The organism is Allochromatium palmeri (genome assembly GCF_009720725.1).
Taxonomy (GTDB): domain Bacteria; phylum Pseudomonadota; class Gammaproteobacteria; order Chromatiales; family Chromatiaceae; genus Thermochromatium; species Thermochromatium palmeri.
This window is the reverse complement of sequence record NZ_WNKT01000032.1, coordinates 1-45,502: the sequence shown is the minus strand read 5'-3', so window position 1 is coordinate 45,502 and position 45,502 is coordinate 1. Positions and strand designations below refer to the sequence as shown.

Annotated in this window: 49 protein-coding genes; 8 read left to right on the top strand and 41 right to left on the bottom strand. The window is 61.6% G+C overall.

Going from position 1 to position 45,502, the window contains the following annotated elements; translation table 11 throughout:
• The coding region (locus GJ668_RS13835) for a transposase (RefSeq protein WP_155450730.1) at positions 1-626 on the top strand (626 nt) is incomplete at its 5' end.
• Between the two features lie 110 nt (positions 627-736).
• On the opposite strand, the gene recG is transcribed toward GJ668_RS13835, so the two are convergent.
• The 4 genes from recG to GJ668_RS13815 are packed head-to-tail and all read right to left on the bottom strand — an operon-like array spanning position 737 to position 4,993.
• The gene (recG, locus tag GJ668_RS13830) at positions 737-2,890 is read right to left on the bottom strand and encodes an ATP-dependent DNA helicase RecG (RefSeq protein ID WP_155450729.1); all 2,154 of its coding nucleotides are present in this window, start codon (positions 2,888-2,890) and stop codon (positions 737-739) included.
• Positions 2,883-3,464 (bottom strand): Uma2 family endonuclease, encoded by a 582-nt coding sequence (locus GJ668_RS13825; RefSeq protein ID WP_155450728.1) that lies wholly within the window; start codon positions 3,462-3,464, stop codon positions 2,883-2,885. The genes recG and GJ668_RS13825 overlap by 8 nt, the downstream gene beginning before the upstream one ends.
• Before the next feature lie 56 nt (positions 3,465-3,520).
• Positions 3,521-4,600, bottom strand: coding sequence for a lytic murein transglycosylase B (gene mltB / locus GJ668_RS13820; RefSeq protein ID WP_155450727.1), 1,080 nt, complete (start codon positions 4,598-4,600; stop codon positions 3,521-3,523).
• Positions 4,601-4,609: 9 nt separating this feature from the next.
• Positions 4,610-4,993, bottom strand: a complete 384-nt coding sequence (locus GJ668_RS13815; protein WP_155450726.1) for a RidA family protein — start codon at positions 4,991-4,993, stop codon at positions 4,610-4,612.
• Between the two features lie 130 nt (positions 4,994-5,123).
• Between GJ668_RS13815 and GJ668_RS13810 the strand changes: the two genes are divergently transcribed.
• Genes GJ668_RS13810 through murU form a run of 3 tightly spaced genes read left to right on the top strand, consistent with a single transcriptional unit; the run spans position 5,124 to position 8,585 of the window.
• Positions 5,124-6,005, top strand: coding sequence for a phosphoribosylaminoimidazolesuccinocarboxamide synthase (locus GJ668_RS13810; protein ID WP_155450725.1), 882 nt, complete (start codon positions 5,124-5,126; stop codon positions 6,003-6,005).
• Positions 6,006-6,033: 28 nt separating this feature from the next.
• On the top strand, positions 6,034-7,908 hold the full coding sequence (locus tag GJ668_RS13805; protein WP_246194871.1) for a SulP family inorganic anion transporter: 1,875 nt from the start codon (positions 6,034-6,036) through the stop codon (positions 7,906-7,908).
• Positions 7,905-8,585, top strand: coding sequence for an N-acetylmuramate alpha-1-phosphate uridylyltransferase MurU (gene murU / locus GJ668_RS13800; RefSeq protein WP_186343107.1), 681 nt, complete (start codon positions 7,905-7,907; stop codon positions 8,583-8,585). Before GJ668_RS13805 ends, murU begins: the two co-directional genes overlap by 4 nt.
• Here the strand turns inward: murU and GJ668_RS13795 are convergent.
• Genes GJ668_RS13795 through GJ668_RS13785 form a run of 3 tightly spaced genes read right to left on the bottom strand, consistent with a single transcriptional unit; the run spans position 8,573 to position 15,031 of the window.
• Complete coding sequence (locus GJ668_RS13795; protein ID WP_155450724.1) at positions 8,573-10,651, bottom strand: EAL domain-containing protein; 2,079 nt, start codon at positions 10,649-10,651, stop codon at positions 8,573-8,575. The two genes, murU and GJ668_RS13795, sit on opposite strands and share 13 nt — an antisense overlap.
• Positions 10,648-12,801, bottom strand: a complete 2,154-nt coding sequence (locus tag GJ668_RS13790; protein WP_343032218.1) for a PAS domain-containing hybrid sensor histidine kinase/response regulator — start codon at positions 12,799-12,801, stop codon at positions 10,648-10,650. The genes GJ668_RS13795 and GJ668_RS13790 overlap by 4 nt, the downstream gene beginning before the upstream one ends.
• A gap of 10 nt (positions 12,802-12,811) precedes the next feature.
• Positions 12,812-15,031, bottom strand: a complete 2,220-nt coding sequence (locus GJ668_RS13785) for a transporter substrate-binding domain-containing protein (protein ID WP_246194876.1) — start codon at positions 15,029-15,031, stop codon at positions 12,812-12,814.
• A 150-nt stretch (positions 15,032-15,181) separates the two neighbouring features.
• Here GJ668_RS13785 and GJ668_RS13780 point away from each other — a divergent pair, with 150 nt between their 5' ends.
• Positions 15,182-16,597: a glutamate-cysteine ligase family protein gene (locus tag GJ668_RS13780; protein WP_155450721.1), complete on the top strand. Its 1,416-nt coding sequence runs from the start codon at positions 15,182-15,184 to the stop codon at positions 16,595-16,597.
• Positions 16,598-16,604: 7 nt separating this feature from the next.
• A complete protein-coding gene (locus GJ668_RS13775) occupies positions 16,605-17,633 on the top strand; it encodes a M14 family metallopeptidase (protein WP_155450720.1) in 1,029 nt (342 codons plus the stop codon).
• Here GJ668_RS13775 and GJ668_RS13770 read toward each other — a convergent pair.
• The 29 genes from GJ668_RS13770 to GJ668_RS13630 form a co-directional block, all read right to left on the bottom strand.
• Positions 17,609-18,379, bottom strand: coding sequence for a YdcF family protein (locus GJ668_RS13770; protein ID WP_155450719.1), 771 nt, complete (start codon positions 18,377-18,379; stop codon positions 17,609-17,611). The genes GJ668_RS13775 and GJ668_RS13770 overlap by 25 nt on opposite strands.
• A complete protein-coding gene (gene lipA, locus GJ668_RS13765; protein ID WP_155450718.1) occupies positions 18,376-19,350 on the bottom strand; it encodes a lipoyl synthase in 975 nt (324 codons plus the stop codon). The genes GJ668_RS13770 and lipA overlap by 4 nt, the downstream gene beginning before the upstream one ends.
• Before the next feature lie 39 nt (positions 19,351-19,389).
• On the bottom strand, positions 19,390-19,962 hold the full coding sequence (gene idi, locus GJ668_RS13760; RefSeq protein WP_155450717.1) for an isopentenyl-diphosphate Delta-isomerase: 573 nt from the start codon (positions 19,960-19,962) through the stop codon (positions 19,390-19,392).
• Positions 19,959-21,326: a RuBisCO large subunit C-terminal-like domain-containing protein gene (locus GJ668_RS13755; protein WP_155450716.1), complete on the bottom strand. Its 1,368-nt coding sequence runs from the start codon at positions 21,324-21,326 to the stop codon at positions 19,959-19,961. Before GJ668_RS13755 ends, idi begins: the two co-directional genes overlap by 4 nt.
• Positions 21,327-21,382: 56 nt before the next feature.
• Entirely contained in the window at positions 21,383-21,814 is a 432-nt protein-coding gene (locus tag GJ668_RS13750; protein WP_155450715.1) for a secondary thiamine-phosphate synthase enzyme YjbQ, read from the bottom strand.
• A gap of 85 nt (positions 21,815-21,899) precedes the next feature.
• Positions 21,900-22,097 (bottom strand): light-harvesting antenna LH1, alpha subunit, encoded by a 198-nt coding sequence (gene pufA, locus GJ668_RS13745; RefSeq protein WP_246194869.1) that lies wholly within the window; start codon positions 22,095-22,097, stop codon positions 21,900-21,902.
• A gap of 89 nt (positions 22,098-22,186) precedes the next feature.
• Positions 22,187-22,330 (bottom strand): light-harvesting antenna LH1, beta subunit, encoded by a 144-nt coding sequence (gene pufB / locus GJ668_RS13740; RefSeq protein WP_012971727.1) that lies wholly within the window; start codon positions 22,328-22,330, stop codon positions 22,187-22,189.
• 135 nt (positions 22,331-22,465) lie between these two features.
• Positions 22,466-22,600, bottom strand: a complete 135-nt coding sequence (gene pufA / locus GJ668_RS13735) for a light-harvesting antenna LH1, alpha subunit (RefSeq protein ID WP_012971728.1) — start codon at positions 22,598-22,600, stop codon at positions 22,466-22,468.
• Positions 22,601-22,683: 83 nt separating this feature from the next.
• Entirely contained in the window at positions 22,684-22,830 is a 147-nt protein-coding gene (gene pufB, locus GJ668_RS13730; RefSeq protein WP_155450714.1) for a light-harvesting antenna LH1, beta subunit, read from the bottom strand.
• A gap of 173 nt (positions 22,831-23,003) precedes the next feature.
• Positions 23,004-24,125 carry a photosynthetic reaction center cytochrome PufC gene (gene pufC / locus GJ668_RS13725; protein WP_155450713.1) on the bottom strand — a complete coding sequence of 374 codons (1,122 nt, stop codon included), beginning with the start codon at positions 24,123-24,125 and terminating at the stop codon, positions 23,004-23,006.
• Positions 24,122-25,099 (bottom strand): photosynthetic reaction center subunit M, encoded by a 978-nt coding sequence (gene pufM, locus GJ668_RS13720; RefSeq protein WP_155450712.1) that lies wholly within the window; start codon positions 25,097-25,099, stop codon positions 24,122-24,124. The genes pufC and pufM overlap by 4 nt, the downstream gene beginning before the upstream one ends.
• A gap of 16 nt (positions 25,100-25,115) precedes the next feature.
• Complete coding sequence (gene pufL, locus GJ668_RS13715) at positions 25,116-25,952, bottom strand: photosynthetic reaction center subunit L (RefSeq protein ID WP_155450711.1); 837 nt, start codon at positions 25,950-25,952, stop codon at positions 25,116-25,118.
• 123 nt (positions 25,953-26,075) lie between these two features.
• On the bottom strand, positions 26,076-26,270 hold the full coding sequence (gene pufA, locus GJ668_RS13710; RefSeq protein WP_155450710.1) for a light-harvesting antenna LH1, alpha subunit: 195 nt from the start codon (positions 26,268-26,270) through the stop codon (positions 26,076-26,078).
• An 82-nt stretch (positions 26,271-26,352) separates the two neighbouring features.
• Complete coding sequence (pufB, locus tag GJ668_RS13705) at positions 26,353-26,493, bottom strand: light-harvesting antenna LH1, beta subunit (RefSeq protein WP_012971734.1); 141 nt, start codon at positions 26,491-26,493, stop codon at positions 26,353-26,355.
• Positions 26,494-26,857: 364 nt separating this feature from the next.
• Entirely contained in the window at positions 26,858-28,303 is a 1,446-nt protein-coding gene (gene bchZ, locus GJ668_RS13700) for a chlorophyllide a reductase subunit Z (RefSeq protein WP_155450709.1), read from the bottom strand.
• Positions 28,304-28,415: 112 nt separating this feature from the next.
• Positions 28,416-28,757: a DUF5615 family PIN-like protein gene (locus GJ668_RS13695; protein ID WP_155450708.1), complete on the bottom strand. Its 342-nt coding sequence runs from the start codon at positions 28,755-28,757 to the stop codon at positions 28,416-28,418.
• Positions 28,757-29,020 (bottom strand): DUF433 domain-containing protein, encoded by a 264-nt coding sequence (locus GJ668_RS13690; RefSeq protein WP_155450707.1) that lies wholly within the window; start codon positions 29,018-29,020, stop codon positions 28,757-28,759. Before GJ668_RS13690 ends, GJ668_RS13695 begins: the two co-directional genes overlap by 1 nt.
• 170 nt (positions 29,021-29,190) lie before the next feature.
• Positions 29,191-29,742 carry a GNAT family N-acetyltransferase gene (locus GJ668_RS13685; RefSeq protein WP_343032217.1) on the bottom strand — a complete coding sequence of 184 codons (552 nt, stop codon included), beginning with the start codon at positions 29,740-29,742 and terminating at the stop codon, positions 29,191-29,193.
• Positions 29,743-29,763: 21 nt separating this feature from the next.
• Positions 29,764-29,970, bottom strand: coding sequence for a hypothetical protein (locus GJ668_RS13680; protein ID WP_155450706.1), 207 nt, complete (start codon positions 29,968-29,970; stop codon positions 29,764-29,766).
• On the bottom strand, positions 29,960-30,310 hold the full coding sequence (locus tag GJ668_RS13675; protein WP_246194867.1) for a type II toxin-antitoxin system VapC family toxin: 351 nt from the start codon (positions 30,308-30,310) through the stop codon (positions 29,960-29,962). The genes GJ668_RS13680 and GJ668_RS13675 overlap by 11 nt, the downstream gene beginning before the upstream one ends.
• Positions 30,311-30,460: 150 nt before the next feature.
• Positions 30,461-30,733, bottom strand: coding sequence for a DUF2442 domain-containing protein (locus GJ668_RS13670; protein WP_155450705.1), 273 nt, complete (start codon positions 30,731-30,733; stop codon positions 30,461-30,463).
• A complete protein-coding gene (locus GJ668_RS13665) occupies positions 30,714-30,950 on the bottom strand; it encodes a DUF4160 domain-containing protein (protein WP_155450704.1) in 237 nt (78 codons plus the stop codon). Before GJ668_RS13665 ends, GJ668_RS13670 begins: the two co-directional genes overlap by 20 nt.
• A gap of 500 nt (positions 30,951-31,450) precedes the next feature.
• The gene (locus GJ668_RS13660) at positions 31,451-31,651 is read right to left on the bottom strand and encodes a hypothetical protein (protein ID WP_155450703.1); all 201 of its coding nucleotides are present in this window, start codon (positions 31,649-31,651) and stop codon (positions 31,451-31,453) included.
• Positions 31,641-31,910 carry a BrnT family toxin gene (locus tag GJ668_RS13655; RefSeq protein ID WP_155450702.1) on the bottom strand — a complete coding sequence of 90 codons (270 nt, stop codon included), beginning with the start codon at positions 31,908-31,910 and terminating at the stop codon, positions 31,641-31,643. The genes GJ668_RS13660 and GJ668_RS13655 overlap by 11 nt, the downstream gene beginning before the upstream one ends.
• 101 nt (positions 31,911-32,011) lie before the next feature.
• A complete protein-coding gene (bchY, locus tag GJ668_RS13650; RefSeq protein WP_246194874.1) occupies positions 32,012-33,382 on the bottom strand; it encodes a chlorophyllide a reductase subunit Y in 1,371 nt (456 codons plus the stop codon).
• 44 nt (positions 33,383-33,426) lie between these two features.
• The gene (locus GJ668_RS13645; RefSeq protein WP_186343106.1) at positions 33,427-34,377 is read right to left on the bottom strand and encodes a chlorophyllide a reductase iron protein subunit X; all 951 of its coding nucleotides are present in this window, start codon (positions 34,375-34,377) and stop codon (positions 33,427-33,429) included.
• Positions 34,374-35,429, bottom strand: a complete 1,056-nt coding sequence (locus GJ668_RS13640) for an alcohol dehydrogenase catalytic domain-containing protein (RefSeq protein ID WP_155450732.1) — start codon at positions 35,427-35,429, stop codon at positions 34,374-34,376. Before GJ668_RS13640 ends, GJ668_RS13645 begins: the two co-directional genes overlap by 4 nt.
• Before the next feature lie 213 nt (positions 35,430-35,642).
• The gene (locus GJ668_RS13635) at positions 35,643-36,755 is read right to left on the bottom strand and encodes a methyltransferase (RefSeq protein WP_186343105.1); all 1,113 of its coding nucleotides are present in this window, start codon (positions 36,753-36,755) and stop codon (positions 35,643-35,645) included.
• A gap of 81 nt (positions 36,756-36,836) precedes the next feature.
• Positions 36,837-37,706 (bottom strand): polyprenyl synthetase family protein, encoded by an 870-nt coding sequence (locus GJ668_RS13630; RefSeq protein WP_155450698.1) that lies wholly within the window; start codon positions 37,704-37,706, stop codon positions 36,837-36,839.
• Between the two features lie 126 nt (positions 37,707-37,832).
• Between GJ668_RS13630 and crtD the strand changes: the two genes are divergently transcribed.
• Positions 37,833-39,329 carry a 1-hydroxycarotenoid 3,4-desaturase CrtD gene (crtD, locus tag GJ668_RS13625; protein WP_155450697.1) on the top strand — a complete coding sequence of 499 codons (1,497 nt, stop codon included), beginning with the start codon at positions 37,833-37,835 and terminating at the stop codon, positions 39,327-39,329.
• Between the two features lie 41 nt (positions 39,330-39,370).
• On the top strand, positions 39,371-40,243 hold the full coding sequence (locus tag GJ668_RS13620; RefSeq protein ID WP_186343104.1) for a carotenoid 1,2-hydratase: 873 nt from the start codon (positions 39,371-39,373) through the stop codon (positions 40,241-40,243).
• 63 nt (positions 40,244-40,306) lie between these two features.
• Here GJ668_RS13620 and GJ668_RS13615 read toward each other — a convergent pair whose 3' ends face one another.
• The 5 genes from GJ668_RS13615 to rpoH all read right to left on the bottom strand — a co-directional run bounded on the left by GJ668_RS13615 (position 40,307) and on the right by rpoH (position 45,189).
• Positions 40,307-40,567, bottom strand: coding sequence for a hypothetical protein (locus GJ668_RS13615; protein ID WP_155450696.1), 261 nt, complete (start codon positions 40,565-40,567; stop codon positions 40,307-40,309).
• Positions 40,568-40,689: 122 nt separating this feature from the next.
• The gene (locus tag GJ668_RS13610) at positions 40,690-41,757 is read right to left on the bottom strand and encodes a phytoene/squalene synthase family protein (protein WP_155450695.1); all 1,068 of its coding nucleotides are present in this window, start codon (positions 41,755-41,757) and stop codon (positions 40,690-40,692) included.
• Complete coding sequence (locus GJ668_RS13605; RefSeq protein ID WP_155450694.1) at positions 41,738-43,267, bottom strand: phytoene desaturase; 1,530 nt, start codon at positions 43,265-43,267, stop codon at positions 41,738-41,740. Before GJ668_RS13605 ends, GJ668_RS13610 begins: the two co-directional genes overlap by 20 nt.
• Positions 43,268-43,343: 76 nt before the next feature.
• On the bottom strand, positions 43,344-44,246 hold the full coding sequence (gene bchO, locus GJ668_RS13600; protein ID WP_155450693.1) for an alpha/beta fold hydrolase BchO: 903 nt from the start codon (positions 44,244-44,246) through the stop codon (positions 43,344-43,346).
• A gap of 103 nt (positions 44,247-44,349) precedes the next feature.
• Positions 44,350-45,189 carry an RNA polymerase sigma factor RpoH gene (gene rpoH, locus GJ668_RS13595; RefSeq protein ID WP_155450692.1) on the bottom strand — a complete coding sequence of 280 codons (840 nt, stop codon included), beginning with the start codon at positions 45,187-45,189 and terminating at the stop codon, positions 44,350-44,352.
• Positions 45,190-45,502: the final 313 nt, after the last annotated feature.

Sequence of the window (45,502 nt, the reverse complement as noted above, 5' to 3'; positions counted from 1 at the left end):
TCCATGTGATCTCCACCGATGAGAAAACCGGGATCCAGGCGCTCGATCCCATTCACCCCAACCGGCCGATGCGCCCTGGCCATCCCGAGGCGGTGGAGTTCGAGTACGAACGCCACGGCACCCAGGCACTGATCGCCAACTTCGAGGTCGCCACCGGGCGCGTCATCACCCCCTCCATCGGCGACACCCGCACCGAAGCCGATTTTGTGGCACACATCGAGCGCACCCTGGACACCGATCCGCTGGGCGAGTGGATCTTCATCGTTGATCAACTCAACACCCACCAATCGGCCAGTCTGGTCGAATCCATCGCCCAACGCTGTGGGATCGACAGCGACCTTGGTGGCAAGGGAAAAACGGGGATCCTCCAGAGCATGGCCTCCCGCGCCGCCTTTCTCCAGGATCCCGCCCATCGCATCCGCTTTGTTTATACTCCCAAGCACTGTTCCTGGCTCAATCAGGTCGAGATCTGGTTCGGTATCCTCACCCGTCGGTTGCTCAAGCGCGCGCGCTTCGCCTCCACTGATGAACTCAAGCAACGCCTCCTTGAGTTCATCGATTTCTTCAACCAGACCCTCGCCAAGCCGTTTCGCTGGACCTATATCGGCAAGCCGCTGATGGCATGAAATTGTCCAGTCAACTTAAGGTGCGAGGTACTAGATTTATTGCAATCTAGTGCAAGATTAGCCCGCCATTCGCCATCCATCCAAGCTCACCTTGTACACGTAAAAGCGCCTCAAACCCCACCATAATGCTCCCTCTCCCCCAGCCACCGATCAATCAGCGGCGTAATGAGTTCGGGATACCCCACCAGCAACCGATCCGCCGCCCGCTGCGCCTCGGCAATCAACGGCTGATCCCGCAACGGATCAGCAATGCGGAATTGAATACTCCCCGTCTGGCGCGTCCCTAACACCTCACCCGCCCCCCGAATCGCCAAATCACGCTCGGCAATTTCAAACCCACTGGTCGAATCACGAATGATCCCAAGCCGCTCACGCGCAATCGCCGACAGCGGCGCGTGATAGAGCAGCAGACAATGACTCTCCACCGACCCACGCCCAACCCGTCCGCGTAATTGATGCAACTGCGCCAACCCCAACCGCTCCGGATTCTCAATAATCATCAAACTGGCATTCGGCACATCGACCCCGACCTCGATCACCGTCGTCGCCACCAGCAGATCCAGCGCACCGGATGCAAACTCCGCCATCAGCGCATCGCGGTCCTGGCTCTTGAGCCGACCATGCACCAACCCGACCCGTAACCCCTCCAGACACTCACTCAACTGACGCGCCGTATCCTCGGCCGCCTGACACTCCAGCACCTCCGACTCTTCGATCAGCGTACAGACCCAATACGCCTGTCGCCCCGCCAGACACGCCTGACGCACCCGCTCGATGACCTCGTCGCGCCGCGTATCCGGCACCGCGCGCGTGACGATCGGCGTGCGTCCTGGCGGCAGCCCGTCGATCACCGACAGATCCAGATCAGCATAGAGCGTCATCGCCAGCGAGCGCGGAATCGGCGTCGCGGTCATGATGAGCTGATGCGGCGCCCCGTCCTCGCCGCCGCCCTTCTCGCGCAGCTTCATGCGCTGATGGACACCGAAGCGATGCTGCTCGTCGATGATGACCAGCCCCAGATCCTGAAAAACCACATCGTCCTGCAACAGCGCATGGGTGCCGACCACGATCGGCGCCGCGCCGGAGGCGATCGCCGCCAGTCGTTCCTCGCGCTCGCGTCCCTTGTGACGCCCGGCCAGCCACACCGGCTCGATCCCGAGCGCACCGAGCCAGCCGCTCAGACTGCGCTGATGCTGCTCGGCCAGCAGTTCGGTCGGCGCCATGAGCGCAGCCTGACAGCCCGACTCCAGCGCCTGGAGCGCGGCCAGCGCCGCCACCACCGTCTTGCCCGCGCCCACGTCGCCCTGGAGCAACCGCTGCATCGGCCGTGGCTGCGCCAGATCGGCGGCGATCTCAGCGACCACCCGCTCCTGCGACGCGGTGAGCCGGAACGGCAGACTGGCCCGCAAGCGCTCGCGCAAACCGCCGTCACCGCCCAGCACCGGCGCCGAGACGCGCCGCTGTTCCAGCCGCATCCGGCGCAGACTCATCTGATGCGCAACCAGCTCCTCGAAGGCCAACCGCGCGAAGGCCGGATGCCGGCCCTCGGTCAGCTCCTGGAGCGGCGTGCCAAGCGGCGGACGATGCAGAAAGGCCAGCGCCTCGGTCAGGGTCGGCAGGCCCAGCGGGTCGAGGATCTCGGGCGGCAGCCGTTCGGCCGGCGCGGTGCGTTCCATGAGCGCCAGCGCCTGATCGGTCAGACCGCGCCAGCTCGTTTGCTGCAAGCCCTCGGTCGAGGGGTAGATGGGGGTCAGACAGGCGGCGATCGGTTCGTCGGCCCCGGCGCGCAGGAGACGGTATTCGGGATGCACCATCTCCAGCGACTGCGGCCCCTGGCGCACCTCACCATAACAGCGCACCCGCTCGCCGGGCTTGAGCGCAGCGGCCTGCTGGGGCGAGAAATAGAAGAAGCGCAACAGCAGCCCAGCCCCGAGCGCGTCCCCGATCCAGACCTTGAGCGAGCGCCGCCGCCCCAGACCGATGCCGGATTCGAGGATCTCGCCCTCGACCCAGGTCTCGACCCCAGGCGCGATCTCGACGAGCGGGGTCAAGCGGGTGCGGTCCTGATAGCGTAGCGGCAGATGAAAGAGCAGATCCTGGACCGTGCGGATGCCGAGCCGTTCGAGCCGCTCGGCGATCTTCGGCCCGACCCGATCGAGCGTGCGTACCGGAATCCGATCCAGGCCCGAATCCGACGACAGCCCGGCCTCCGGCGCCAAGACCGCCGGATCGACCGCGCTGTCGCTGACGCCGGCGTCAGGCATCGCGTCGTCTGTCCGGTGCCGGGACATCTTCATAGATCACATCCAGCGGCACCTCGTGATCGAGACAGTCGAGCCGTACTGTTCCTTCGGTGAGCACGTCCAGCGTCCAGCCCTGCGCCCGGCGATAGACCTCGACACGGCGCTGATGCTGATCGACGAGCAGATATTCCATCAAGCTTGGCAACGTCTGATAGGCGAGTAATTTCTCGCGCCGATCGATGCGTGCGGTGGAATTCGAAAGCACCTCGACCAGCAGACAGGGCCGGGTGCAGTAATAGGTCTCCCGGTCGTCCGGGTCGCAGGCCAGGATCAGATCCGGGTAATAGAAGATGTCCTGCTCGGCGATCTTGAGCCGGACCTTCAGGTCGTTGGCGAAGAGCTGGCAGGGCGTTCCGCGCAGCAGTGGGCGCAGGTGCGCATAGAGATTACCGACGATGAGTACATGCTGACGGCTGGCGCCGGTCATGGCGTACAGCTCGCCGTCGATGTACTCATGCCGGATGTCGGCGCCGTCCTCGCTGGCTAGATAGTCCTCGACGCTCAGGCGTGATGCATAGGCAAGCTGTTGAGACATGGCAGACGATCTCCGAGGCTAGACAGGTTTGGCGCACCAGACACCAGAGGCCGCGATCACCCAGCCGAACTGACCCGCGTCCCGTCCGGTCCGCCCTTGCGCGCGCGGATCGCCTGGGCGAGCTGGTACACGGCCATGGCGTAGTAGGTACTGTGATTGTAGCGTGTAATGACGTAGAAGTTCTTGAGCCCGAGCCAGTATTCATAGCCACCCTGGGCATCGAGTTCGAGCAGACTGACGGTGCCGACACGCCCGAGCGCGCGCGTGGGTGTGATGCCGCGACTCGCAAGATCGTTGAGCCCATAACTGGTGTTGAAGCCGCTTTTCATGGCGCGCGCAGCGGCCGGCGACTCCACCCGCGCACGCACGGTCACCGCCTCGCCCGGCTGCCAGCCGTGGCTTCGAAAATAGTTGGCGACGCTGCCGATGGCATCGGTCGGATTCCAGAGGTCGCGATGGCCGTCATCGTTGAAATCGACCGCGTAATCACGGAAGCTCGACGGCATGAACTGCCCCAACCCCATGGCGCCAGCGAACGAGCCGCGCGGCGCGAAGGGATCGATATTCTCCTCGCGCGCCATGATGAGGTAGTTCTCAAGCTCGCCGCTGAAATACTCGGCACGGCGTGGATAGGCGAAAGAGAGCGTTGACAGTGCGTCGATGATGCGCGTCTTGCCGGTGAAGCCGCCATAGCGCGTTTCGACGCCGATGATCGCGACGATGTATTCGGACGGAACGCCATAGCGCGCGGTCGCGCGCGCTAGCGCCGCTTCGTTGCGACGCCAGAAGGCCACGCCGTTGTTGATGGAGTCTTCGCCGAGGAACTTGGCCCGATAACGGGTCCAGGCTCCATTCGGCCCGGTGCTTTTACTCGGAGCCTGACGGTTCATCAGATTGATGATGGACTGCTGACGCCGCGCACCCGAGAGGATCGCCGCTGTGCGGTCGGGTGAATAGCCATGCCGGCGCATGCGGTCGACGAAGGCGTCGACACCAGGTGCTCCAGCAAAATCGCCACTGACACGGACGGACGCCGGTCTGTCGTCATAGGCCGACGTCCCGCGCGTTGGCGAGGTGCCGCAACCGACGAGCGGCAGAACTAACAGCCAGGGAAGGATTTTCGATAGATGCTTCATGAACGAACCTCACTCCAGAACCAGAATGGCGTCCATCTCGACCGCCGCGCCCTTGGGCAAAGCGGCCACGCCGATGGCGGCACGCGCCGGATAGGGTTCCTGGAAATACTCAGCCATGATCTGGTTGACCTGGGCGAAGTCGTTCAGGTCAGTCAGAAAGACATTGAGCTTGACGATGTCGCTCAGATCGCCGCCGGCCGCCTGCGCGACAGCACGCAGATTGTCGAAGACGCGCCGGATGTGGTCGGCCATGTCGCCATCGATCAATTCCATGGTCTCGGGAACCAGCGGAATCTGGCCCGACAGATAGACGGTCTGACCGACGCGGACGGCTTGTGAATAGGTGCCGATGGCGCGTGGCGCCTGATCGGTGCGGATGATCTGTTTGCTCATAGTCTCAATCTATCTCCAATACTTATTGTCAGGACGCGAACAGCCGTTGCCACCAGCGTCGGCGGTTGTTGCGCGCCGCATCGCCATAGCGGTTTATAATCGCAGTCTTATCGATTCCGGATCAACCGCCATGCCCGCTCTCTATCAATCCAATCTGCCCCATCTCGAACTGATCGCGCGCGGCAAAGTCCGCGATCTTTATCGCATCGACGACGATCATCTGCTGGTCGTTGCCAGTGACCGGCTGTCGGCCTTCGACGTGGTGCTGCCCGATCCCATCCCCGGCAAGGGCGAGGTGCTGGCGCGGTTATCGCGTTTCTGGTTCGAGCGCACGGCCGACATCATCCCCAATCATCTCACCGAGATTCCGGTGTCCTCCGTGGTGACCGATCCGCCGGCGCTCACCGAGCTCGGGGATCGCGCCATGGTGGTACGCCGTTTCAAGCCGCTGCCGGTCGAGGCCATCGTGCGCGGCTATCTGATCGGCTCGGGCTGGAAGGACTATCAGGCTAGCGGCGCGGTCTGCGGCATTGCCCTGCCCCCAGGTCTGCGTCAGGCCGACCGGTTGCCTGAACCCATCTTCACCCCCTCGACCAAAGCCGAGCTGGGCGCGCACGACGAGAACGTCGATTTCGCGCACACGGTCGGGCTGATTGGTCGCGAGCTGGCCGAGCAGGTGCGTGACACCAGTCTGGCCATCTATACGCGCTGCGCCGCCTATGCGCTGGAGCGCGGACTCATCATCGCCGACACCAAGTTCGAGTTCGGACTCGACGATAACGGTCGGCTGTCTCTGATTGACGAAGCCCTGACCCCGGATTCTTCGCGCTTCTGGCCGGCCGATGACTATCAGCCGGGTTCCAGTCCGCCGAGCTTCGACAAGCAGTTCGTGCGCGACTATCTGGAAACGCTCGACTGGGACAAGACCCCGCCTGGTCCCGAGCTGCCTCCGGAGATCATCGAGCGTACAGCGGCCAAATATCGCGAGGCCGAAGAACGCCTGACAGTCTGAGACTCGCCAACCTGCGGATCGCGGCGCCATGGCTGTCTGGTGCCCGGCCCCACTCACATCAAGCTGTACCCCATCCACCATGAACCGACTCCAGTCGCTCTTTCACAATCTGCGGACGCAAGATCCGCTGACGACCGGCAAGCAGTTCCTCGGCGCACTCGATTGGTCCTGGAGCACGCCCTACAAGGCTTGGCTGCCGCAGGTGACCGGGCGTGATGTGCGCTCTGACCTGATCGCCGCCCTCACCGGCGCCATCGTGGTGTTGCCGCAGGGCGTGGCCTTCGCCACCATCGCCGGAATGCCGCCCGAGTATGGCCTCTATGCCGGTATGGTCCCGGCGATCATTGCCGCCTGGTTCGGCTCATCGCGTCATCTGGTTTCAGGGCCGACCACGGCGGCCTCGGTGGTGCTGTTCTCGGCACTCTCGACGATGGCGGTTCCCGGGACACCGGACTATGTCATGCTCGCCCTGACCCTGACCTTCATGGTCGGCGTCATTGAGCTGGCACTGGGCTTTGCGCGCATGGGGGCGCTGGTCAACTTCATTTCGCACGCGGTGGTGGTGGGTTTCACGGCCGGCGCGGCGGTGCTGATCGCGGCCAAGCAGCTCAAGCACTTCTTTGGCGTCGAGATGGACAGCGGCGGCCATCTGCATGACATCTTGATCGAGTTTTTCGGGCATGTGCTGGAGATCAACCCCAGCGCGACCCTGGTGGCTCTGGCGACCCTGGGACTGGGTATCGCCTGCAAGCGCTGGCTGCCGCGTATTCCGTACATGATCGTCGCCATGCTCGGCGGCAGTCTGCTGGCGCTGGGCCTCGATACCTGGCTGGGTGCCGAGGCAACCGGCATCGCCACCGTCGGCGCCCTGCCCGCGACCCTGCCGCCGCTGTCGTCACCCTCGCTGACGCTGGAGCACATTCGCGAGCTGGCGCCCGTGGCACTGGCGGTGACGCTGTTTGCCCTGACCGAGGCGGTATCCATCGCCCGCTCGCTCGCGGCACGAGGCGGTTATCGCATCGACGGCAATCAGGAGTTCATCGGCCAGGGGCTGTCTAACATCACCGGTTCGTTCTTCTCGGGCTATGTGGCCACCGGCTCGTTCAATCGCAGCGGCGTCAACTACGAGTCCGGTGCGCGCACGCCACTGGCCTCGATCTTCGCGGCCTTCATGCTGATGGCCATCGTGCTGCTGGTCGCACCCTATGCGAGCTATCTACCCAAGGCCGCGATGGCCGGGGTATTGTTCCTGGTCGCTTGGGGGCTGATCGACTTCAAGGAGATCCGCCACATCCTGCATTCGTCCAAGCGCGAGACGGCGGTGCTGGCCGTCACCTTCTTCTCGGCGCTGCTGCTGGATCTGGAGTTCGCCATCTTCGCTGGTGTGCTCCTGTCGCTGGTGCTCTATCTGGAGCGCACCTCCAAACCGCGCATCGTGACCATGGCGCCCGACTCGCGTCTGCCCAAGCACGCCTTTTCGAGCAATCCGGACGTGGTGCAATGTCCGCAACTGCGCTTCATCCGGATCGATGGCTCGCTCTTCTTCGGTTCGGTCGCTCATGTCGAGCAGTATTTCGACCGCTTGCGCGCCGAGCACCCCAAGCAGAAGCATCTGGCGCTGATCGCCAACGGGATCAATTTCGTCGACCTGCAGGGCGGTCATGCCCTGGTCGAGGAAGCCGAGCGGCGGCGTCAGGACGGCGGCATGTACCTGATCAACGTCAAGCAGGGCCTGTGGGAGTCACTGGAGCAATGCGGCTGTCTGGAGGCCACGGGTGGGCGTAATGTCTTCCAGTCCAAGACGGCCGCCGTGCGCGCGATCTATCAGAAGCTCGATAAAACGGTCTGCGCGAGCTGTGACAAGCGCATCTTCCATGAGTGCAAGGAGCCAAAGCTAGCGTGAAGGCGATGATCCTCGCGGCCGGTCGTGGTGAGCGGATGCGTCCGCTCACCGATCACACTCCCAAGCCCCTGCTCCAGGCCGGCGGCAAGCCGCTGATTCAGCATCATATCGAGCGGCTGGCGGCGGCTGGCCTCCGCGAGCTGGTCATCAATCATGCGCATCTGGGGCAGCAGATCGAAGCGGCGCTTGGAGATGGATCAGCGTTCGGGGTCGAGATCCGCTATTCGCCCGAGGCCCAGGCGCTGGAGACCGGCGGCGGGATCTTCCAAGCCCTGCCGCTGCTCGGCGCTGAACCCTTTCTGGTTGTCAACGGCGATGTCTGGACCGATGTCGATCTGGGTGGACTGACGATCAGCGCGGGGGATCTGGCGCATCTGGTGCTGGTCGACAATCCGCCCCACAATCCAGAAGGCGACTTCGCGCTGAGCGACGGGCGCGTCCGGAGCGAGGGAAGGCCGCGTCTGACCTTCAGCGGTATCGGACTCTATCGGCCCGAGCTGTTCGATGGACAGACGCCGGGCGCTTTTCCGCTCGCTCCGCTGCTCCGTCAGGCGATGGCCAACGGGCGCGTCGGCGGTCGACACCATGACGGACACTGGTTCGATATCGGGACGCCTGAGCGCCTGGCGGCACTCGACGGCTGGCTCAACGCCGGCCGCGCGGATCAGGGCGCGTAACGTTGCAAGAAGTCTTCGAACGCGCTGACCGGTAAGGGACGCGAAAACAGATAGCCCTGTCCATAGGTGCAACCGAGATTGCTCAGACGCTGTCTCTGAACCTCGGTTTCGATCCCTTCGGCCACGACCTGCAAGTCCAGCTCCTGACACAGGGCCAGGATCGCGCGGATCAAGGCCAGGTCGCGCTCCTGCTCGACCATGTCGCGCACGAACACCTGATCGACCTTGACCGCATCCAGCGGGAAATTCTTGAGATAGGACAGGGACGAATAGCCCGTCCCGAAATCATCCAGATAGACACGGAAACCTAAGGCCCGCACCTCGCGCAACCAGTTGGAGACCGACTCCAGGTCGGTGGCGAACACGCTTTCCGTGACCTCCAGCACCAGACATTCGGGCGCCAGCCCCAGATTCTGGGTCACCTGCAACAACCAATCCGGCGCAACGCCGTCGGGGATCTGGCGCGTCGACACATTGACCGAGGCATAGAGCGACCACCCCCGCTTCTGCCAGTGGGCAAGCTGACGACAGGCCATCTCGATGACCCAGGCGCCCAGGCTCCGAATGAGTCCGGACGACTCGGCGATGGGAATAAAGGTCGCGGGGCTGATGAATCCCTGTTCGGCAGGCTGCCAGCGCAGCAGACACTCAAACCCCAGGGGCTGACCGCTCTTGAGATTCACGATCGGCTGATAATGCAGACTCAGTTCACACCGCGCCAGGGCCAGTTTCAGATCCCGTTCCAGACGATGGCGCTCGATGAGTTCGCGCCCCATGGCGTCGGTGAAGAAGCAGATCTGCCGACCGCCCTGCTCCTTGGCCCGCGACATGGCGATATTGGCATTGCGCAGCACGACCTCGACCTCGTCCCCGTCATCGGGAAACACGGCGAGACCGAGGCTGACACCGATGTCGAGGTTGCCAGCCGGTAGCTCAAAGGGTTGGGTCAGACGCTCCAGCAGACGCCAGGCCAGGCGCTCGGTCGCGGTGGCCTCGACCTGGTCGACGAGCACGATGACGAATTCATCGCCTCCGATGCGGGCGGCCGTGTCGACGTCGCGGATCTCTGACGTGAGGCGCGCGGCGATCTGTTGCAGCAACAGATCGCCCGTGTTGTAACCCAGAGTCTCGTTGACCTGTTTGAAGCGATCCAGGCCGATGCACAGCAGACTCAGTTGCCGCTTCTGATGCCGATGTCCCTTGAACGCCAGATCGAGCCGTTCCAGCAGTAGCGAACGATTGACCAGACCGGTCAGGGCGTCATAGTTGCCACGCTGGCGGATTTCTCGTTCGGTCAGGTGGCGCCGCGCGACATTGCTGAATTGGGCCACATAGCCGGTAACCTCGCCCTGATCGTTGCGGATCGCGGTGATCATGTCCCATTGCGGATGGATGGAGCCATCCTTGTAGCGGTTCCAGACCTCGCCTTCCCAATAGCCCAGGTTCTGCAGCGTGTACCAGAAATGCGAATAAAACTCAGGCGGATGATGGCCCGACTTCAGGAGCCGTGGTGTCTGCCCGATGGCCTCTTCGGGCGTATAGCCGGTGATGCGGGTGAAGGCCGGATTGACCCGGCGGATCACGCCTTGCGCGTCGGTGAGGATGATCCCCTCGCCGCTGACCTCGAACAGGGCGGCGGCCTCCTGCAAGCGCGCATTCTGGGCGCGCAGGGCCTGTTGCAGCGCATTCAGGCGCAGATGGGTCGCGACCCGCGCCAGCACCTCGTCGACCTGAAAAGGCTTGCTGATATAGTCGACCCCACCGGCGGCGAAGGCCCGCACCTTGTCCTCGGGGTCGCGCAGGGCGCTGATGAAGATCACCGGTACGTCACGGGTGCGCGGATCGGCCTGGAGCCGTGCGCAGACCTCGTAGCCGTCGAGTCCCGGCATCATGATGTCGAGCAGGATCAAATCTGGAGCTTCCGCCTGGACCGCGCGCAGGGCCAGCTCACCACTGGGCAGCGGACGGACCTCGTAGTCCTCGGCGGAAAGCATGCGCTTGAGGACGTTCAGGTTCTCCGGATTGTCATCGACGATGAGGATACTGGCAGACGGCTTGGTACTCACGATGCTCCTTCTCGTTGCTGGGCGAGGATCCAGTCCAGAATGCGCGGATAGTCATAGTGTTCGATCCACTGCCGCAGATGCCCGCTCAGGGCTGGATTTTGGTCGGCGATGGCCTCCAGGAGTTCGAGCGCCTGATCCGACTTGGCGCGAATCATCGCCTGTTCCAACGCTGAAAGCCACTCTGGCTGTAGGGGTACATCCGGTGCGGGAACTAGCGGTCCGACCCTGGAACGGTCTCGCGCCGCCACCACCGGCGGCGGTGAAACCGCGTCATCCCGATGGGTCCACACCAGCGGTAGATGGTCCTGCAGCACCTGAAACAACACTTGCCAGTCTACCGGTTTGCTGATGAAGTCACAGCAGCCGGCCTCCAGACAGGCGCGTCGATCATCCTCGAAGGCGCGCGCGGTCAGCGCGATGATCCGCCGGTTGGTGTCGCCGGGACGGTCGAGAATGGTGCGCGTGGCGACCAGTCCATCCAAAGTCGGCATCACCATGTCCATGAGAATCAGATCGAAGTCGTGCGTGGCGGTCAGGGTCACAGCCTGCTCGCCATCACTGGCCGGTGTGACGACAAAGCCTAGGGGCGTCAACTGCCGTTCGAGCAACTGGCAAGCGAGTGGCTCATCATCCACCACCAGCACCTGCAAGGGTTCCTGACGCGCGTCGGTGCGCCGATAGCCATCGAACAGGGCAGCATTGGACGCCAAGGCCGGCACTGGAAACTCCGACTTCAGCACGGGCGCAGGAATGGAAAGGGTCACGCAACTGCCGCGCCCTTCCTCGCTGTCCAGCTCCATGCACCCACCCATATTATTGACAAGCGAGCGGCTGATGGCGAGGCCCAGGCCGGTGCCTTGCTGTTTATGGCGATCTTCGCCGGCTTGGATGAACGGCTCAAACACCGCCTCACGCATGGCGGCGGGAATGCCAATGCCGGTATCGGTCACCTGAATGATCAAGGCTCCCGCCTGATAATCGGCCTCCAGGCTGACCTCCCCCTGCTCGGTGAATTTCACCGCATTGCCCAGCACATTCATGCAAATCTGCCGCAGGCGCTTGGCATCCAGCTCCACACTGGCGGGCAAGACGCCTTCCCGATAGCGGAAGGCGAGTCCCTTTTCGTCGGCGCGTAACTGGAAGGACTCACCTAACTCTCTCAACACGTCTTGTAATCGACAGGGAGCCGGTACGCATTCAAGGTAGCCTGCCTCAATTTTCGCCAGATCCAGGACATCATTGATCAACGTCAGCAGATAATCGCCGCTACGATTAATAATGTCGATGCCTTGCTGCTGCATCTCAGTGAGCGTCGCATCGCGCTGGAGGATCTGCGCATACCCGAGAACGGCATTCAGCGGGGTCCGCAATTCATGGCTCATGTTCGCGAGAAAAGCGCTCTTGGCCTGATTGGCGCTTTCCGCGGCCTCCTTGGCGAGGCGCAGCTCTTCAGCGGCCAGCTTGCGCTCGGTGATGTCCTCGACAAGACCTTCGATCGAAGTCACGTTGCCCGCCTCATCCTTGGCCGGTTTGGAAATGACCAAGATTGTGCCGATTTGACCATCCGGTCGATGGAACTCGATCTCCCAGGGCGGCAGTGCCTCGCCGCTCTGCAGTATGTAGGCAAGATTCGCCCAGGCGAGCTCAAGGGATTCCGGCAGCCAATCGACGACATCCGCGAAACTTTGCCCGATGCATTGAGCCTGAGTCAGACCGAAGACCCGTTCGACGTTTTTGCTCACATTGGTGAGGATGCCATGTTCGTCATGGGCATAGACGATAAACTGACCGCCGATGTCATCGACTAGACGCTGATACTTGGCGTGGCTCCGACGCAAGGCGATCTCGGCCTGTTTCCGGTCGGTGAAGTCGCGCGTGACGATAGTGCTGCCGATGAAACGCCCCCTGTCGTCATAACGCGCTGAAACGCTGGCATTAGACCAGCGCCCACCTCCCGGCAGCGGCATGAAATATTCGAATTGTTGCGCGCCCTGGCCGCGAATCGCCTTGATGGCGTCATCCAGTTTCGCGTAGATCGCTGGCGGCAGCACTTCGGAACACGGCTTGCCCAGGAATTGCTCGGGCGGCATCAAGAGTCGCTGTTTATCTTGATAGTAGGCATCGATAAAGCGCTGCTCGGTATCGAGCACGAAGACCAGATCATCCATCGAGGCCAAGATCGAGCGCAGGCGCTCCCCGGTTTCCTGTAATTGCCCCTCGGCGTGTTTGCGTTGCCTGATTTGACGGGCGAGCTGATGGTTCCAATACAGGATCGCCAAAATGACCAGCAACCCTTTGCAGCTTGAACATCAGGTCGGTGACGCCGGATAGGAGTACCTCGTGGTCGTCGCGCTCGGCGATGAGATATTGCAGGACCGGCAAGATATCCACCGCCGCGAAGGCCTCGCCCGCGGCGACCGCGTCGATCGCGGCGCGGGTATCGCGCACCGTCAGAAACTCGATGTCGGGGTAGCGGGCCTTGAGCAAGTGATAGGCGCTGTAATCCTTACCCACCGCCACCACTTGGCCTTGCAGCGTCGCCGCATCGGTGATGAAGCCGCTGTCGCGACGCATGGCAATGGCGATGGGATAGCGTTCGCAACTGTTGGTGAACAGCGCGTAGGCTTCGCGAGTGCTGGCGCGGGTCGTGCTGGCAAAGATGTCCACCTCCCCCTGCCGCATGGATTGCAACACCTCGGCAAAGTCCACCGGCGCCAGGGTGTCTTCCTTTATTCCCAGCTTATGTTTCACCAGTGACCAGTAATCCTCGCCAATCCCGACCACCCGGCCATCGTTGCCGATGAAATTCAATGGCGGCCAACCCCGAGCCGTGGCGCGCCGAAAGACCCTGGTATCAAGGTAGTTGCGCTCCTGCGCTGATAGCTGAAGACGGTCATCGCGGCCGGATGCAGTCGTGCCCAGCCAAGTCTGTCTGATACGCTCCCGCTCCCACAGGGGAATATTCTCCAGCGCCTTGTTGAGGATACTCACCAGCAGCGGCCAATCCTTGCGAATCGACATCAGCACCGGGTGCCGGCTCGACTCGATGAATCCGGATATCTTGAAACCGATGATGCTGTTTTGCTTGCGCCACCATTCCAGATCGATGGCGCCGATCAGGGCGTCGACCCGACCTTCCAGCAGTGCCTTTGCCAGATCCTCATTGGTTTCGAAGCCGCTCGTCGTCACACCTGGCACCGACGCGATGAGATGCTCGACAAACTTCATCCCAGACAGATAACCGACACGCTTGCCGGCGAGCGCGTCGAGCCGTTGCACGGGCTCCGCATCGCGACGGACATAGATATGAAAATAGCCGTGATAGAAGGGTCTGGTATAGAGAAAATATCGATCCCAGGTGGGGTTGGGGGCGGATGAGGCCAGTCCGTCGAGTTCCCCGCGCATCGCTTGTTCCGTGATCGCGCTCCAATCATGTTCCACATGCAGCTTGAGGCGCCCCCCCAACTGTCGGTTGATCAGATCGAAGTAATCGACAACCAGGCCAGCGCGACTCCCGTCGGGGCCGAGGATGATATCCGGCTGGAATTGATCGCTGATCCCGAGCAGGATCCTCGGGTGCCCCGCCAACCAGTCGCGCTCCTCGTCGCTGAGGTCGAGCCTTGGCATGTGCGACATTGGCAGGCCACCCCATTGATCCAGGATCGCATCAATCTCCCGCGCGCCGATCGCCGCCAGCGCCTTGTCGATGATGCTCAGCAGCTCGGGATATTCCTTGCGAATGGAATAGCGCAGCTCCACCTCGCTGCCGGGGACGCTAAAGGCGATGCCGAGACCGGGAAACAGATCCTCGCGAATGGTCAGCAGCAGACTGATGCTCGAGATGGCCGCGTCCACTTCGCCCTTGAGCAATGCCGTGGCGATCGCCTGATTCGAGGAAAAGGACACCGGCACGATCTCCGGCCAGCGTTGAAGTGTCTTGAGCTCGGCCAGGTTGCCGTCCAGATAGCCGACGCGTTGACCGGATAGATCCTCCATGCGCGTCACGGAGGCGCCGTCGCGCGCGTAGACATAGCGCGAGAGGCGGAAAGGACTCTTGCTGAACAGAAAGGTATCAGCCCGTTCGGGATGCTTGGCCGATAACGCCAGCCCGTACAGCTCGCCCTGCTCGGCTTGCCGCACCATCTCCGACCACTCGCCCAAGACCAGACGGATATTGGCGCCGGTCAGCGCCTTGATGCGCGCCAGGATGTCAGGCTCGATGCCGACGGCCTCGCCACTGCTGGTCGTCTGGACGTAAGGCGTCCAGGTTCGCGCGGTGCCAATCAGGATCTCCGGGTTGGCCGCCAGCCAGGCGCGTTCCTCGGCAGTCAACTCGACGGTGGGCTGGCGCGCCTCTTCGGCGACGCATGTCCAGGCCATGCTGGACAAAACAGCAAGACAGAGCGCCCAAACGATGTTCTCGTATCCCCGTCGCAGCGGCGTCATGGAGTCGTCCTATTCGATCCGGGTTGTCACGGTGTCAGGTGCCTCTGCCATACTCAGAGCAGATCAATTCGCCGAGTATCAAGCATGGGGCAGGATATCGCGTCTTCGCGCTTCACCGAGCAGGATTTCGCCGAGTTTTCCAGACGACTGCGCGCCGAGACCCGCGTACTGGAGACCTGGTTCGCCGAGGGTCGCTTCGACGATGCCGAACCGAGCGCCGGATTCGAGCTGGAAGCCTGGCTGGTCGGCGCGGATGGACGTCCCGCCCCACGCATCGAATCCGTGCTGGCGACGCTGGACGATCCATCGATCGTCCCCGAGCTGGCCACCTTCAATATCGAGTTCAACGGCGCGGCGGCACAGTTGCGCGGTTCGGCCCTTTCGACGCTGGCTCAGGATCTGCGCGAGACGCTCGATCGCGCCACGCCGGCCGCTGAACGCCAGGGCTGTCGTCTGGGCCTGATCGGCATCCTGCCCAGCGTCCAGCCGGATGATCTGACGCCCGACTTCATGACTCCGCGCGAGCGTTATCGCGCCCTCAACGAGCAGGTCTTCGCCCTGCGTCACGGACGCCCGCTGCGCCTGCGGATCGAGGGGCGCGAGCGGCTCGATCTGGAATGGCGCGACGTCATGCTGGAGTCGGCGGCGACCTCCTTTCAGATCCACATCCGAATCGGGGCGCAGGAATCGGCCCGCGTCTATAACGCAGCCAAGCTGATCAGCGGTCCCCTGGTGGCGATCGGCGCCAACTCGCCCTATCTCTTCGGCCGCGATCTCTGGGACGAGACGCGCATCCCGCTGTTCGAGCAGGCCGTCTCGGTCGGCGGGCCGATCCTGCAGGAGCGGGTCGGCTTCGGCTTTCGCTATGCACGGCATTCGATCCTGGAGACGTTTCAAGCCAATCGCGATCACTATCCCATCCTGCTGCCGCAGTTGATGGACGAACCGCCCGAGCGCCTGGCCCATCTGCGGCTGCACAATGGCACCATCTGGCGCTGGAACCGTCCGCTGATCGGCTTCGAACCGGACGGTCGGCCGCATCTGCGCCTCGAACATCGAACCCTGCCCTCGGGTCCGTCGGTCGCGGATCTCATCGCCAATGCCGCGCTCTATCTGGGGCTGATTACACATCTGAGCCGCGAGCCGTCGCTGGAATCCAGGGTGCTGTTTCTGCATGCGCAGCAAGGGTTCTATGCCTGTGCCCGTGACGGCCTCGCGGCCAGGATACGCTGGCTCGACGGCCGCACGCATCGCGTGAGTGATATCCTGACCACGGATCTGCTGCCGCGCGCGCGGCAGGGTTTGAGCGATCTGGGTATCGACCGGCCCGAGATCGACTACTGGCTCGGCCTGCTTGAACAGCGTCTGACGACCGGACGCACGGGCGCACGCTGGCAACGCGACTGGGTGCAACGGCATGGTCTGGATATGACGGGGTTGACCCTGGCCTATCTCGAACAGCAGGCCGGCGGTCGACCCGTACATGCGTGGAGCTTATGATTGCGCCATGCTACGAGAACTCGACTCACTGCCCGACGGCCTCCTGGAAACCGACAGCCACCAGCTCGTCGAGCGGCTCGGTGCGCCGACCCTCATTCACCTCCCCGGCGCGCGCGAGCCGGCGCTCTTCGTTTCCGTGCTCCTGCATGGCAATGAAACGGTCGGCTGGGAGGCGATGCGCTCACTCCTGCGCGAGCGGCTCGAACGCTTCGGTGCGTTACGACTCCCGCGCGCACTGAGTCTCTTCATCGGCAATGTCAGCGCGGCAGCCAGCGAGGTGCGCCGTCTGCCCGGCCAGCCGGACTACAACCGGGTCTGGCCGGGTTCACAGGATGCCGAGACGCTCGAACACCGACTCATGCGCCAGGTCGTCGACATCATGGCCCGACGCGGGATCTTTGCCAGCCTGGATCTGCACAACAACACCGGCCTCAATCCGCACTACGCGTGCGTCAACCGGCTCGACGAACGCTTTCTGCATCTGGCCAGACTCTTCAGCCGCACGGTGGTCTATTTCATCCGCCCCACGGGCGTGCAGTCCATGGCGATGGCCGAACTCGCGCCGGCCGTCACCCTGGAATGCGGCAAGGTCGGTGAACAGGCCGGGATCGATCACGCGCGCGAATTCGTCGCGGCCGTGCTGCATCTGAGTGAGATTCCGGAGCATCCACTTCCGGCGCGTGACATCGACCTCTTCCATACCGTGGCCCAGATCAGGATTCCGGAGACCGTCAGTTTCGGCTTCGACCCGCGCGACGTCGATCTGTGGCTGGATCCGGAGCTGGAGCGGATGAACTTTCGTGAGCTGCCCGTCGGCACGCCCTTCGCACGGGTTCGGCCGGGCGCTGAGGCGACTCTGGACGTGATCGATGAACTCGGACGCGACGTCAGCGCGCGCTATTTCCGGCTGGACGGCGCGGAATGGCGGCTGCGCCGTTGTCTCATGCCGTCCATGCTCACCCGCGACGAGACCGTGATCCGCCAGGATTGTCTGTGCTACCTGATGGAGCGCTATTCGATCCAGTCGCGGACCTGATACCAGAGTCGCCCCAGATGTTCGTGGATGGCGTAATAACTGGTCTGTAACGCCTTGGCCGAGGGCAGCCAGTCGCTGTATTTCAGCGTGCCCGTCCAGCCTGGATGATGAAATTGCGCCGTCGGCGCGGGCGTGACCTCAAGACCCGCGCGCTCGAAGACCTCGACCGCACGCGGCAGGTGCCAGGCATCGCTGACCAGCAGAATGTGATGGATCCCATCGCGTTCGAGCAGAGGCGCGGTCAGGGTCGCGTTTTCCCAGGTCGTGCGGCTTTCCGATTCGATGCCGGCGACCCGTGCACCATAGTCGTCGCTGAGCACCTCGGCCATAACGGGGCCAACCGGACGCGCCTCGCCCGGTGCCGAACCGCCGGTCACATAGATCGGCAGGCCAGTCAGACGTTGCAGCCGTGCGCCATAACGCACCCGGCGCAGACTGACGTCATCGAGCGTGGGACCGCTACCATATTCAGGAGCCACCCGACGCACGCCGGCACTCAGGATGACGATGGCGCGTGCCTCGGGCGGCAGAGGCGCCTGGTCCGTGCCAATGATCGGATAGCGCTCCAGAGGCTGGATCAGCATGACACTGACCACTGGCAGGCTCAGTAAGGTCAGAAGCAAGAGCGCCACGAAAACCAGAAGTCGCGCCAGCACACCACGGGTCAGCCAGACGGCCGCGATTAGGATCAGAATAATGATTCCTGGAGGCAGCAATAGAGCCTTGAAGAGGCTATAGAACGTCATCGCACCAGATCGCCGGCCTGCTGGTCGGCGTGATAGGAGGAGCGCACCATGGCGCCGCTGGCCACATTGGAGAAGCCCATGTCCTCGCCGGCCCGGCGCAGTGCCTCGAACTCGTCCGGGGTCCAGTAGCGACGCACCGGCAGATGATCGCGCGAGGGCTGGAGATACTGCCCGAGCGTGAGCATGTCGCAGTCGTGGGCGCGTAGATCGCGCATGACCTCGAGCACTTCGTCCTGGGTCTCACCGAGTCCGAGCATGAGGCCGGACTTGGTCGGCACCCTGGGGTGACGCGCCTTGAATGCCTGGAGCAGCCGTAATGATCCCGCGTAATCAGCGCCCGGACGCGCCTCGCGATAGAGACGCGGCGCGGTCTCCAGATTGTGATTGAAGACGTCCGGCACGGATTCGCCGACGAACTGGTCGAGCGCAATGGATTCGCGGCCGCGAAAATCCGGTACCAGACATTCGAGCCGGGTAGCGGAATTGCGCGCGCGAATGGCGCGCAGACAATCGGCGAAGTGCCCTGCCCCGCCATCGCGCAAGTCGTCACGATCGACCGAGGTGATGACCACATAGCGCAATCCCAGATGCGCGATCGACTCGGCCAGATGGGCCGGCTCGTTCGGGTCGGGCGGCTGAGGACGACCGTGGGCGACGTCACAGAAGGGGCAGCGGCGGGTGCAGACATCGCCCAGGATCATGAAGGTCGCCGTGCCATGCGCGAAGCATTCGCCGAGGTTCGGACACTGAGCCTCCTCGCAAACCGTCGCCAGTTTGCTCTCGCGCAGCAGGCGCTTGATGCGCGCCACGCCCGGACCGACCGGCGCGCGCGCCCGAATCCAGCTCGGCTTGCGCAGTACGGGGGCGTTGGTTTCGACCTTGATCGGGATCCGCGCGAGCTTGTCCTGGCCGCGCTGGTGGGTATCTGGCGTCGCGCGCGAGGGCGCGTTCAGGTGTTCTGGAGACGACATGGAATCCTGGTCAAGCGGAGCGTAGCCGCTAAAAGCGAATCAGGCGCTCAGGATACGCTCGACGAGTAGCTTGAACCAGGGGGTGAACCAGTCGGGATGTTGTCTCAACGCCCGATGAATCGCCGGCATCGACATCCAGCGCCAAGCCCCGATCTCGGTGGGGTCCGGACGTGGAGTCTCGGCGTGAACACCCTGGAAGATGTGCAGATATTCATGCTCGATCAGTCCGCTCGCCTGATCCTCAGCCCGGTAGACGAGCTCGGTGCGCTCGGTCAGCGGGACGTGAATGCCGAATTCTTCATGCAGACGCCGGCTGGCGGCCATGGGCGTGCTCTCACCCGGACGCGGATGACCGCAGCAGGTATTCGACCAACGCGAGGCAAAGTGGTACTTGCTGTCGGCGCGACGCTGCAACAGCAGCTCGCCCTCGGTATTGAAGACCAGAATCGAGAAGGCGCGATGCAGTTGGCCGTGATGGTGCGATTCGAGCTTGCCGGCGGCTCCGATAGGCTGATCCTGGTCATCGACCAGAATCACCTGTTCTGAGGCATCGCGTTGGGCGGCGCGCTCCAGATCGCCAGCCGCCAGCGGAGGCACGATGTGAGCCGTCAAGCGTCACCTCCCGCGCGATTTGGTTCAGGTGTCCGGGTTGGTTCGGATTGGACCTGCGCAGACGCCGGTTTGCCAAAGGCCGCGATCGCCGCACTCAGCTCTGGATGCCGCTTGGCCTGCTCCTCCAGGGACTCGCCAGCCACGATCGCGTCCCAGGCCTGACGGATGCTGGCCGCACCGGCACGCGGTCCCATAGGATGCCCGAAGACACCGCGTCCAGGCACGAAGCCGAAATCGACCGTACCCAGCTTTTCGTAGAGCGGACGCAGGGTACCGGCCCAGTCGCTGCCGCCCGGCACCGGCAGACTCGGCTTGATCGGCCCCATGGGTTCGAGACAGGCCATGGCGCAGGCGCGCACCTCGTCGTCCGACATGTGCATACGCGGACCAAAGCCCGGCATGATGATGACATCGAAGCCCGCCAGCCGTTGCAGCTTGGTAAAGACGCGGGTGTGGACGCCGAAGTGCTCCAGCCGCGCGAAGGGCGCGATGAAGGGAAAATGCGCCATCAGCGGCACCTGGGCGTGCTTGCGCAGCATCCGCACCGCGCTCAGTCCGGTCGGCATGGCATTGACCAACAGCGCGTTGGCGCCGCGCGCGACGGCACGATCATGCAGCTCAAGCAGCCGATCGACCTCATCGGTGATATTGGCCAGATAGATCTTAGGCACCCCAGTCGCGGCCTCGGCGCGCCGACGCGCCTCACCCAGGAGTTCGGCACGCCGATCCAGTGGACACCAGTCGGTATCGGCCAGCATCTCGTCGTCCTTGGCGATGTCCAAACCGCCGAGCCAGCTCTCGTGCCCCAGTTCGCTGAAGGCCTCGGGTGGCAGTCCGATGTTGGGCTTAATGACCCCAAAGAAGATCGGCCGATCATAGACTTGCAACCGCTCGCGCAGACCCGCAACGCCAAATTGAGGGCCCTGGAAGCACGCCAGATAGGTCTCAGGAAACTCGATGTCGAGCAATTTGACGATGGGCGCGCCGGGCGAGAAAAAGGTGCCCTCGCCACAGATCGCACTGAGCAGATTCGGCAGACGCGGACCGAAGTTGCCATGCGGATGGGCAATGCGCAGACGGCAGGCCGTAATCGGTTCGTCTGAACCTGAACCCACGCCATAGCTGAACTCGGAGCGCGCCCCATCGAGGATCTGGAGATCAACGACACGCGCGCCAAATCTGGGTCGCAGATCTTCGTCAGAGCCGACACGACGCCATTGCGCGGTCGACTGCTCGGAGCAAAAGTGCGCGGCCGCCAGCTCGGGATCGCCGGAGCATTCCAGATAGTAATCGAGAAAGAGGTAGGCGTCCCGATCCAAGGCCGATTCATCGGCGAAGAATCCAGCCCAATCGCTTGCTTTCATTGAGCGAACCGCGTCTGAAGAAGTGGAATCGATGGCGTCGCGATCATCGGCGACGTTTAGACGATGCCGGCGATCTGCACGCGCAACTGACGTTGCGGACGCGGCCCATCGAGTTCGATGAAGAAGATCGACTGCCACTCACCGAGCAACAGACGCCCTTCGTCGACCAGAATGGTCTCGGAGGCGTTCATGAACAGCCCGATGAGATGTGAATGGGTGTTGGGACGACCGTCGATTGGATCGATATCGTGCCGATACTGCGTCTGGCCTGGCGGCGCAAGTCGCGTCAGGAAATCGAGCATATCCTGCTGGAGCTTCGGCTCACGCTCGTTCAAGGCCACGAAAGCGGTCGTGTGTGCCGAGGTGATCGTCACCCAGCCCTGACGGATGGGATGACGCGCAAAAGCCTGCCGGACCTGCTCCGAGAGGTCGATGATCTCAATCGGAGCCCGGGTGGTCAGCTGAATCTGATCGACGTGAAATTGCATCTTGAATCAGCGGCTATCCAAACGAAAAACGGGCGAGGGAGGACTCGACACTCTCCCCGCCCGCACATGCCCTCGACCGCTTGGATCAACGACCAGCCGGCAGAGCGGACATTCCGGCCGACAAGGTGACCGGAGCATAATCCGGACCCTGCAGCCAATCGAATCCTTGCGAGCTGAGCAGCATGTAATGAATTACCAGGGCAAGCACGAACAAAAACGCGCCCAACCCGATTAGGGCCATGCGCGGATCGAAAACCTGCCAAATCTTGTACATTTGGGGCATTGGGGTATCTCCTGACGAATGAAACGGGACGCGGCGGCTTGGGCCGCCAGCCTCCCGTCATTGCCCGCAGCTTGGCGGAAGTCTGGCGATTACAGCCAGGGGCGCCACAGCCACGCCAGGATGTGAGCAATGATCACGATGCCAAAAAACATGGTCATGCTCTGGGTGAAGATGCCGTGGAACTCCTTTGCTTCTTCTTCGGTCAGCCCGGTCATGCTCTTCTGATCAGCCATTGAATTATCCTCACTTTAAATCAAGTTGGGCCTGTCGGCCATTACCGCGAATCTCCCCGCGGCCAGGATCGATTGGCAAGTCCGAGGAAGGCGTTCAGCCAAATCCCCGGAACCTTGCCGATGCCCAAATGGGACTTAGGAGCCACTCAGCCAGTTGAAGGCTGGGCTGCTGAGCAGGATGAAGTGGATCAGCAGGCCAAGGACGAACAGGAAGCCGAACAGGGCAACCAGGGTTCTACGGGGATCGAAAATCTGCCAGATCTTGTGCATGTCTATATCTCCGGTCTCTTACTGGTGGGCGGTGCTGATGCAACAATCGCCCGTTCGCTCACGAACACGAATACCCTAGGCTATTACAGCCAAGGACGCCACAACCACACGAGGACATGTGCGACAACGACGATCCCCGTGAATACGACGAAACTGGATACGAAGATGCCATGGAATTCCTTTGCTTCATCTTCAGTCAGTCCAGACATCGAACGGTTTTCGTTAGTCATCGAATGATTCCTCGCTCAAGCCTCTGAATGGCCTCGACAATGCGGTCCAGGACCATCCTCAACGACCGCGGGCTGAACTGATGCGAGCCTCGCCGCGGGTCTTACATATCGGTGCCGAATTCCCTGTCAGACACCTAGCGAGCATCCCTGCTCATCGGTTCGATCCTCAGGCCTTACAACTGCTGCGGAGCCGGTGCGGCATCCTCGACAGGTGCGGCCTCAGGGGCTGCCGCTTCCTCGACAGGAGCGGGTGCCACCTCTTCCACTGGAGCCACTTCGACGGCCTCGGCTGGAGCCGACTCATACAGACCAGGATAGTCCTTGGCCATCTGAGCGCCATAGAGCGGCTTGTAAGCGCCCTGGTGGCAGGTCATGCAGCCGACCTTGAAGGGGTCGCCATAGGGCCCCTTGCGCGAAGCGGGCAACACGTCGTTGAGCGGCCAGATGTAGTTCTGGTTGATGTCGCGGACGTGACGAATGGCATACCAGGCACTCGTGCGTTGCGGCGTACTCTGCTTCCAGTCGTAGAAAGCGCGGCTGTTATGGCAGAAGGTACAGTTGACGCCGAGCGAGTCGGAGATCTGCATCATCAAGCCATAGGTCCACTCGGCCTGCTTGAGCGAGGTCGTATTGCCCGCCGGCAGCGCCGTCTGACCAATTACTCGGATCTCGTTAGCCTGATCCAGGAACGGTGTGTAGGGATCGAAGGGCAGCGCCGCATAGGCCACAGTCTTCGAGGCGTAGTTCTGACCGGTCGGAACAACACCCGAGGGCTGATTCGGACCTGGGTCAGTCACCCACACATACTTCGGAACCGGATTACCACGGTGACAGGTGTAGCAGGTCACACCCGTCGCGGCAACGTGGTCCTTCCAGTTGCTGTTGGTCGCCCGAACCAGCTCGAACATCCGGCGCGACACTACCTTGGTGTAGATATCGTCAGACGCCCAGTTGCCCGGAACGTGGCAGTAGTTACAGCCTTCCTTCGGAGACACCCAGGTGGTCACGGCGACCATGGTCCGGGTGAACTCGGCTACGCTCAGATCACCCAGAACCTGGACGTTCTCATAGACGTCCGAGACATTGGGGCCACCAGGCGCCGAAGGCGGAAGCGACTCGACCGGCAGATTTTCCTTGAGGCTTGCCTCAAGCAGACGCGGGTTGTAGTTCTGCTCCATCGCCACGCCGCGATAACCCTTTTGTACGACTTCCGGCGGCGGACGCTCGCAGCCGAGCAGGACGACGGAAGCGACGATGGCAACGGCGGGCAGGGTTACTTGCTTTCCGAGATTCATTGCGTCACCCCCGAAGCCGTAGCATATGGGTCTACAGCGGTCACGACCTCTGGATATGCCGGAGCCACACCATGCTTGATGGCCCAGAGATACCAGTTCTCGACGACTGTTCCAGTCAGCAGGATGCCGATACCAGCTGTGATCACAGTCAGAACCGCGCACCACCAAGCCCAGCGATGGATGGATTCCATGGAAGCATTGAAGCCCATGGTCCAGCGCCAGAAGATGGCTGCACGCTCAGCGGCCGTACCACGATCAGTGATCTGATCGATCTCGCGGTCACCGCCGAAACGGCTGACAGCCAGGATGGTCGCGCCGTGCATGGCAAACAGCAGGGCCGAGCCATACAGGAAGGCGATCGAGAGCATGTGGAACGGGTTGTAGTACAGGTTGCCGTACCGGATCGAGAACGCTGCCGTCCAGTCCAGGTGCGGGAAGATACCAAAAGGCACGGCCTCTGCCCAGCTTCCCATCATGACCGGGCGGATGAAGCCCAGGCTCAGATAGAAGAAGATCGCGGCCGCGAAGGCCCAGGACAGATGCTGGCTCATACCCAGGGCTTCAGCGCGCTTGTAGGTACGCACCCACCAGAGAATGATCGACATGGTCAGGAAGAATCCCGCCATCAACCACCAGCCACCCTCGGACAGCGGCGGAATGCTCAGGCCATACTGCGGCGCCGGCGGTTCCAGACCCAGCCAGAAGAGATGCTTGACGAACTGGATGACGTTCCAGTCCACCGAAGCCAGCATGTTGAAGCCGATGATGAAAATCGCCATGAAGCCGAAGATGATCGACAGCGTACCGGTGAAGCCGAGATAAATCGGACCGATCTGCGAGTCACCAATCTTACCGGCCCAGTACGAGAAGATGGGCTTACCGATGCGCGGCAGGCTGCCCTTGGGCAAAGGCACCCCAGGATAGGCGGGCGCGCGCACCTGCACGGTCGTAAAGATATTTTGATATTCGGGCATTGTAGTCTCCTAGATCCTACCAGAGCGGGAGCTCAAGCCACCAGTTCCACCATTCCGGCCAACCGCGGGTCCAGAAGGGGCCACTGATCACGATACAGACCGCGCTCCAGAACACCGCGCTCAGGGCCAGGAACAGACCCAGACGATGGATGGCCAGTGCGCCGATGGAGTAGCCCACGATATCGCGGAAGAAGGTGTTCTCGTGCTCGCTGGTCTTGACTTCTTCGCCTTCCTGCGGATTCGTCACCGACAAAATCAGCGAGCCATGCATCGACAGCGCCAAGCAGTTGGTGAAGAAGAAGGTAATGGCGAGCATGTGCGCCGGGTTGTAGTGGAAATGCAGGAATTGATACCCCACATTCGACACCCAGTCCAGATGGCTGAGGATGCCATAGGGGAAACCATGGCCCCAAGCGCCCATCAGAATCGGACGCACCACGACGAGCACCAGATAAGCACCGATCGCGAAGGCGAACGCGAACGGAATATGGAAGCCGATACCGAGCTTGCGGCAGATCTCGACCTCTCGGAGAGCCCAGGAACTGAACGCGCCAATGGCACAGATCGTGATGATCTGCCACAGACCGCCTTCAGTCATCGGAGCCATTCCCAAACCATAACTCAGATCCGGGGGAGCAATACTGATCTGCCAGATGTTATAAGTTTGGAGTTCTGCGTTAGGACCGATGGTTGCACCCCAAACGATCAGGAGCACACCCAACAATGCAAAGAAGAAGCCTGCAACTCCGAAGAAGCCGACATAAAACGGCCCCACCCAGAAGTCGAATAGGTCTCCCCCTATCAGCGTCCCGCCACGGACGCGGTATTTTCTCTCAAAACTGAGCATGGCCATCGTAATATCCTCTGCTGGGGAGGCACCATCGAGACGGCCGCCTCCTCTGAGCACTGTCGGTGGCGGGCGGGGTTCACCTGGCGGACAAACCCCACTGACCCGCCACCCCCGTCAAGGACGCGATTACCGTTGGGGAACGACAGGCGTCACTTGCTGGACCGTAGCGGCCGGAACGCCGTCTTCGAGCCAGTTGAATTCAGCGGTGCTCAGCAGGATCATGTGGATCGCAAGACCCAGAACGATCAGGAAGGCAAAGATCGCGACCAGAATGCGGCGAGGATCAACCAGCAGCCAGATTTTCCAAAGATCAGGTGACATCGTCAGGATTCTCCTAGAGTGAATTTGAAATGGGTTCAATCAGTTGTCGGGCATACCGGAGTTGGCCCGAGCTCGACCCAAATTACAGCCAGGGGCGCCACAGCCAAGCGAGGATGTGCGCGATGACGACGATGCCAAAGAAGGCCGTCATACTCTGCACGAAGATGCCATGGAACTCTTGTGCTTCTTGCTCGGTCAGACCGGTCATGCTGCTGTTAGCCATTGTGTAATCCTCCGAATCTGGAGATAAGCCTTGGTTTACGCCACACTCAGCCCGTGCGGCCTAGGGGCGCTGCGGATCGCGACATCCGCAGCCGAGAAGCCACCCGATCGCACGGGCCTGTTCTCATCGATCAGCCCCGTTTCCGGGGACTGCCAAATTTCAGTGATCCAGCTCCCACCATCTCTACATCGCTAGGCGGGGGTGAGACTCACCCTGGAACGCCAAGCCACTCAATCTTGCGCAATCTGGGCCTCGTTGAAGGTCCGTATCGTTCGCCGGATGGGGTGGCTGGATTCGAGGTGTCAGTCTAGCTTGACTGACACGAATGTCAATCTACATTTACACCTGATTTGCGCTGGATCAACTAAATCAGTGTCGACTGGGTGCTCTCGACCCGTTCGACCGTCACCCGTTCCTCGCCAGCGGTGCGTGCAGCACGTTCGGCGGCATCGCGCAACCGCTTGGCGGCGGAGATGCGCACCAGCACCGGTTGAGACTCGACGATGGCATCGAAGCGCGCGCGGGCGTCCTCGTCCCAGGGCAGTTCGCGGTGCATGCGCGCGGGCGTGGCATCGACCTTATCGAGCTCGGTGCCGAGCGGGATGATATGAAAGAGCGCGTCGAACAGGGCGTTGCAGACCTCCTGCACCAGATAGGTCGCGCCGGAATAGCCCATGAAGGGCGTACCAGTGTGGCGGCGGATCACGGTGCCGGGGAAGGAGGCTGGGATATAGGTCGCGCGCGCGCCCTTCTCAGTTAAATACATGCGCTCGTTGTAGCTGCCGAAGAGAATCAGCGGCGGCTTGTCATGGACAGCCGCGCGGATGGCGTCGTTGTCGATCTTGACGCCGGGACGGCGGGCGAAGGCGAAGTTGCAGGGCAGACCCAGTTCGTCTTCGAGGAAATGGCGCAGACCGCGGCTGTAGGTTTCGCTGGCGGAGACGCCGAAGCTGGCGGTGCCGAAGAAGTCCTGCGTCACCGAGCGCCATAGATCCCAGACCGGTTTGATGGTGGTGTGCTTTTCGCGCTCGATGAAGGGTTCGGGGTCGAGGCCGAGGATCTCGCCGAGCGTGCGCAGGAACTTGGTGGTGCTGTGCAGTCCGATCGGGGCCTGGAGATAGGGTTTGTCCAGTGCCTCGCACAGGGTGCGGCCGAACTCGCGATAGAGACAGATGTTGGCGTCGGCGTCGGCAAGTCGGGGCACGTCGTCGAGATGACTGCCGAGCGGGAAGCTCAGGTTGACCTCGGCGCCGATGCCTTCGACCAAGCGCCGGATCTCGGCCAGATCCGAGGGCATGTTGAAGGTGCCGTACATGGGGCCGATGATGTTGACGCGCGGTTTATCGCCGGCGGTGCGTGGTTTGGGTTTGTTTTTGGCGGCGCCCTTCTTTTGGCCGTATTGGGTCCAGAGCCAGTAGATGGCGCGGTTGGCGCTCTGCCACTGGTCTTCGTCGATGGTGCGCGGCAGGAAGCGCACGATGCCGGTGCCTTCGGGCGTGACGCCACCGCCGATCATTTCGGCGATCGAGCCGGTGACGACGACGGACGGTTGTTTGGGGTCGAGGGTCTCGAAGGCGCGACGCATCGCCTGCTCGGTGCCGCTTTGGCCGAGTTCTTCCTCGCCCAAGCCGGTCACCACAACCGGCAGCTCGTGCGGCGGCAGACCGTCGGTATAGTGGAGCACCGCCGTCACCGGCAGGTTCTCGCAGCCCACTGGCCCGTCGATGATCACCTGCAAGCCTTTGATGGCGGTGAAGACATAGACGGAGCCCCAATAACCGCCCGCGCGGTCGAGGTCGTTAATCAGCATTCGGGGATTTCCTCTCGATTCGAAATCAGTGGGGTCTCGCTCGGGGTAGAGGGGATTGATGGAGGCGTGGAGCACGTGTTTGCTCGACAGATCCAGCAAACGGCTCGCTCGTTCACTCGACGGCCTCGATTCGATCCTGGAAGACTTGAACCAGTCTGTTGGTCTCACTCAAGACGATAATAGATGGCCACAGCCGCGTAATCAGCGCATGAAATTCGCGCATTCGCATGTTGCCGAATCGAATGTGGATGACGCGCGGAGGTGGGGTAGAGATCATTGCACGATCTGAAAAATCGGTATCCTTGGATACGATCGTCATTGCGTGTCGGCGTGCATAACTCCAAATCTGGCTATCCGTCCAAGTTTCACCAAGATCGCGCATATGAATGCAATCATTGCCGGACCAGAGCGAAAAGCGATAAGGAAGATTGACATCGATCAAAAAACGCGCCATCAAGCAACATCCCGCAGTGAGTAGCGACGCGCCATGAGTTCGGCCGCAAACCGCAGACAAGCATCGATATCCGCCGGTTCCAATGATGGATACTGGCGCAGGATTTCTTCTTGCGATTCGCCCGCACCCAGAAAACCTAAAATGGTTTCGACTGTAATTCGCAATCCGCGAATGGTTGGGTGGCCATTGCAGACGTCAGGATTTACGGTAATCTGACCATTCAGGTATTCAAGCGATTCACCAAGATCTGCAACTGTGCTCATGGGTAAGTTTCCTTTGCAAAGCAAATCTGATTCAAAAATGGATTCACAACAGAAGTGAAACCGAAAATGCTTGTCTATGAGTGTACAAGGCCATGATAACGAAGACGCTACTTGGCTATATTTTCGCTTGCTTCCACGCCTCGACACCAGAAAACCGGTTTAGCCGCGCTCTAGCGGTTCAGTTGGTCAGGTCTTCGGCCAGAGTTCGGTATAGCCGATACAAACTGCTGCCTGACCACCTGTCCCCAATACTCGTCCTGATAGACGTCTTCCTGGAAATTGTTTCCGGTAAACTCGCCAACCGTCTTCCGCCAGAATGCAGTAGCGTACTCGGCACCGCTGATTTGCTTGATCTCCCAACAGCCTTGGTGCATCTTGAATATCTCGATGGCGAACTGCTTCCCTAGCGCCTGCTTCCTGAAACTTGGAACAACATAAAATTCACAGACCTCGAACTGCTCTCCGCCTGATTTTGTTTTCACAGCGGCAAGGCCGATCGGCGATTTTTCATCATAAAGTAAGTAGCCAAGCACATTTCCGCCAATCTGAGTGTCCAGCTCGAACAGACCATTCTCGTTTGGCTTTTTATCAGTAATGGCAGAAAATTCTCCCTCGTAGCTTTGACACAAATTCAAATAAACAGACAAGTTACAGCTATCAACCTGGATAACATTCATTTTTCTCCACCCGGCACAGGCTGAAGCTCTTTTGCCTTCCAGCACCTTTGGGATTCCCTAATAAATTCAGCGGTGAGCGAAGCGAGTTCTCTGCAATGCAGTCTTAGGTGTAGGAATTTCGGATGGAGAAGAAACAAATGGATGCCCGGCAGCAATCCGCTCAGTTTCCGATTTTTTCAGGTCAGCATAAATTGCACGCAAATCATAATTAAACTTAGCGGCATGCGCATCCCGAATAGACCGTACTTCATCGATGATTTCGTCACTCAACATTTTCTTCTCCAAGAAGCTCTTCCAGTGTGCAAATGAACGGCAAAAATAAGCCAATTTGTTCGAGTTGTTCGGCAATGCCCCTTTGTATCTCAGGATTTGCAATGTGTCGACAGTTCCATGTCAGCAAATAATCCACGCCATTGACTGTTGCAATCGCTATGTGCAACGCATCTTCCGCAGCCTTGAGCGGAATAATACCCCGCTCCACCAACGATTCCGCGATCTGGACCGCTTGCTCGGTGATCAAGAGAAGAGGGATATCGCTCAACACAGCCAGCCGTTTTTCGGCTGCATCCGAATCACCGGCAGCACATTCACGCAATACCGATTCAGAAACCAATAATTCGTACTGATTCCGGATTTTCCACCAAGCAAGAGTAATTCGCTAATGAGTCGCTCAGAGAATGGTCTTGCTTGGGCGAGCCGTCAGGTAGCTGATTACAGAAGTTTCAACATAGACTTTGCGCTTCATGAACCTATGCTATATTTTCTATGCGGCTTTTTCAGGCAGCGGCAGCTGAAAATGACCAGCTACCACACCTTTGACGGTGATATCTTCATCAAGCTCTTCCCAGCGTAGCGCATAGCCGTTGAGTTCCAGCGTGACTTTTTTGAGTTCGTCGTTTGATGCGGCTCGCAAAATTCTGAACCTATCTGCGGGAAAGCCGATGATTCTTCCGTCGGTCAGTTCTAGGAAGATTACGCGGCTCTCTACCCAAGCCCGAAGTGCGCATGTTTCAGTTTCAACGACCATGGAAGTCATAAAAAGCGTCCAGCAGAGTTTGTTGATGCTTGTAGACGATCTGCTCTATGTGTCGGAGATCGTATGGTCGAATGCCGGCGTTTCTTGCAAGCGAGATCGGCGATAACCAGAACTTGCATTCTCCATCTGTATCGCGAACGTGGATATGAGCCGGCTCGTTACCTTCATCCGAATAAAAATGAAATCGAAAACTTCCGATACGAAAAGCAGTTGGCATGCAGTCTTGTTCGTCAGTTTTACGCGAGGAATCTTGCTTTTCAAAGGTGAATGATGGGTTTCACCGCCAACAAGCGTTACAGCAATTCTCAAGGTTATCGCGTAGCCGTTCTACCCATCCTACCTTGCTACGGCCCTAAATTCAGCTCTTTAACGACATCGGCCAAGGATTTAGTTGCGGCTCCCCCTTCAGCTTCCTTTGCGCTTCGAAGATCCTGTAAATCCTGGTAATCCTCAAGAGTCCGCGTCACGGCCTGGAATTCCTCGATAGAAAGAATGACGTATCGGACGGTCCAGTGTGTGCCCGTTCGGTCAACGCCAAATTGAGCCGAGCCGGTTGAGAAAAACCGGCTTCGGCTGGAACACTGTATTAAGCGATTTGATCGATTCGATGTATTGCGTAAAATCAAATCAACCCTAACGCCATTAATTCCCACGCGCAGCACCTCGCTTGAGATTAGCTCACAACGTCGACCGCGCGGGGTCGGCTGAAGCAACTTATCATTCCAGCATTTCGTGTTCTTTAGCATATTGCCGTAATGCATGATTTACGGCTTCAGCATTTGGAAAAAGCTTGTTGAGTTCTGGATCGATTGGTACGATATTGGTACCTTCACGATATCGTTTGGCATATTTTCCACGAATGCCAGACTTGATCAGTTCGGAAGGATATTCCGGCCGCATTTCTTGGTCATTGCTCATAGGCTTTACGCTCTTGGGACGTCATGCGTCGCGCAGAGATGATTCGTATGATTTCCGCACGTTCGGTGAAAGAGACTACCAAGTATCTGCCTTCTTGTGATCTCCCAAATAAGAGAAAGCGGTCTTCTCCTTCTGAATGATCTGGATCGGATACAAAAGAGGATAATTCGTCACCGAAAACTTCCGTTGCCTCCAAGAATGTGACGCCATGCTTCTGGATGTTAGCGCTAGCTTTTGATTCGTCCCATTCAAAATCCATGGTTACATGATGCCTGCTGACCTAACAGTGTATTTAGGCTGCCCACAAAATTTCGCTAGCTAGACCGCACGCAGTCTAACCAACAAAATTGCGCATCACGACTACACGGCTTTAGCCGCCGCTCCACGCTTAACCGGCATCACCGGCCAAACCCCGCTGGTCTCGCCCTCCCCCACACCCTCAAAAAACGCCCGCATGGTCGCAAACCGCTCCTTATTCGCCAGCGCCGCATTGATGACCTGCGCCAACGACCCCGCCCCCGCCGGACCCATCAACGGCCGCGCCGAAATCAGATTCGTGAAATACAGCGCCGGAATCTGCCGCTCCTTCGCCGCCTGCACCACAGGCGTCGTCCCAATCGCCAAATCCGGCTCCAGCGACTCGACCGCCGCCAGATCCTGCTCCAGCGACGCCCGGAACTGCACCGGCACCCCACGCTCCTCCAACCACGCCAGATCCGCCTCATTCCAAGGCGTGCGCGGACAAGCCGTCCCCACATAGGGCACAATCGCCCCCGACTCGATCAGCAACCGCGCCACCAGCAACTCCGATCCCTCATAGCCCGAGACGATCACCCGTCCCTTGATCGGCATCGCCGCCAACGCCCCACCAATCGCCGGCAAAAACTTATTCTTCGCCGCATCGACCTTATCCTGCGCAATCCCGCACGCCTGCCCGATCGCATCCAACCAGGCCGCCGTCCCATCACGCCCGACCGGCGCCGAACCGACCACCGGCCGCCCCGCCGCCGCGAACTCACGCGCACTGGCCTGATACTGCGGATGGATCGCCGCCGCCGCCGCACAGTCGAGCGCCGCATACAGCTCACGCCATTCGCGCGTCGGCACCACCGGCCCGACCGCCAGCCCCAGCGGATCGAGCATCATCCCAATCCCGACCGGATCGGCCGGAAACATCTCGCCCAACAGCGTCACAGTCGGACGCTCACTGCGCCCCCCGCGCGGCGCCTGCACCGGCCCCTGCTCGGCCTCCAGACGCGCATACTGAAGCATCGCCCCAGCCAGCACATCCTTGGCCTCGGCATGGGTCGGCGTCCCGAATCCAGGCACGTCGATACCCAGAATCCGCACCCCGTTCAGCTCCTTGGGCAGCAGCCGCAAGGGCGCGCCCGAGGCCGTCGGCACGCATAGATTGATCGCGACGATGGTATCGAGCTTATCGGGATCGGCGAGCTTGAGCACCGCCTCGCGCGCGTCCTCGAACAACCGCCCCGAGACCAGCGACTCAGAATCGAACGGCACATAACCGATCGAGCGCCGCGCGCCATAAAAGTGCGCCGTAAAACTCAGCCCATAGACACAGCAGCCGGAGCCGACCAGCACCATCGCGGTGCGGCGCATGCGCAGACCCACGCGCAGCGCGCCGAAGGCCGGACACATGGTCTGCGGCTGATCGTGTGGGCCGCGCTCGCGCTCGCCGGCATTCGAACAACCACCGCTGTCGGCGGGCATCTTGGGAGCAGATTCCTGAACCATCAGATCACATCCTCCGCGTCTCAAGCGTCGTCGTAGACGACTTCGAGCGAAGGCTTGGCCATGGCCGAGACGTCGCACATATCTTCAGGCCGTGCCGGTTCCAGCACCACATGGCGTCCGACCGCATCGCCCTTGAACAGATCCAGCAGCGCCTCATGCGCCAGCGGCTTGGGACGCACCGGCGGGGCCTCGCCAACATTGATCGCCAGCGATTCGAACAATGGCCCCCATTGATTGTCGGGACGGCCGATGATCTCGTAGTTGGCACTCTTGCGCCGGATCTCCTCGTGCGCCGGAATCGTGGCCAGAATCGGGATCTCAGCTGCCGCCGCGAACGCCTGCGCCTCGCCGGTGCCGTCGTCCTTGTTGATCACCATGCCGGCCACGCCGACATTGCCGCCCAGCCCCCGGAAGTATTCGACCGCCGAACAGACGTTGTTGGCGACATAGAGCGACTGGAGATCGTTCGAGCCGACGATGATGACCTTCTGGCACAGATCGCGCGCGATCGGCAGCCCGAAGCCACCGCACACCACGTCGCCCAGGAAGTCGAGCAGTACATAGTCGAAGTCCCATTCATGGAAGCCGAGCCCTTCGAGCAGCTCGAAGCCGTGGATGATGCCGCGCCCGCCACAGCCGCGTCCGACCTCGGGGCCGCCGAGTTCCATGGCGAACACGCCATCGCGCTTGAAACAGATATCGCTGATCGCGACCTGCTCGCCGGCCTTCTTCTTCTCGCTGGAGACGCCGAGAATGGTCGGGCAGTTGCGCCCGCCAAACAGCAGCGTGGCGGTGTCGCTCTTGGGATCGCAGCCGATCAGGAGCACTTTCTTGCCCTGCTGCGCCATCATGTAGGACAGATTGGCAAGCGTGAAGCTCTTGCCGATTCCGCCCTTGCCATAGATGGCGATGATCTGGGTCTGCTTGAGCGAGGGCGCACTCGGCGCGGGGATATTGACGGATACAGTCACGACAGCGTTCTCCAATCGAGGATCATCTTCAGGCAGCTCGGATCACCAAAGGCGGTGCGATAGGCGGAATCGGCCTCGGTCGCGGGGATGCAATGGGTGATGAGCCCGTCGAGCGAGAGTCGGCCCGCGTCGAGCAGGTCGCGCACCGCCGCCAGATCGGACGGCTGGAACTCGGCGGCGATACGGAACCGTGCTTCGCGCATGAAGGCCGGCGGGAAGGTGAAGCTGACCGGCTCGTGATAAAAACCGCCGAGCACGATCTCACCGCCGCGCGCCAGTCGCGCGACCAGACTATCGAGAATTTTGGCGTCGCCGCTCATGTCGCAGATGGTGCGATAGTCGCGACGCGGGTCATCGTCAGGCTGCATCACGTCGTAGCCATAGCCCTCGGCACCCGTATGACGCACCGGGTTGGTCTCCCAGACTACTGGGCGGGAGCCATCACCCAAGGCCGCGATGCGCGCCAGCAGCCGCCCGAGCACGCCGTGACCAACGATTAGCTCGACATGCGGAGCTGACGCCGCGTTCGCGCTGGCCGTCGCTGTCGCGCTCGCGGCGCCGGCGGCCGTTGCGGACGATTCAGTGCGCAAGGCGGCATGCGCCGGCGTACTGGCGGCCGGCGCGGCGATGGCATGATAGGCGGTCGCCGCCAGCGCCAGCAGCACGCCCTGCTCGCCGAGCGACTCGGGCACCGGCAGCAGCCGCGCGCCCGGCGCGACCACGCGCGAAGCCGCGCCGCCGAAGAGTCCCCGCACCTCGCCATAACAGCGCGCACCGGGCACAAAGACGCGCTGCCCGACCGCCAGACCGGAGTCTGGACCGGCGTAACTGACGCGACCGACGGATTCGTAACCAGGGACCAGCGGATAGCCCATGCCGGGGAAGGGCGGCATGGTACCCGACCACAGCAGGCGCTCAGTGCCGGTGCTGATCCCGCTCCATTCCATGTCGACGATGACATCGGTCGGCTCGGGCGGGGTGAGTGGCAAGCGTTGCAGCGACAGACGCTCAGGCTGTTCGAGGACGACGGCCAGGGTTTCGAGATTCGGCATATCTGGGTTCAAGGCGATCTCTCGGACGGGTTGAATCTGAAAGATTCGACAGTTTAGCGGAAGTTGGGCGCGAGTCGAAAAATACCGTCGAACGACGGCCGACAATAGACGGAATCAGCAGGGTTTTTCAGACAGTCAACGCACAGCCAGCGTACTCGAGACTCACTGGATGGGCAGAGCGTAGCGAGGCCCATCATCAAGCGATATCAGCACTCAAAGCCGCTGAGCCAGCAACAACTGCGTGAGCATGGGCCGAATAGTGCGGATCTGACGCACCCGGTCGAAACCGACCGCGCGCAGCATCTCGGTCAGCTCAGCCGGCGTGCGCGGTCGACCACTGCCCATGGCGAGCAGATAGAACCCGAAATAGGCATCCCCGATCGGCTCAGCCCCCGGTGTGCCTGACATGGGTTCGGCCACCAGCAGCCGCCCGCCCTCGGGCAGCGCCGTATAAGCGGCGCGCGCGAAGTTCGGGGTGTCATGATCGTCATGATCGTGCAGCACCCGCACTAGCGAGACGACATCCGCGCCCTGGGGCAGCGGATCGCGCCGCACGTCGCCACCGACCGCCGTGGCCCGATCAGCCAGGCCCTCGCGCTGAAAACGCGCCCACGCCCGCTCGGCCACTGCCGGCAGGTCGAACAGGATCACACGCAGATGCGGCCAGCGCTTGGCCGCCGTGACCAAAAAGGTGCCATCGCCGCCGGCCACATCGAGCAGACAGCGATGCGCCTTGAGTGAGTAGGCATCGAGCACGTCGTCGGCGATCAGTCGTTGCGACTGGGCCATCAACTCGCTATAGCCGCTGACCGCCTGCTCAGCCGCCGCCGCCGGCGCCTCGGTGCCGACATAGGCCCAATAGCCCTGCAACTCACGCTGCGGCAATTCACCACGCAACAGAGCCACCGGATCTTTCAGGTCGGCATAGGCCATGGCGTGATGTTCGACCATGGCCGCGATGCCCGGATTGCCGACCATGGCCGCCCCCAACTCGCCGAGCGCATAGCGATCCTCACCGCGCGCCTCGGCCAGCTCCAGACTCGCCGCCGCGCGCAGCAGGCGCCGCGCCCCCTCGGGCGGCAGTCCGAGACGCGGCGCCAGCGCCTCGACCGACTGCGTGCCCTCGGCCAGGATCTCGAACAGTCGTACCTGAACGCAGGCTTGCAGAATCTGTGAATAGACAAAACCGGCGACGATGTCGAACAGCTCACGCGCCCGACGCCGCGCGCGCGGACGGGTCAGCGGAAAGATCGAGGCCCAGCGTTGAAACTCGGGCTTGGAGAGCACACGATTGCGCAAGGCGAGCAGAGATTCGGGAAGGCGCACGGGTGTCAGGACCAATGAAGCCTGACGAACCGCTGATCAGCGCGGCCCGCCAGGGTGGAAACGAGGGTGATCGAGCGGCGCTCAGGCCGCGCGCTGGGCCAGATCCTTGGGCATGATGCGACGCGACTCAGCCATCAGCACTTCGGCGAACTGATCGCGTCCCGGACAGGCCGGAATCGCGTCGATGGCGCCCGTGACCAGACCGCGCAGACGCGCGATGGCGCCATCGATGCCGAGTTCACCCGCCGCGCTGGGCCGGTTGAGCACGGCATCGCGCCCGACCGGTTTGCCGACTTCCTGGGCGCTGGCGGCGACGTCGCGCAGATCGTCGGCGACCTGATAAGCTTCACCGATCTTGTCGCCGACGATGCTCCAGGCGGCGGCATCGGCGCCGGCGACCAGCGCGCCGGCGGCCGTCGCGGCCGTGAATAGCGAACCGGTCTTGGCGCGGTGGTATTCCTCGACCGTGACCTGCGGTTCGCACTCCCAGGCCTGACCGGCCGTGATACCGTGCGGCATGCCGACCGAGCGGCTGATGGTCAGCAGCAGCGGCGCCAGACGCTCAGGCGAGTCGACCAGGACACGCGCCAGATGCTCGAAAGCGAGGATGATGAGCGCATCGCCGGCCAGCACCGCCAGCGGCTCGCCGAAGGCGCGATGCACCGAAGGCACGCCACGGCGCAGCGGCGAGTCGTCGAAACAGGGCAGGTCGTCGTGCACCAGCGAGGCACAGTGCAGCAGCTCGATGGCGACACCGGCCGCGTCAGCCGCGGCGTAATCCGTGCTGCCACAGGCGGCGGCGACCGCCAGACACAGCCGCGGACGCACCCGCGCGCCGCCGGGAAAGACCGAGTGCCGCACGGCCTCGGCCAGACGCGGGGGACAGCCGGGGACGGCCACGGTGTCTATGGCAGCGGCCAATGCCTGCTCGATTCTCGTTGTGGCATCCATCAGTGATCCCCCGGCAAACCTCGATCAGTGGTCAATATGTAAAGGTGAGTTGACACTCAGAAGTGTCATGTACAATAGACATCAATATCCGACACGTCAACGCGAATCACGGGAGTCATGGACCTGATGCCGGATCAACGAGTCATTGTCATCGGTGCGGGCGTTGGCGGGCTGGTGACAGCCGTTCAACTCGCCGCGCGTGGTCTCCAGGTACAGGTGCTCGAACGCGCCGAGGCGCCCGGCGGCAAGATGCGCGAGGTGGCGGTCGGGCCACATCGCATCGACGCCGGTCCAACCGTCTTCACCATGCGCTGGATCTTCGAAGACATCTTCGAGCAAGCCGGTGCGCGGCTCGACGAGCACCTCGAACTGGAGCCGCTGTCGATCATAGCACGCCATGCCTGGAGCGAGCAGGAGCGGCTGGATCTTCATGCCGATCACGAGCGCAGCGTCGAGGCGATCGGCGACTTTGCCGGTGCGGCCGAGGCACGCGGCTATCGCGCCTTCTGCGAGCGGGCGCGCACCATCTACACGACGCTGGATCCGACCTTCATCCGTGCCTCACGTCCAAGCCTGCTCGGTCTCATGGGACGCTGCGGTCTGAGCGGGCTGGGCAATCTGCGTGGCATCCGGCCTTACGACAGTCTCTGGGACATGCTCGGAACCTATTTCAAGGATGAGCGTCTACGTCAGCTCTTCGGGCGCTATTCGACCTATTGCGGTTCCTCGCCCTTCATGGCCCCGGCGACCCTGATGCTGATCGCCCATGTCGAGCAGGAAGGCGTGTGGTCGGTGGTCGGCGGCATGCACAAGGTCGCGCAGGCACTGGCGCAGCTTGCCGAAGGACTGGGCGTCACCATCGAGTATGGGCGCGAAGTCACCCAGATCCTCACCCGTTCCGGCGGCGTGCGCGGCGTGCAGTTGGCCGACGGCGAGCAGATCGCGGCCGAGGCGCTGGTGGTCAACGCCGATCCGGCGGCCCTGACCAGCGGTCGACTTGGCGCCGAGGCCCGCCGTGCCCTGCCGCCCCTGGCGCCCGAGCGCCGTTCACTCTCGGCTCTGACCTGGTGTCTGAGCGCCGAGACCGAGGGTTTTCCGCTGGCACGGCATAATGTCTTCTTCGGACGCGACTATGCCTCTGAATTCGCCGACGTCTTCGGCCAGGGGCGTCTGCCGCGCGATGGGACCGTTTATGTCTGTGCTCAGGATCGCGGCACGGACGGCACCGGATCGCTGAACGGCCCGGAACGACTTTTTCTACTCCTGAACGCCCCGCCTCGGGGCGACCGACACGACTTCGACGCAGTGGAGATCGAGCAATGCGAGCAACGGGTATTCTCACACCTGGAGCACTGTGGCCTGAGGGTCCAACGCGACCCCGAACAGACGGTGATGACCACGCCGGCGGAGTTCGACCAGCGCTTTCCGGCCACGGGCGGCGCGCTCTATGGTCAGGCGACCCACGGCTGGAAGGCGTCGTTCTCGCGTCCAGCCTCGCGCACCAAGATTCCGGGACTCTATCTGGCGGGCGGGAGCACGCATCCGGGCGCGGGCATTCCCATGGCGGCGATGTCGGGTCGACTGGCAGCGGAGGCACTGCTCGCGGACCGGCGTTCGACCTGACCGTCGATACCGACGGCTATGCCTGGTGGTATGTCGATGCATTGAGTGACGACGAGCAGTATGGGCTGACGCTGATCGCTATGCTCGGCAGCGTCTTCTCGCCCTATTACGCCTGGTCGCGTCAGCGCGGCAACGCTGATCCGCTCGATCACTGCGCGCTCAACGTCGCGCTCTACGGGCGCCGGGGCAAGCGCTGGGCCATGACCGAGCGCGGGCGCGCGGCGTTGCAACGCGATCGGACCAATCTGGTCATCGGTCCCAGCCATGTGCATTGGGAAGGCGATGCCCTGGTCATCGACATCGACGAGATCAGCGCGCCCATTCCCTCGCGTCTGCGCGGCAAGGTGCGTGTCCATCCGACAGGGATCAATGGACGTGACTTCGCGCTCGATGCCGCCGGGCGTCATCGCTGGTGGCCGATCGCGCCGCTGGCGCGGGTGGAGGTCGACTTCACGAATCCTGGCCTGAGCTGGAAGGGCACGGGCTATCTGGATTCCAACCGGGGTTCGGAACCTGTGGAACGGGCGTTTCAGGGCTGGGACTGGTCGCGCGCCGAGCTGAAGCATGAAGCGGCGATCCTCTATGACACCCGCGCGCGGGACGACCAGGGCGCACATCTGGCGCTGCGCTTCAATGCCCATGCTGAGGTCGATGAATTCGCCCTGCCGCCACGGGCACCGTTGCCGACGACCAGCGTCTGGCGCATCGAGCGTGGTATTCAGTGCGAGGCGGGCGATGAGCCGCAGGTGGTGGCAACGCTGGAGGATACGCCTTTCTACGCGCGCTCAGTGGTCGAGACGCGGTTGTTGGGGCAACGCGCCACCTCGGTTCATGAGAGTCTGTGTCTAGACCGATTCAGCACGCAATGGGTGAAGGTGCTGCTGCCGTTCCGCATGCCCAGGGTCAAGCGCTGAGCGAGCCTTTGTCACAGTGAAAAGCGGCCGGGTGGATCAGGACCCACTCGGCCGCGAACAGACTCAAAAGCCCTCAGCCTCCAAGTCCAGTTGCACGACTCGACGCGAACGCCGCCGTCGCGAAGGCGATCTGGCACGCTGGATCTCGATCAACCGATTCGCTGTCCGGTAGTCATGACGCAGCTTCCAGATCACCCCGCTACAGAGAATGAGCAACACACCTGACGCAATCATCAGGATGTTAAGCGCGCCCAGGATACAGGTACCGCCTATCGTGAGGGCCAAATAGGGCAGCGCCTCATAGAGTGGCGTCGGTAGCCACATATCGACTCCCAGGCTTCCTAAACATGGAAACCTTGATTTCACTTCGTAAACGATCAGGATGCGACCAAATCGGGAAGTCGAATCAAGTTCCGGATTAGGTGCGGTTCGCGCAGACTCGGGGATCAGCGAACACTCAAGGCGCGCTCACGCTCTTCGAGCTGCTGAAACAATTCTAGTACCCAAATCACACGTTCGCCGACGCCTGTAGCTGTGCGTTGCGGTGTCTCAGCGACGACCGCGTCCACGAGGAACCGTGTTTCTTCCAGCGCCGGCGCCTCGACGGGCCGCGCACTCAAGACCGCACGGCCCAGAATGGGCGCGAGCAGTTGCAGCTTGCGCGGTGCCGGCACCACGGCACGTTGCGAGATCGAATCCAACCCCTGACGCTCGACCTGACGCCCGATCTCGGCATAGAGATAGCGCGCGGCATTGATCCCGGCGCGGCAGCCCAGCGGCAGACCGGCGATGCCGGCATCCGAGCGCTGATAGAGCTCATCGGCGGTTTGGAGCAGACGCCGCACCACCGAGGCAATGGCCTCGTTGAACACCGGATTTTTCAGCCACTCGTCGGGATCGACACCCGCCTCACGCACCCAGGACAGCGGCAGATAGATACGCCCGTTGCGCGCATCCTCGCCGACGTCGCGACAGATGTTGGTGATCTGCATCGCCACGCCCAGATCACAGGCGCGCGCGACCATCTCCTCCGAACGCGCGCCCATCAGCGCCGCCATCATGGCTCCGACCGCGCCGGCAACGCGCGCCGAATAGTCATAGATCCCGGACAGATCCTCGTAGCGCCGCCCCTCGGCATCCCACTCGAAACCTTCGAGCAAGGCCTCCAGCAAACGCTTGGGAATAGCGAAGTCGCGCACCACGTCGGCGAGTGCGCGATCGATCGGATCGTCGATCGGGGTGCCGGCATAGAGGCGGTCGAGCCGATCGTTGAGCATCTCCAGCGCATCGGCCTGGAGCGCCGGATCGTCGCCCACACAATCGATGGCGTCGTCGGCGATGCGGCAGAAGGCATAGAGCGCCATCGCCGGATCACGGAAACGCGTCGGCAGCAGAAAGGACGCGGCATAGAACGACCGCGAGCCGCAGCGCAGTAGATCGCGACAGGCGGCAATGTCAGCCGCTGTCGCGAGTGTCGTTTTGTTATCGTTGTAATCAGACAAACGTTGAGGCATCGGGCACCACCCTGTCGAGAACGCGCGCGGAGGAGATGACACCGGGCACACCCGCACCCGGATGCGTCCCCGCGCCGACTAGATAAAGATGTTCCACCTCTTCGCTCTTGTTGTGCGGGCGGAACCACGCACTCTGCATCAAGGTGGGTTCGAGACTGAAACCGGCGCCCAGATGCGAGTTCAAGCGATGCTTGAAGTCCAGGGGCGTCGTCACGAGCGAGGTCGCGATCTGATCCTCCAGACCTGGCAGGATCGAGTCGCTCAGATAGCGGGCGATCCGGGCGCGATAGGGTTCGGCCTGGGTCTCCCAATCGGTATCGCCGCCGAGATGTGGCACCGGCGCCAGGACGTAGAAGGCATCGCAGCCCTCGGGCGCCAGACTCGGGTCGGTGGCTGTCGGACGGTACAGATAGAGACTGAAGTCCTCGGCGAGCGTCTTGTGCTTGAAGATATCCTGGATCAGCTCCCGGTAGCGCGGGCCGAGCAGGATCGTATGGTGCTTGACATCCGGGTACTGGCGCTTGGTGCCGAAGTACCAGACGAACAGCCCATTGGAGAACTGCGAACGCTCAATCTTGCGATCCGTCCAGCGCTTGCGCGGATGCTCGGCGAGCAGCTTGCCGTAGGTGATCGCCGGGTCGACGTCGGAGACGACCACGTCGGCGGTGATCTCTTCGCCTGAGGCCAGACGCACGCCTGTGGCCTTGCCATCCTGGATCAGAATGCGCTCGACCTCAGCGTTGTAGCGAATTTCGGTGCCCTGCCCTTCGACCAGACTCACCAGTCCATTAACCACGGCGCCCGTACCGCCCATCGCTGAATGCACACCCCATTTGCGCTCCAGGAAGGAGATGAGGACATAGATCGAGGTGACGGTGAAGGGATTGCCGCCGATCAGGAGCGGATGGAAGGACAGCACCTGCCGGATGAAGGGATCCTTGATATAGCTCGACACCATGCCATAGACGGTGCGATAGCTCTGGAGCATCGCCATGTCGGGCACGATGCGCAGCATGTCGGTCAGGTTCGTGAAGGGCACATGGCCCAGATCCTCGAAGCCGACCTTGAACACCTTCTCGCTCATGGCCATGAAGCGGTCATAGCCGGCGACATCAGCGGGCGAATATTCGGCGATCTGGGCCTTGACCTTGTCGGCATCGCCGCTGTAGTCGAAGACTCGACCGTCGTCGAAGCGGATGCGATAGAAAGGGTCCATCAGACGCAGATCGACATCGTCTGCGAAACGCCGGCCACCGAGATCCCACAGCTCTTCGAGCAGGAAGGGCGCGGTGATGATGGTCGGGCCGGCGTCGAACGAGAAGCCATCACGCTGATGGACATAGGCCCGTCCGCCGGGGGCGTCGAGCTTTTCGAGTATCGTGACACGGAAGCCGCGCGCGGCTAGACGTACCGCGGCGGCCAGACCGCCGAAACCACTGCCGATGACGACCGCGTGGGCCTTGCCTCGACTTTGAACACTACCAGGAACATGCGAAGCCGCGACTGTCAAGTTCGTTTACCTGCCTTACTGTCAAGATAGGTTGACAGTATAGCAAGATCGGCCGCGCGTCATCCCCTGAGATTGCTCAGGAATTCACGGCGAGCACTCCCAGGCGTTCGCCGATCCCGCGCACGATCTCGGCGACCTCGCGCGGGCGCTCTTCATGGGCTAGATGGCCCAACCCAGGCAGCTCGAACAGTTCGGCATCCGGACGCAGAGTTGCGCGGACCCGATGCGCCTCGCGTGGCGAGACAGTCGTATCCTGATCACCGACGATCAAGAAGAAAGGGGTATCCAGGTTCGGCAATCCCTGCTCGATCAGATTCAGATCCCAGTTGGCCATCATCGACAGCGAGGCCCGGACATGCGACGGATGACGGATCAGACGCTGGTAGAAATCCACGCCGGCCGGTTCCAGCGTCGATCCGGTGCTGTCGACCAGACGCTCGATGACACGACGATTGCGCGCCCGCAAGGCAAAGACGCGCGAAACCAGCGAATTAGTGGCGAAGAGTTTGGCCGCCGGCGAGAACAAACGCCCCGGCAGACCACGCCAGGGCAGCAAGGCGCCATTGAGACTAATGAGCCCGCGCGGCGCAATCCGTCCCTCCAGACGCGCGCGGATCAGGATGGCCGCGCCGGCTGAATGCCCGAGCACTAGATCCGGCTGAACACCCAGCGTCTCGACCAACGCACCGATGGACGCCGCCATCCCGGGGAGCGACATGCGCTCATAGGGCGGTGAACTGGTGAAACCATGCCCAGGGAGATCCGGAGCGATCAGTGTGAAGTGTTCGGCGAGGATAGGCGCGAAATCACGCCAGGAATGGGTCGCCGCTCCAGTACCGTGCAGCAGCAGGAGTACCGGCCCCTGCCCCATCCGCTGCACATGCCAGCGCAATCCGCCCGCCGCGACAAACGCGCTTGACGCGCGATTCGGCCAATCCCGTCCGTCCAGTTCCCAATCCGGCCTGCCGTTTACACTCATTGCGCTTACTCGATCAACTCGGAACAGGGCTATTGTAAACCCTGTCCAGAGTGATCGCTAAAGCGCCTTTGTGCGGGGCGGCACGCAATGATGAAGCAGGGCTTCAAACTTCGAGTTGTAGACGCATCTTCTTCATAGCGTTTTTTTCGATCTGCCGGATGCGCTCGGCTGAAACGCCGAATTTCTCGGCGAGTTCGTGCAAAGTCTGCTTCTTTTCCGACAACCAGCGCTCCGAGAGGATGGTCCTGCTCCGATCATCCAAGCCTTCGATCGCGGCATAGAGACGGTCGCGCCGATCACGATCGGTGTCATCATGTTCCAGCAAGCGCGACGGCTCCATGCGCACATCGGGTAGATAGGTCGAGGGCGCCGAGGGTGCGTCGTCGTCGTCATCCTCAAGTCCATCGAACGATAGATCCTGATTGGACAACCGCGACTCCATCTGAAGCACCACTTCAGGTTTGACCCCGAGATCAGCGGCCACATCGTCGACTTCCTGCTTGGTCATCCAACCAAGACGCTTCTTGGCGCTGCGCAGATTGAAGAACAACTTACGCTGCGCCTTGGTGGTCGCGACCTTGACGATGCGCCAGTTGCGCAGAATGTATTCGTGGATTTCAGCGCGAATCCAATGGACAGCAAAGGACACCAAACGCACACCCATATCAGGCTCGAAACGGCGCACGGCTTTCATCAGGCCAACCGTGCCCTCCTGTATCAGATCGGGCAGCGGCAGACCATAGCCCAGATAGCCACGCGCGATACGGATCACGAATCGTAGATGCGAGGTCACCAGGCGCTTGGCCGCTGTCATGTCGTTCTGGTCGCGCAACCGTAAGGCGAGCGAACGCTCTTCCTCAGGGGTCAGAACAGGAATCTGATAGGCACTGTTGATGTAGGCTTCGATTGTGCCGGTCGGCATGATTGAGAAGTCTTTGGCCATGGTGAGACACCTGAGTCAGTTAGACGATGATTTATCCTACCATTTAAGTCAGGATTTTCCCAGCACCTTTAACAGGGTTTTTTACGGGAAGCACCTGCTTGATGTTGACCAAAACTCTAGGTGTTTATGTGATCTAGCGCAAGAGACGAAATGGTGATTTTAGATCGAATGTTTCGATCAAACTTATCGTTGAAACTAATCGATAACCGCGAAAGTGGTGTGTTTTTTCGCGTCCCCAAAACCAAGACCCCCGCCACTGTGTAGTGGAGGGGGTAATGGAGGAAGAGGGCCCTGGCGGTGCCCTAGGTTCGCA

Bases quoted from the DNA above. Each gene is read 5' to 3' on its own strand.
- GJ668_RS13755 (WP_155450716.1), bottom strand. From the start codon at position 21,326: ATGAAAGCAAGCGATTGGGCTGGATTCTTCGCCGATGAATCGGCCTTG.
- GJ668_RS13665 (WP_155450704.1), bottom strand. From the start codon at position 30,950: ATGCCAACTGCTTTTCGTATCGGAAGTTTTCGATTTCATTTTTATTCG.
- GJ668_RS13770 (WP_155450719.1), bottom strand. From the start codon at position 18,379: ATGACGTTCTATAGCCTCTTCAAGGCTCTATTGCTGCCTCCAGGAATC.
- rpoH (WP_155450692.1), bottom strand. From the start codon at position 45,189: ATGGCCAAAGACTTCTCAATCATGCCGACCGGCACAATCGAAGCCTAC.
- GJ668_RS13660 (WP_155450703.1), bottom strand. From the start codon at position 31,651: ATGAGCAATGACCAAGAAATGCGGCCGGAATATCCTTCCGAACTGATC.
- GJ668_RS13825 (WP_155450728.1), bottom strand. From the start codon at position 3,464: ATGTCTCAACAGCTTGCCTATGCATCACGCCTGAGCGTCGAGGACTAT.
- GJ668_RS13615 (WP_155450696.1), bottom strand. From the start codon at position 40,567: ATGTGGCTACCGACGCCACTCTATGAGGCGCTGCCCTATTTGGCCCTC.
- GJ668_RS13640 (WP_155450732.1), bottom strand. From the start codon at position 35,429: ATGCCGAATCTCGAAACCCTGGCCGTCGTCCTCGAACAGCCTGAGCGT.
- GJ668_RS13680 (WP_155450706.1), bottom strand. From the start codon at position 29,970: ATGTTGAGTGACGAAATCATCGATGAAGTACGGTCTATTCGGGATGCG.
- pufM (WP_155450712.1), bottom strand. From the start codon at position 25,099: ATGCCCGAATATCAAAATATCTTTACGACCGTGCAGGTGCGCGCGCCC.
- GJ668_RS13805 (WP_246194871.1), top strand. From the start codon at position 6,034: ATGGCTGTCTGGTGCCCGGCCCCACTCACATCAAGCTGTACCCCATCC.
- pufC (WP_155450713.1), bottom strand. From the start codon at position 24,125: ATGAATCTCGGAAAGCAAGTAACCCTGCCCGCCGTTGCCATCGTCGCT.
- GJ668_RS13775 (WP_155450720.1), top strand. From the start codon at position 16,605: ATGCTACGAGAACTCGACTCACTGCCCGACGGCCTCCTGGAAACCGAC.
- pufA (WP_155450710.1), bottom strand. From the start codon at position 26,270: ATGTCACCTGATCTTTGGAAAATCTGGCTGCTGGTTGATCCTCGCCGC.
- GJ668_RS13815 (WP_155450726.1), bottom strand. From the start codon at position 4,993: ATGAGCAAACAGATCATCCGCACCGATCAGGCGCCACGCGCCATCGGC.
- GJ668_RS13670 (WP_155450705.1), bottom strand. From the start codon at position 30,733: ATGACTTCCATGGTCGTTGAAACTGAAACATGCGCACTTCGGGCTTGG.
- pufB (WP_012971727.1), bottom strand. From the start codon at position 22,330: ATGGCTGATCAGAAGAGCATGACCGGGCTGACCGAAGAAGAAGCAAAG.
- GJ668_RS13780 (WP_155450721.1), top strand. From the start codon at position 15,182: ATGGGGCAGGATATCGCGTCTTCGCGCTTCACCGAGCAGGATTTCGCC.
- pufA (WP_012971728.1), bottom strand. From the start codon at position 22,600: ATGCACAAGATCTGGCAGATTTTCGATCCCCGTAGAACCCTGGTTGCC.
- bchY (WP_246194874.1), bottom strand. From the start codon at position 33,382: ATGCCCGCCGACAGCGGTGGTTGTTCGAATGCCGGCGAGCGCGAGCGC.
- GJ668_RS13610 (WP_155450695.1), bottom strand. From the start codon at position 41,757: ATGCCTCAACGTTTGTCTGATTACAACGATAACAAAACGACACTCGCG.
- GJ668_RS13655 (WP_155450702.1), bottom strand. From the start codon at position 31,910: ATGGATTTTGAATGGGACGAATCAAAAGCTAGCGCTAACATCCAGAAG.
- mltB (WP_155450727.1), bottom strand. From the start codon at position 4,600: ATGAAGCATCTATCGAAAATCCTTCCCTGGCTGTTAGTTCTGCCGCTC.
- crtD (WP_155450697.1), top strand. From the start codon at position 37,833: ATGCCGGATCAACGAGTCATTGTCATCGGTGCGGGCGTTGGCGGGCTG.
- GJ668_RS13785 (WP_246194876.1), bottom strand. From the start codon at position 15,031: ATGGCCTGGACATGCGTCGCCGAAGAGGCGCGCCAGCCCACCGTCGAG.
- pufB (WP_012971734.1), bottom strand. From the start codon at position 26,493: ATGGCTAACAGCAGCATGACCGGTCTGACCGAGCAAGAAGCACAAGAG.
- pufL (WP_155450711.1), bottom strand. From the start codon at position 25,952: ATGGCCATGCTCAGTTTTGAGAGAAAATACCGCGTCCGTGGCGGGACG.
- GJ668_RS13690 (WP_155450707.1), bottom strand. From the start codon at position 29,020: ATGAGCACAGTTGCAGATCTTGGTGAATCGCTTGAATACCTGAATGGT.
- GJ668_RS13695 (WP_155450708.1), bottom strand. From the start codon at position 28,757: ATGGCGCGTTTTTTGATCGATGTCAATCTTCCTTATCGCTTTTCGCTC.
- GJ668_RS13630 (WP_155450698.1), bottom strand. From the start codon at position 37,706: ATGGATGCCACAACGAGAATCGAGCAGGCATTGGCCGCTGCCATAGAC.
- GJ668_RS13750 (WP_155450715.1), bottom strand. From the start codon at position 21,814: ATGCAATTTCACGTCGATCAGATTCAGCTGACCACCCGGGCTCCGATT.
- bchZ (WP_155450709.1), bottom strand. From the start codon at position 28,303: ATGCTGATTAACGACCTCGACCGCGCGGGCGGTTATTGGGGCTCCGTC.
- pufB (WP_155450714.1), bottom strand. From the start codon at position 22,830: ATGACTAACGAAAACCGTTCGATGTCTGGACTGACTGAAGATGAAGCA.
- pufA (WP_246194869.1), bottom strand. From the start codon at position 22,097: ATGCCCCAAATGTACAAGATTTGGCAGGTTTTCGATCCGCGCATGGCC.
- lipA (WP_155450718.1), bottom strand. From the start codon at position 19,350: ATGTCGTCTCCAGAACACCTGAACGCGCCCTCGCGCGCGACGCCAGAT.
- recG (WP_155450729.1), bottom strand. From the start codon at position 2,890: ATGCCTGACGCCGGCGTCAGCGACAGCGCGGTCGATCCGGCGGTCTTG.
- GJ668_RS13810 (WP_155450725.1), top strand. From the start codon at position 5,124: ATGCCCGCTCTCTATCAATCCAATCTGCCCCATCTCGAACTGATCGCG.
- bchO (WP_155450693.1), bottom strand. From the start codon at position 44,246: ATGAGTGTAAACGGCAGGCCGGATTGGGAACTGGACGGACGGGATTGG.